This is a genomic window from Stenotrophomonas terrae (assembly GCF_001431465.1).
GTDB classification, from domain to species: domain Bacteria; phylum Pseudomonadota; class Gammaproteobacteria; order Xanthomonadales; family Xanthomonadaceae; genus Stenotrophomonas; species Stenotrophomonas terrae.
In genome coordinates this window covers 1-57,671 of the sequence record NZ_LDJJ01000013.1, presented here as the reverse complement: position 1 = coordinate 57,671, position 57,671 = coordinate 1, and the positions used below count along the sequence as shown (strand labels likewise).

Here is a 57,671-nt window from a genome sequence, read left to right as displayed (position 1 = left end):
GATTACCCCGCACGCCTGTCACGGCATGTGGCAGCTGTTGGGTCACGCGGAAACGCTGCTCGAAGACCAGCCGTTCCCGCAGGTGGACGCGGCGGCGCTGGTCAAGGACTCGCTGACCCTGGCCGTGCAGGTCAACGGCAAGCTGCGTGGCACCATCGACGTGGCTGCCGATACTTCGCGCGAGCAGATCGAAGTCCTTGCCAAGGAAGAGCCGAATACGGCCAAGTTCCTTGATGGCTTGACCATCCGCAAGGTCATCATCGTGCCGGGCAAGATCGTCAATATCGTTGCGGCGTAAGCCGCAGCGGGTATCTCAAGCGCTGTTCACGCGGCATCAGGCAGGCTTGCTGCCTGTTGCCGCCCCCGGCCGGCTCCTCCAGACTGTGTGCATGACTCGATACCTGACTGCCCTGATTCTCGCCGCCAGCCTCACCGGTTGCGGCTTCCATCTGCGTAACAAGCTCGCGCTGCCTGCCGATATGCCGGCGGTGCAGGTGGATTCAGCGGTGCGTTACAGCGAGTTGGTCAAATTCCTCAACCGTGGCCTGCGCGCCTCCGGCGCGACGGTGCTTGAAGATGGCGACACCCTGGCTGCCGCCGGCGAGCCGTCCGGTGCTGCGCGCCTGCAGATCCGTTCCGAGCGCTGGGGTGACCTGCCCATCGCCATCGACGCCCAGGGCCGTGCCCAGGAATACAGCCTGCGCTACGCAGTGGTGTTCATGTTCACCCGCCCCGATGGCAGCGTGATCGTGCCGGAACAGGCGGTGGAGCTGTCGCGTGACTACGTGTCGCCGCCGCAGGACGCCACCGGCACCACCACCGAGCGCGAAATCCTGGCTGATGAACTGCGCCGCGAAATGTCGGCATCGATCCTGCGCCGCATCGACAGCGTGGTCCGCGCCGATCTGGAGAAAGCCCTGCACGCCCCGGTGCCGGCGGAGGGTGCTGCCGCGCCCGAGCCCAAGCCCGATGCTGCAGGCGGAGTGCGCTGAGTTGGCGCCGCTGGGTGCTGCGCAGCCGCAGCAGGCCTGAACGATGGAACTGCGACCGGAACAGCTGGCCAGCCAGATAAGCGCCCAGCCCTTGGCGCCGGTGTACCTGATTGCCGGTCCCGAACTGTTGCGGGTGATTGAAGCCGCCGACGCGGTGCGTGCCAAGGCGCGTGCCGACGGGATTGGTGAGCGCGAAGTATTCGATGCCGATGGCCGCGATTTCGACTGGGGGCAGCTGTCCTCCAGCTTCAATGCGCCCAGCCTGTTCAGCGCCCGCCGTCTGGTCGAGGTGCGCCTGCCCAATGGCAAGCCGGGCAAGGAAGGTGCCGAGGTGATCAGCGACTTCTGTGCGCGGCCGGCGCCGGACGTGGTGCTGCTGATCACCGCCGGCGAATGGAGCAAGGCACACCAGGGCAAGTGGGCCGAAGCGGTCAACAAGGCCGGTGTGCTGTCGGTGGCCTGGGCAATCAAGCCGCACGAGCTGGCCGACTGGATCGAACGGCGCCTGCGCAGCAAGGGCTTGCGCGCCGATCCGGCTGCCGTGCAGCGGTTGAGTGAGCGGGTCGAAGGCAATCTGCTGGCCGCCGCACAGGAGATCGACAAGCTGGCGCTGCTGGCCGACGGCCAACCGCTGGATGTCGCCAAGATGGAATCGCTGGTGGCCGATGCCGCCCGTTACGATGTTTTCAGGCTCAGCGATGCCGCGTTCTCCGGGCAGGCGCAGGCCGTGCTGCGGATGTTGGCGGGCCTGCGCGCCGAAGGCGAGGCGGTGGCCGCCTTGATGCCGATCCTGATCCGCGAGCTGCTGATCACCGCCGGGCTGGCGCGGGTACAGGCCAGTGGCGGCAACCTGGGCGCGGAAATGAAATCCAAGGGCATCTGGGAATCACGCCAGGCGCCGTTCAAGCGGGCGCTGCAGCGACACCCCGATCCGCGCCGCTGGGAGCGCTTCGTCGCCGAGGCCTCGCAGGTGGACCGCATGGCCAAGGGGCGCGCCGAGGGTGATCCCTGGCTGGCCCTGGAGCGTTTGCTGGTCGCCTTGGCCGAAGCCCGCGCGGTGCGCCTGCTTGTCCGTGGCGTGCGCTGACGTGGCCGGGCCGCCGCTGGCGGCCGCTGCCGGGCAGCAGGGCCTGTGGCTGCTATACGGCGGCACCTTCGACCCCGTGCACAACGGCCACCTGGCCATCGCCCGCTGCGCGGCCGCCGAGCTGCAGGTGCCGGTACACCTGATGCCTGCTGCCGATCCGCCGCATCGTGCGCCGCCTGGTGCCAATGCCGCCCAACGCGCGCGCATGCTGGAGCTGGCGGTCGCTGGCGAGGCCATGCTGCAGGTGGATACCCGGGAGCTGCAGCGTGCCGTGCGGCAGCCGGGCGTACCGTCCTGGACGGTCGACACCCTGCGCGAGATCCGCGCCCAGATCGGCCCGCAGCGTCCGCTGGCAATGCTGATGGGGGCCGACAGCCTGCTCGGCCTGCCGAGCTGGCATGAATGGGAACACCTGCTCGATCTTGCGCATATCGTGGTGGCTGAACGCCCCGGCAGCGGCCTGGATGGCCCCCTGCCGGAAGCGCTGGCACTGCGCCTGCAGGGCGCCTGGGCGCAATCGGTGCACACCCTGGCCGATGCCCCGGCGGGGCGGGTCTGGCGGCTGCGGCAGCCGCTGCATGCCGAATCGGCCACCGCATTGCGCGCGCTGATCGCCAATGGCGGCCAATGGCGCGATTTGTTGCCTTCGGCGGTGGCGGAGTACATCCTTGCGCAAGGCCTTTATGGCAGCGCTGCGGCAGTGTGAATGCCGGCGGCGGCCAGGTTCTCTATAATCGTTCCCCTTAATTCATCGAGTTCTGCTGCTTTGACCACCGAAGCCCAAGTCATCAAGACCCAAATGCCCAACCCGGCACCCTCCGTACCGGCCCTGTTGGCGTCCGTCCACTCCGCCCTTGAAGAGATCAAGGCCCGGGATGCCGTCGAGCTCGATGTCCGTGGCAAGTCCAGCGTCGCTGATTACATGGTTGTGGTCTCCGGTACCTCCACCCGCCACGTCAAGTCGATCGGCGAGGAAGTCGTGCGCTTTGCCAAGAACCTGGGCGTGATGCCGCTGGGTGTGGAAGGCGAGCGCGAAGCCGAGTGGGTGCTGGTGGACCTGGGCGACGTCATCGTCCACGTCATGCTGCCGCGCGTGCGTGAGCTGTATGCACTGGAGCGTCTGTGGACCGTTGGCGACCAGCCGCGCTCTGCCTATGACGACGAAGACGAGCAGGATGCGGGCTGAGTCCCGGCGTTGCTGATTCTGTGACGGCGCCGCAGGGCGCCGTCTTCGTCTGTGCCGGCTGACAGGAGGCCACGCATGAAAGCCAGATTGATCGCCACCGGCGAACGCGCACCGGCCTGGGTGGCGCAGGGCTTTGCCGAATACCAGAAGCGCCTGTCGCACTGGCTGCCGCTGGAACTGGTGGAAATCGAGCCGGGCCTGCGTGGCAAGGGCCGCGATCCCAAGCGCGCGATCGAGGACGAAGGCAAGCGGGTGCTGGCCGCGCTGCCCAAGAATCCCTATGTGGTGGCGCTGGACGTGCCAGGCCGGCAACTCAGTTCCGAACAGTTGGCGCAACGGCTGGAACATTGGCGTACGCAGGGGCGCGACCTGGCGTTCCTGATTGGTGGTCCGGAAGGGCATGCCGCCGAAGTGTCAGCAGTGGCCGATGAGAAGTGGTCGATAGGCCCGCTGACCTTGCCGCATATGCTGGTTCGGCTGGTGGTTGCCGAGCAGTTGTATCGCGCAGCAGCGATGTTGGCCAATCACCCCTACCATCGCGCGTAATTAACGTATAGAATGCGCCTCCCCGCCCGAATAGCTCAGCCGGTTAGAGCACTTGACTGTTAATCAGGGGGTCGTTGGTTCGAGTCCAACTTCGGGCGCCAAGTTTTGATTGAAGACCCGCATCGCGAGATGCGGGTCTTTTTTTGTCCGCCGTTCAGCCTGGCGGTTACAAAGCCCTGGTTTGCTGCGACGCTGCGTTGTGCTCAGCCTCGGCCAATCTTGCCAATGCAAAACGGCCGCGCTCGGCAATAGCGGCCGATGGATCAGCTGCAAGTTTCGCGGCCAGTGCGCCTGCCGGCGCGTCAATACTTGAAATCTGTCTGATCAGAATTTCTGCCGCCACGCGGCGCACGGCGGGCGAGGGATCGCGCAGCGCCGATTCCAGCAATTCCTGCAGGGCGTAGTTCACCAGCAGCGGGCGTTCGCCGGTCACCGGCTCGAACTTGCCCTTGCACCACTTCAGGTCGGTCCATGTCCATGCGCGGCCTGCGAACCAGGTTGCGCGGCCTTCCAGCAGGAAGCGCAGCGCTCTTGCGCGCACGGCCGGTTGAATCGCGTCCTGGCTGATGGTCTGTAGCCAAGGGTCGAATATGGCCGTGCGCGTGATCTGTACGAGGATGGATGCAGCCGGCCCGGCGGTGGCTTCGCGGATGCGTTGGAGCAGGGCGAGGGCAACGGATTCCATGGCGATCAGTTCGTCGAGGGTTTGCCGTTCGCTGGCTTCGATCCTGCCCCAGGAGGCGAGGTTGGCCAGCACGGCCCACAGTGCCTGCGCGACATGCGACGGCGTTGAGGCACGTGCAATGCGCGGGAGGTGCTCGCGTGCCGCTGCGCGCACCTCGGGCACCCAGTCGTTGAGGCGACGAAGCGCAAAGGCCAGCGCCAGCGCGTTGGGCGCTGCCAACAGGCAGCGCAGCGTGCGTTCGCGGACATGGCCATCCGCATTGCATAGATCCAGCCAGGACAGGTGGCGGGCAGGACGGGTACGCGACCACAGCCTGTGCGTTGCAGGCATGGCGAGCCCGAGTTCGAACCGGATATGCCGTTCCAGCGTCTCCAGGCTGTCCAGTGGCACCGAAGCGGCAGCATCGTTTGCTGCTGCCAGCGCCTGCTCGACAGCAGCCGCGCTTGCGGTTTCAGCAAAGCGTCTGATCGCCAGCAGAAATATCTGCGTGGGCGGTGAGGTAGGCGGCACGCGCTGCTCCTGCGAGGGTGTCGATCCGGCAGTCTGTCATGGTCCGGGGACAGCGGGGCGGACACGGCTGACAGCCTTGCCTGCAGTTGGCTCAGGGCTGGTCGCCGACAGCCGCACGCCTGGGCCCGGCCTGGGTGGAGAACAGGAAGACCCGCGCTTGCGCGCGGGTCTTCCGTTTGCCGATCAAAGTGCCCCGGCGCTTGTCGCGGCGGGGCGGGGACATCAATTGAACGTGTACTTGGCACCGAGGGTGTAGTAACGGCCAACGGCACCGCTGTAGTGCAGCGGGTTGTAGTTGACTGCGCCGTAGGTCAGCGGATCCAACGGTGCGATGCGGTCGGTGACGTTCTGCACCGAACCGAAGATCTCGAACGCATCGGTTGCACGCCAGCGGCCGGACAGGTCGATGGTGTAGAACGAACGCAGCTCGCAACCACGTGGTGCATCGGAACCATCGGTGTAGTGATTGGCGCAGCTGTCACCTTCAAAGGCGACGTTGTCCATGCTGCCGATATAGTTGCCGATGGCGCTGATGCTGAAACGGTCCATGTCCCAGGTCAGGCCAAGATTGAGGCGATCCTTCGGCGTACCGATACAGTTGGTGACGTCGCAGTTGCCATGGGTGCCGGCGTACTGGTACACGGTGCCGGTGCCATCGTCGCGCTCGAACGAATTGATGCGGGTCCACTGCAGGTCCATCAGCAGTTTGCCGTAATTGCCCAGTTCCACCCGCTGGCGGATGTCGAAGTCAAATCCGCGGATGGTGGTGGAAGCGGAGTTGATGTAGTCAACACTGACCGCAAGCAGGCTGCCGCTGTTGGGAATGCCGGGCAGGTCATTGTCCGAACGGATGCCGCGTCCCGCAGCCAGGGCCAGATCGGTGTCGCCCTGGTTGATCTCGTTGGTGCGTTTGATCTGCCAGGCGTCGAAGGTCATCGTCGTGCTGGAGGTCGGGTCCAACACCAGGCCAACGGTATAGCTCTTGGATTTTTCCGGTTTCAGGTCGGGGTTGGCCGAGGTGATGATGGCCAGGTTGACCGCACAGTCCGCAGCGGTTGCGCCCGGGGCCGGGGTGCCGCCCGGGCAGCGGACTGGATCGCGGGCGGTACTGAAGGCGGCCAGCCCACCGTCACCGGCTTCTGCCGGGCCAGGTGCGCGGAAGCCTTCGGCGTAGGTCGCACGCAAGGCGATCCACTCGGCCGGGGTCCACTTCAGGCCGACTTTTGGCGTGGTTGCGGTGTCACCGTCCTTGTACTTGTCAACGCGCAGAGCGCCGGACAACTCCAGCGATTCCAGTACCGGTGCGACCATTTCCGTATAGAGCACGCCCACTTCCTGTGTGCCCTTGTAGGCCGAGTAGCCCAGGCCGATGATGTCGCCCAGGTCGGTATAGCTCTGCGGGTCGAGATTGGCTTTCTGGCGACGGTACTCGGCGCCGATTGCAAAGCCCAACGGGCCGCCAGCAAGATCGGCCAGGCTGCGCGAGGCTTTGAAGTCGATCATGTCCAGCGTGGTCGAGGCGTTGGCATGGATGGTCGGCGAGATGTAGTCGTACAACGCCTGCGAGTTCTGCCCGGCGTTGGCGCCAATACGCCACCAGCCCACCGGGCTGTTGGGATCGGTCAGCGCGGTGCGTACATGGCTGTAGCGCAGGAAGCCGGTGCGCTCGTTGACCAGTTGGGTCGCCGAATGCAAATAGGCGGTGTCGATATCCCAATCGCCAGCCGTGCCCTTCACGCCAACCAGGAAGCGGGTGAACTCGTTGGTGTTGGTGGTGACGCGCGGGCCGACGTCAAACGCGGCATAACGCAGGCGTGCATCCACGCCCAGCGGATTGTCCGGATGGGCGGCGCCCAGCACTGTAGCGCCTGGTCCGCTGCTGGCGTTGACCGGGCCACCCGGGTAACCCCATGAGCCAGAGACGCCGTTGGGGGTGTTGTAGAACACGTTCTTCTTCTTCGAGTAGCCGAATTCGCCGTACATCTCGAAGTTGTCCGACAGCACGAAGGTGCCGCGTGCGAACAGGTTGCCGAACTCTTCGCTGGGGCTCAGGCTGCGGAAATCCTGGGTCTGCCACAGGCAGCCGCCGCCGGCATCGACGGGGCTGATGTTGGAGAACTGCGAACAGCCAGGCAGCGATTGATACAGCCCGGTTGCCGGGTCGCGGATACTGCCGACCGGCGAGTTTCCGGCGACAGTGCCGTTGGCGGTGATAGCGCCATTGAGCGGGAAGAACTGGCCGCCCGAAACGCGATCAAAGCCATATCTGCCAAGGTCGCCATTGCCGATCCACTTGCGGTCGCGGCGGTCGGAGATGCGGATGTCGTCGGTTTTGCTGACGTCGATGCTGACGAAGGCATTGAAACCATCCTTGTCCAGGTCGCCCACACCTGCGGTCAACGAGGCCTTGCGGGCATTGCCGTCGCTGTCACCGGAGGTGCCATAGGAAGCCTTGAGCATGGCACCGGTGAAGTCCCGGCGCAGGATGATGTTGACCACGCCGGCGATGGCGTCGGAACCGTAGATGGCCGAAGCGCCATCCTTCAGCACCTCAACGCGTTCGACCGCATCCATCGGGATGACGCTCAGGTCGGTGAACACTTTCTGTCCGTCATCGGCCAGCCCGTACGGGGCCATGCGGCGGCCATTGAGCAGGACCAGGGTCGATGCCGCACCCAGGCCACGCAGGGAGATACCGGAGCCGCCGCCGGCAAAGCCGGTACCGAAGCTCTTGGGAATGGAGCCGGCGCCATCGCTGGTCAGGGTCTGCAGGTACTCGGCGATGGTGGCCTTGCCGGTACGATCAATTTCCTGCCGGGTGATGACCTGCACCGGCGACGCAGTTTCGGTGGTGGCGCGCGGGATGTTGGAGCCGGTGACGGTGATCCGGTCCAGGTTGGTGGCTTTCTCGTCCTGCGCCATCGCCAGCGGGGCCGCCGCTGCAAGGGTCAAGGGGACTAGGAGCAGTCGGGTGAGATTGCCTGTTATGGCGATGCTAAGACGGTTGCTGCGCGGGTAGGTCGGATGTTTCACGGTCTCTCTCCAGGGAACAGCGGCAAGAAGGCCGCAGGACGCGGCCAAAGAACATCGACGGCCGCGAATCTAGGTTTCCCATGGGTGACGACGCAGTGAAATAATCATTAATAGCCACAGACAGTTTGGCGGTTCTTATGGCAGCGTTTAGATAACGCTGCCATAAGGGGCGATTAGCCCTGTTCAGCCAAGTTTGAAGTCCACCGGGATCAGGCCGTAGGCCTGTACCGGGCGGCCGCCATCGGTAGCCGGTTGGAACTTCCAGCGACGCAGCACCTGATTGCGTGCGGCGGTGTCCAGACTGCGGTTGCCGCTGCTGTGTTCAACGCTGACTTCCAGCGGCGTGCCGTCCACATCGACCAATACCCGCAGGGTCACCGTGCCTTGCGCGCCGGCGAGCAGGGCGTCACGCGGATAACCCGGCGGTGGTGCTTTGAGGTAGCGCAGCTGCACGCCCTGCAGCGGCGTGGAGATCCCGGTCGAATCAATGGCCGGCAGGTTGTCGACGGCCGGGGACACGTCCACCGGTGCGGTGACTACCGCTTCGGTGGCGAAGACCGGCAGCACGGCAGTGTCGACCGGTGCGGCCAGTGCCGGTTGCCGTGGTGGCGACGGCGCGCGGGTCACCGGTGTTTCCTTGGGCGGCGTTGGCGGGTTGGGGACGATGGGTTTGACGTCGGGCACCTGCCAGCGTTCGCGCACCGCATCGCTGTGGATGGGCACCTGTGACAGCGGGATCAGCAGCAGCCCCAGGGCAAATGCGTGCAGGGCCAGGGCGGTGCTGTAGGCCAGGATGCGCGAGGGTTCTACGTGCAGGGACGGACTGCGGTGTTGTTGCGTGCGGACCATGTACCACCTCCATGCGTGGGCGTGTGACAGAGAACAACGCGCGATGACACGGGACGGGGTTGCCTACTGCGGTCCCGTAGCTGCAGTGCGCCTGCTATCTGCGCGCTCGACAAGCGGGGCGATCGTTTCCGGTCAGCTGGCGGACAGCTTGAGGGTGCCGGGGGAGGCAGGCAGGTAGGACCTTGTGGGAGCGGCGTCAGCCGCGAAGCAGGTGCGAGATCAGTTTGTGCGACTGCCATCGACTTCAGCGATATCAGTTTCGCGGCTGACGCCGCTTCCACAAATCTGCGGGGCGTTGTTGTTGTGCGCCAAAGGCCCCGGGTGCGCTGCGCTTACCCGGGCTACGGTCAGGTAGACAAGCGGGCAGGTAGGGCCGGTTGGGCCCTGTAGGAGCGGCGTCAGCCGCGAAGCAAGTACTGGATCAGTGGGCACTGCTGCCAGCGGCGTCAGCTTCGCGGCTGACGCCGCTCCTACAAACAAGCACAGGCGGCGTCGCCGGCAGCAAAAACGGCGCCCGAAGGCGCCGTTTTTGTTGCGGCTGCAGCTGGCTCAGCGGCCCAGTTCGAACACCACGTCCAGGCTGACCGACACGGTGGTTTCGCCCGGCGACACGGCGGTGTCCATTTCCGCCTTGGCGCTGCGGCCGGCGGACATGGCCATCATCGGCATCGGCCGGAAGCCGCCCTGGTTGCCCTCGGAAATGCTGACAATGCGGCGCACGCGCAGGCCCAGTGCCTTGGCATAGGTCTCGGCGCGGGCCTGGGACTTCTTCAGCGCGGCCAGGCGGGCTTCGTCATAGACCGGCTCGGGCTGGTCGATTTCAAAGCTCGGGCCATTGATCTGGTTGGCACCCTGGGCGGCCAGGCTGTCCAGCACCTTGCCCAGCTTGGTGATGTCGCGCACCTTCAGGCTGACGGTGTTGCTGGCCTGGTAGCCGGTGATCTTCGGCGGCTCGTTCTCGGCGTAGCGGTACTGCGGGCTGAGGTTGATGCCGCTGGTCTGGATATCGCGCTCGGCGATGCCGGCGGCCTTGATCGCGGCCATTACCTTGTCCATCTGCACGGCGTTGTCGCGCATGGCGGTATTGCCATCGACGGCCTGGGTGACCACCCCAGCCGACAGCGTGGCGATGTCTGGAACCCGGTGTGCCTCGGCCTGTGCCGAGACATTCAGCAAGGTGGCATCACTGGCAACGGCGGTGGGCACAGTTTGGGCGTGGGCGGTCATCGCGGCTCCCAGGGCAAGTGACAGGGACAACAACAGTGGAGCAAGGGCGGTACGGCGCATGAAGATCCTCCTTGGATGGATCGTGAAAGTGACTACAGGGCGATGAACGGGTGGTGAGCCGGCTCGGGGTTGCGATGACTTTGACGCCTTTGCCGATCATTCAGCCAGCCGCCGCAGGTTATGCTTCCGCGATGCTTTATCTTGCCTCCCGTTCCCCCCGCCGCAACGAACTCCTTTCCCGCCTCGACGTGCCATTCCGGACGTTGGATCTGGACGTGCCCGAAGTACGGGCGGAAGGTGAACCCGCTGAAGCCTACGTGCGGCGGGTGGCTTTGGACAAGGCGCAGGCCGGCCTGGCGCTGGTCGCCGACGACCCGCAGGCGGTGGTGCTGGGCTCGGACACCGAGGTGGTGCTGGGCGACCGGGTCTACGGCAAGCCGGCCGACGCCGCCGATGCGGCGGCGATGCTGGCCTCCCTGGCCGGGCGCACGCATAGGGTGATCACCGTGGTGGCCTTGGCCGCCGCCGGGCGCCACGCGCTGGAGACGGTGGTCTCGGAAGTGACGTTCGCGCCGATGAGCGCGGCGCAGATCCAGGCCTATGTCGCCACCGGTGAGCCGATGGGCAAGGCCGGCGGCTATGCCATCCAGGGCGGTGCGGAACGTTTCATCAGTCATTTGGCTGGCAGCTACTCAGGGGTGATGGGGCTGCCGCTGCAACAGACCGCTGCGCTGCTGGCGGCGTTTGCCGCCGGCGCCGCCGACGATTCCATGGACAAGGGGGAGTGAAGGACGTGTCCGAAGAAATTCTGGTCAATGTCACCCCGCGCGAAACCCGCGTGGCTGTGATTGAAAATGGCATGTTGCAGGAGCTGCACATCGAGCGCGGTTGGCGCCGGGGCGTGGTGGGCAACATCTACAAGGGCAAGGTGCAGCGGGTGATGCCCGGCATGCAGGCGGCCTTCGTCGAGGTGGGGTTGGACCGCGCTGCGTTCCTGCACGCCAACGACGTGGTGCGGCCGGCACCGGTCGCCGCCGATACCGATGAAACCGCGCCCAGCCTGCCGCTGCCGTCCTCGGTGCCGATCGTGGAGCTGCTGCGCGATGGTCAGGACGTGGTGGTGCAGGTGGTCAAGGACCCGATCAGCACCAAGGGCGCCCGCCTGACCACCCAGATCAGCATCCCGTCGCGCTACCTGGTGCTGCTGCCGCAGTCCAAGATGGTCGGCGTGTCGGCGCGGATCGAGGATGAGGGCGAGCGCGCCCGGCTGAAATCGCTGGTGACGGAGATTTCGGCCCAGCACGGCGGCTACGGCTACATCGTGCGCACCAATGCCGAGGGCCAGCCGGCCGAGGCCCTGGCCGAAGACATCTCCTATCTGTCGCGGGTCTGGGCAGTGGTGGAGCGGCGTGGTCGCGAAGCACCGCCTTGCAGCATCATCTATGAAGACCTGAGCCTGCCACTGCGTTCGGTGCGCGACCTTATCCGCAAGGACGTGGACAAGGTCAAGGTCGACTCCAAGGAAACCTTTGGCCAACTGCAGGCCTTCGTCGCCAAATACATGCCGGTGCTGGGCGAGAAGCTGGAGCTGTATACCGGCGACCGCCCGATCTTCGACATGTTCGGGGTCGAGGACGAGATCGTCCGCGCCTTGAACAAGCAGGTGCCGCTCAAGTCCGGCGGCTACCTGGTCATCGACCAGACCGAGGCGATGACCACCATCGACGTCAACACCGGTTCCTTCGTTGGCCAGCGCAACCTGGAAGAAACCGTGTTCCGCACCAATCTGGAGGCGGCGCAGACGGTGGCCCGGCAGCTGCGGCTGCGCAATCTGGGCGGCATCATCATCATCGACTTCATCGACATGGATGACGCCGAACACCGCCGCCAGGTACTGCGCACGCTGGAAAAAGCACTGGCCCGCGACCACGCCAAGACCACGGTGTACGACTTCTCGCCGCTGGGCCTGGTCGAAATGACCCGCAAGCGCACGGTCGAGAGCCTGGAACGGCAGCTGTCCGAAACCTGTCCGCAGTGCAGTGGCCGCGGCAGCATCAAGACCGCCGAAACCGTGACCTACGAGATCTTCCGCGAGATCACCCGCGCCGTGCGCCAGTTCGAGGCCGCGCGCCTGCTGGTGATCGCCTCCAGCAAAGTGGTCGCCCGCATCACCGATGAAGAGTCGGCGGCGGTCGCCGAGCTGGAAGAGTTCCTTGGCAAGAGCATCCGCTTCCAGGCCGATGATCAATACCTGCAGGAGCAGTTCGATGTCGTGCTGCTCTAAGCACGCTCACTTCGCGGCACGGAAGCACGAAGTGAGCTGATGACCACGCTGTTGCGCCACCGCCTACGCCGCTTCCGTCGCTACGCCTTGATGGCATTGGCGATCGCGTTGGTGTGCGTGGCACTGCTGGTCGGCACGGTCAGCCAGCTGCTGCCGGTGGTGGAGGCGCATCCGGACAAGGTGGCAGCCTGGCTCAGTGAGCGCGCCGGCCAGCCGGTGGCCTTCGACCGGCTGGATACGCGCTGGACCCGGCGTGGCCCGTTGCTGCAGCTCGATGGCCTGCGGGTTGGCCAGGGTGAAGGGGTACGCATCGGCCAGGCCGAAGTGCTGGTGGCGGTGTATTCGGGCCTGCTGCCCGGCGCTCCGCTGACCGAGCTGCGCCTGCGCGGGCTGGCATTGACCCTGCAACGTGACGATGACGGCCGCTGGTCGGTACGCGGCCTGCCCAGTTCCAGCGCCGGCGGCGATCCGCTGGAAACCCTGCGCAGGCTCGGCGAGCTGCAGGTGATTGGCGGCCAGCTGCAGGTGCAGGCACCGTCGATCGGGCTGCAGACCCGTATTCCGCGCATCGACCTGCGCCTGCGGGTGGACGGGCAACGGCTGCGAGTGGGGGCCAAGGGCTGGATCGATACCGGCGCCGCACCGGTCACTGTGGTATTGGATTTCCACCGCCAGCGCGGTGATGGGCAGGCCTGGTTTTCGGCCGATCCCGCCGAGCTCGGCGCGTGGGCGTCGCTGCTGAAGTTTGCCGGGCTGCAGATACGCCAGGGCAAGGGCGAGCTGCAGGGCTGGGTACAGCTGCGTGACAAACGCGTAGTGGCGGTGACCGCCGAAGGCGAGCTGCAAGCCGTGCAGTTGGCCGGTGCGCCGGTGCAGGCCGGTGATGCCGTACCGACCGTGGCATTCAACAACCTGCAATTGCGCGCGCGCTGGAAGGCCATCGACGGCGGCTGGCGGCTGGATGCGCCACGCCTGCGGATCGCCGCCAACGGTGCTACCCAGAGCCTGGACGGGCTGCTGCTGGCAGGTGGAAAACATTTTGCGGTGCAGGGCAAGCAACTCGATGCCGGCCCGCTGTTGCAGGTGGCAGCGCTCAGCGACCGGCTCGAACCCAGCCTGCGGCGTTGGCTGCAGCGCTCGCAGCCCTCGCTGCGCTTTGCCGACATCAATCTGCTGGGGACTGCCGATGGCGCGGTGCGTGGCAGTGGCGAGCTGCTCGATGCCAGTTTCGCGCCGGTCGGTGGCAGCCCGGGTATCAGTGGCCTGCGCGGCCATTTTGAGGGTGACGCGCAGGCGTTTTCACTGGCGCTGAAGCCCGATCACGTGGTGCGCTTTGATTGGCCCACCGGCTTCGGCGTGCTGCATGAATTGCAACTCTCCGGTGACCTGGTCGGTTGGCGCGAAGGTGCCGGCTGGCAGGTGGGGACGCCTGCGCTACGCATGCAGGGCCGCAACTATGCCGCCGACATACGCGGCGGCTTGTGGTTCCAGGGCGACGGCACCCGTCCGTGGATCAACCTGGCGGCCAAGATCGACGACGTGCCGATGACCGCCGCCAAGCAGTTCTGGGTGCGTTCGAACATGAGCGAGGCCGCCGTGAAGTGGCTGGATGCGGCGCTGGTGGATGGCACCCTGCGCGGCGGCACGGGCTTGGCGGTAGGCGATCTGGATGATTGGCCGTTCATCGGCAACAACGGCCGTTTCGAGGCCGGCGGCCACATCGATGACGGTGCCATCCGTTTCCAGGAGGACTGGCCGTTGATGCAGCACGTCAACGCCGATATCAGCTTCATCGGCGGCGGCTTCGATCTGAACGGTCGCGGCGATCTGGCCGGGGTCAAGGTCGATCAGCTGCGCGCGGGCATCGCCAGTTTCCGTGAATCCAAGCTGGTGGTGCAGGCCAGCACGGTGGATGAAAGCGCGCGCCTGCTGGCGATGTTGCGGCAGAGTCCGCTGCAGGCCAGCTATGGCGACACCCTGGACAATCTGACGGTGAGCGGGCCGGCGGCGGTCAATTTTGACCTGTTGCTGCCACTGCACCACGACAGCGCCGGCCACCTGAAGGGCGATATCGATCTGCGTGGCATGCGCATGGCCGACAAGCGCTGGGATCTGCAGTTCGAAGACGTACGCGGCAAGGCGCAGTACAGCAGCGAGGGCTTCGACGCACCTGCGCTGCAGGTGCGGCATCAGGAGCATGACGGTGTGCTGGCGCTGCGCGCGGGCAAGCCGGTGAAGGATCCGGCGCAGGCGTTCGAGGCCGAACTGAGCGCGGACCTGGATGCGGGCAAGCTGTTGGACCGCGCGCCGGAGTTGGCGTGGCTCAAGCCCTATGTGCATGGCACCTCGGCATGGACGGTCGGGGTCAGCCTGCCCAAGGTGGCGGCAGGCGCGCGCAGCGGTCCGCCGACCCTGCTGACCCTGCGCTCGGACCTGCAGGGCACCCGCCTGCAGTTGCCGGCGCCCTTGAACAAGCCCGCCGCCGATGCCCTGGCCACCACGGTGCAGGCTGCCTTGCCAATGGGCGCCGGTCGCATCGATGTCTCCTTCGGCAAATTGATGGCGCTGGCGGCACGTAGCCAGAACGGCAAGACCGGCGTGCAGGTCACCATGGGCAATGACCGCGTCGATCACGAGCCACCGGCCGATGGTCTGGTGGTCAATGGCCGCACGCCCTCGCTGGATGCGCTGGAATGGATCACCCTGGCGCGTGGCGGCGACAGCGATGGCAGCGACGGCGGCCTGGCGCTGAAACAGGTGGACGTGCTGGCCGACCAGCTGATGATGGTGGGCGGGCGTTTCGCGCAGACCCGGCTGCAGCTGCGCCCGGGTGCCGATGCGGTTGCGGTGCAGCTCGATGGCCCGGCACTTGCCGGCAACCTGCGCGTGCCAACTGCCGATGGCGGCACGGTCAGCGGGCAGCTGGCGCGGGTGCATTGGCAGCCTGCCGCGGCGGCAACGGCAGAGTCCAGCGATACCCCGGCAGCGCCCATCAACCCGGCCAACATCCCGCCGCTGGCGCTGGATATCGACGACCTGCAGTTTGCCGCGGTCAAGCTCGGCCAGACCCGTCTGCGCACGCGCCCGACCGGTGACGGCCTGCAGGTACAGGAATTGGCGATCCGCGCGCCCAAGCAGGTTATCGACGTGCACGGGCAGTGGCGTGGAATGGGCGCGCAGGCGCGCACCGAGGTAACGGCGGACGTACAGAGCGAAGACCTCGGCGATCTGTTGCAGCGGCTGGGCTACGCCGGCCAGCTGCGCGGCGGGCAGGGCAAGGCGCGCCTGCAGGCCGGCTGGCAGGGCGGACCGATGGCCTTCAACCTGGCCAGCCTGGAAGGCGGCTTGGATCTGGACCTGCGCAACGGCCAGCTGCTGGAAGTGGACCCGGGCGCCGGCCGCGTGCTCGGCCTGCTCAGCGTGGCGCAGCTGCCACGGCGCTTGCTGTTTGATTTCCGCGATCTGTTTTCCAAGGGCCTGGCGTTCAACCATGTGGAAGGCGCGATGCGCTTCGGCAATGGCCAGGCCAGCACCGACAAGATCGCCATCGAGGCGCCAGCGGCGGAAATCACCATCCGCGGCCAGGCAGATCTGGTCGCCCAGCAGTTCAACCAGACCATCGATGTGAACCCGCGCTCGGGCAACCTGCTGACTGTGGTGGGCGCGGTGGCAGGCGGCCCGGTGGGTGCTGCGGTGGGTGCCGCGGCCAATGCGGTGCTGGGCAAGCCGCTGGGCGAAATCGGCTCCAAGACCTATAAGGTGACCGGGCCCTGGAAAGATCCCAAGGTCGAAGTGCTGGACCGTGAGGCCGCGCGCATGCCGCCGCCGGCGGTCACCCCCGGGGCTGCGGGCAGCCCCTGAATCAGCGCAGGCTTGCATGAGGCGGGTCTGCCCCCATCTGGAATGACATGACCGAAAACGCTCTCACGCTCGCCGAAACCCGCCTGCTGCTGCCTTCAGGGCTGGATGCCAATCGCCTGGAACGCACCTTTGGCACCTTGCTGGGGCCGGGTATCGATTTTGGCGACCTGTACTTCCAGCATTCGCGCCGGGAGAGCTGGAGCGTGGAGGACGGCATCGTCAAGGACGGTGCCCATTCGATCGAACAAGGCGTGGGGGTACGCGCGATCGCCGGTGAAAAGACCGGTTTTGCGTATTCGGATGACATCCAGCCGGCGGCGCTGCTGGCGGCGGCGCAGTCGGCGCGGGCGATCTCCCGCGAGGGCGGCGAGCAGAACGTGCGCTCGCTGGTGCGCGGCAGCTCGCGCGCGCTGTACCCGGCGCTGGACCCGGTGGACAGCATCGGCAACGAGACCAAGGTGGAAGTGCTCAAGCGACTGGACCGTTACCTGCGCGCGGCGGACACGCGTGTGCAGCAGGTGATGGTGAGCCTGTCCGGCGGTGTCGACACGGTGCTGATCGCGCGCAGCGACGGCGTGCTGGCGGCGGACGTACGTCCGCTGGTTCGCCTCAATGTGCAGGTCATCGTCGAACAGAACGGTCGTCGCGAGTCCGGTTATGCCGGTGGCGGTGGCCGCTACAGCTATGAAGAACTGTTTGCCGGCGACCGCCCGGAAGCCTTTGCCCGCGAGGCACTGCGCCAGGCGCTGGTGAACCTGGAAGCCATTCCGGCGCCGGCCGGGGTGATGCCGGTGGTGCTCGGCCCAGGCTGGCCCGGCGTGCTGCTGCACGAAGCGGTCGGCCACGGTCTGGAAGGTGACTTCAACCGCAAGGGCACCAGTGTCTATGCCGGCCGGATCGGCGAGCGGGTGGCCTCACCGGGCGTGACCATCGTCGATGACGGCACCCTGGACGGGCGTCGCGGTTCCTTGAACATCGATGACGAAGGCACCCCGACCCAGTGCACCACCCTGATCGAGGACGGCATCCTGGTCGGCTACATGCAGGACACGCTCAACGCGCGTTTGATGGGCGTCGCGCCGACCGGCAATGGCCGCCGCGAATCCTTCGCGCACATGACCATGCCGCGCATGACCAATACCTATATGCGCGCCGGCAACCATGATCCGCAGGAGATGATCCGTTCGGTGAAGAAGGGACTGTACGCGGTCAATTTCGGTGGCGGCCAGGTCGACATCACCAGCGGCAAGTATGTGTTCTCGGCGACCGAGGCCTACCTGATCGAAGACGGCAAGATCACCGCGCCGGTGAAGGGCGCGACCCTGATCGGCAACGGTCCGGAGACCATGCAGAAGGTGCGCATGATCGGCAACGATCTGGCCTTGGATGAAGGCGTGGGCATCTGCGGCAAGGACGGGCAGAGCGTGCCGGTCGGTGTCGGCCAGCCGTCATTGCTGATTGATGGGCTGACGGTGGGTGGTACGCAGGCTTGAGGTCGCTTTAAGCGCTTCCCCTCATCCGCCCTCCGGGCACCTTCTCCCGCTCGCGGGAGAAGGGATTGCAAAGCTGCAGTCCGAGCTGACTCCGCAGCACCCTAAATGCCAGCATTCCCTTCTCCCGTTTACGGGAGAAGGTGCCCCGAAGGGGCGGATGAGGGCAGCTTTTCGCTACAGAACCAAACCGACGGTCCCCTCAACCCAGCTCAATCCTGCGCGTCGTCGCCATCCACATCATCAGCATCGTCATCACCGCCAACTTCCGCGGCTGCACTCAGTACCGGCACCAGCATCAGCTCGCGCAGTACCTGGTAGATCTCGCGGTAGGCGCGCGGCGGCTTGTTCTTGGCTTTCTCGGCCAGCGCATTGCGGACCAGCGTACGCAGCCCCTGGCGATCGGCTTCCGGGTGTTCGTCCAGCAGCTCGCCCAGGGCAACGTCGCCCTCGGCCAGCAAACGCTCACGCCAGCGCTCCATGCGGTTCATGATGGCCACTTCGCGGCGCGAGGTCTCGCTGTTGGCGTCCAAGGCGTTGCGGATCGCGTCCAGGGTTTCGTCTTCCTCGCGGCGCATCTGCTTGGCAAGGAATGCCAGCTGGCGCTTGCGGGCACCGTGCGAGGTGATGCGCTTGGTGTACTCGATGTGTTCCAGCATGCCTTCCGGAATAGGCAGGCGTGCCAGCTGGGCCGGGGTCAGCTCCACCAGGGTTTCGCCCAGCGCCAGCACTTCCAGCGCTTCGCGCCGGTTCTGGCTACGGCTTTCGCCCAAAAATTCACCGGTTTCTTGATCGCGTCCGCGCATCGCACTGCTACCTACTAAACTTCATGACAGGAAAGCCGGGCGCTCGCCGGGCTTCACGAGGGATCCCCGTCACACCGCCGCCAGTCAGGCAAGACCGGGCAGATGTGAAGGGATTCGGCCACCAAGGATAAAGCATTGAACGTCATTAGCACCCAAAACCCTGCCGTCGACGACAGCCAGCAGCGCCTGGAGCGCTTGACCGGCATCTCCCAGCGGCTGCTGGAGCGGGCCCGCGCGATGGGCGCCAGCCAGGCCGAGGTCAGCTGCAGCGAGGACCGCGGGCTGGATGTGAACGTGCGCCTGGGCGAGGTCGAGACGGTCGAGGCCACCCACGACCGCGGTATCGCGGTGACCGTGTATTTCGGCCAGCGCAAGGGCAGTGCCAGCACCGCCGACCTGCAGGAGTCCAGCCTGGAGGCCACCGTGGCGCAGGCCTGCGCGATCGCCCGGCATACCGAGGACGACCCGGCCGCTGGTCTTGCCGACCCGGCGCTGATGGCCACCGAGTTCCCGGACCTGGACAGTTGGCACCCTTGGGAGCTCAGTGCCGAGCAGGCGCTGGACCTGGCCCTGGCCTGTGAGTCGGCCGGCCGCCAGAGCGACAGCCGCATCAGCAATTCCGATGGCGCCTCGGCCTCCACCGCGCAGAGCGTATCGGTCTACGCCAACTCGCATGGCTTCATCGGCCGTGACCGCAGCAGCCACCATTCCATTGGCTGCGCGCTGATCGCAGGGCAGGGTGACGGCATGCAGCGTGATGGCTGGTATACCAGTGCCATCGCCCGCGAAGACCTGGATGACCCGGCAGCGGTGGGCTTGCGCGCGGCCGAACGCACCGTGGCACGGCTGCAGCCGCGCTCGCTGCCGACCGGCGAGGTGCAGGTGCTGTTCGCCGCGGAAATGGCGCGTTCGCTGATCGGCCACCTGCTCAGCGCCGTCTCCGGCGGTGCGCTGTACCGGCGTGCCAGCTTCCTGCTCAACAGCGTGGACACCCAGCTGTTTCCGCAGTGGTTTGGCATCGAGGAGCTGCCGCTGCTGCGTCGCGGCCTGCGTTCCAGTTCCTACGACGGCGAAGGCGTGGCTACCCGCAATTCGGCCTTGATCACCGACGGCGTATTGCAGCGCTACATCCTGGGCAGCTACTCGGCGCGCAAGCTGGGCCTGCAGACCACCGCCAATGCCGGCGGCGTACACAACCTGAAAGTGAAGGCCAATGCAGGCGATCGCGCGTCCATGCTGTCAGGTATGGGGACCGGTCTGCTGGTGACCGAACTGATGGGGCAGGGCGTGAATGGCATCACCGGCGACTACTCGCGCGGCGCCGGCGGCTTCTGGGTGGAGAACGGGCAGATCGTCTACCCGGTAGACGGCATCACCATCGCCGGCAACCTCAAGCAGATGTTTGCCGGTATTGAAGCGGTGGGCACCGACGTGGATAAGCGCTCGCATGTCGCGGTTGGCTCGATCCTGGTCGGCAAAATGACCGTGGCAGGTAATGATTGACGCAGTCTTGGTAAACAGCGGACTATTCTTATGTGGGAGCTAGAGCGCTCCCTATAGCTGTCAGCCAGTATTGATAAACCCTTTACAAGGATCTTGGGGAAACAATGAGCGATTACCAGAATACTCCGCCGCCGCCGCCGACCAGCGCCGGTGCTTCCGACGACAACAGCATCGCGATGCTGGTGCACCTGTCGGGCATCTTCTTCAGCTTCATCGTGCCGCTGATCGTGTGGCTGGTGAACAAGGACAAGCCGGAAAAGGCCTTCTTGAATGCCAACTCGAAGGAAGCGCTGAACTTCCAGCTGACCCTGCTGGGCGCCTACTTCATCAGCGGCATCCTGATGGTCGTGCTGATTGGCTTCCTGACCTATGCCGTGGCATGGATCGGTGGCTTGGTATTCGCGATTCTTGCGGGCCTGGCGGCCAACAAGGGCGAGACCTATCGCTATCCGATGACGATCCGCCTGATCAAGTAATCGGCGTGGTGGTTGTTTGACGAAAGCCCGGCGCAAGCCGGGCTTTTTGTTTGCGCGCAGTGCGGTGGTTTAGCCCCCTCCCTTTGCCGAAGGCAAGGGGAGGGCTGGGGAGGGGTTGGCCGTTCGCGGCCATGCAGGCATTGCCAGCTTTGTGGCTCACGCCGCTCCCACACACTGCAATCAATGCGAGCGGCGTACCGTCAGTTCGGCCAATGCCGCCAAGGCTGCCGCACGCTGGCCAAACGGAATCAACGCTGCCTGCATCGCGGTTGCCAGCTCGGACAAGGTGGCCTTGGCGCCGTCCATGCCCAGCAATGAGGGGAAGGTCGACTTGTCCTGGGCCTGGTCCTTGCCGGCGGTCTTGCCCAACTGCTCCGAGCTGGCCTCGACATCGAGGATGTCGTCGCGGACCTGGAAGGCCAGGCCCAAGGTATCGGCAAAACTGTCCAGCTGTGCAAGCTGGGCGTCGCTGGCTTCGCCGCACAACGCGCCCATGCGCACGGCCGCGCGGATCAGCGCACCGGTCTTCAGCGCATGCATGTGCTTGAGATCAGCCAGTGCCTGCTGCTGACCGGTGGCGTCGATATCCAGTGCCTGCCCGCCGCACATGCCGGCGGCGCCGGAAGCGCCTGCCAATGTCTTTATGCAGTTCAGCGCCAATGCCGGTGGCATCCAGGCGTCGGCGAGGATTTCAAAGGCGCGGGTCTGCAGGGCATCACCGGCGAGGATCGCGGTGGCCTCGTCAAAGGCGATATGGGTGGTCGGGCGGCCGCGGCGCAGGTCGTCATCGTCCATCGCCGGCAGGTCGTCGTGTACCAGCGAGTAGGCGTGGATCAGTTCGACCGCTACCGCAGCGGCGTCCAGACGCGCTTCTTCGGCTGCGAACAGGTAGCCGGCTGCATAGACCAGCATCGGCCGCATGCGCTTGCCGCCGCCCAGCGCCGCATAGCGCATGGCCTGGTGCAGGCGCTGCGGGGCAAGCTCGGGGTCGGGCAAGGCGTCCTGCAGCTGTTCTTCGGTGCGCTCCAGCCAGCGGGTGAGCAGGGCGTCAGTCTTCATTGCCGCTGCTTTCAAAGGGTTCGGATTTTTCCGGCTGGGCCGGGTCGGTGAGCAGGCGCACGCGCAGCTGGGCCTGTTCCAGCGCCTGCTGGCACTGGCGGTAGAGGCCAACGCCACGTTCATATGCGGTCAGCGACTGTTCCAGACTCAGGTCGCCGGCTTCCATCTTCTCGACCAGCTGCTCCAGTTCTTCGAGCGACTGCTCGAAGTGGGCCACCGGTGAGGTTTCATTGGGGGACTTTTTTGCCATGGCGCAAGTGTGAGCGGCCAGCAGGAAAGGGTCAATTCACCGGATCTGGCGGTTGCCATTCCAGCGCGGCGCCGTGGGCCTGCAGCCATGCCTGCAGTGGCGCGGAAATGACCCGGTCAGCCGCCGCCAGCACGGTGTCGCCATCGCATAGCAGCGGCAGTTGCGCGCGCAGCCACGGTGGCACATCCGACTGCTGCAGGCGGTGTTTGAGTTGATGGCTGTGGCTGCGCCCAGTCAGCTGGATGCGCTCGCCGCCCTGGCGTTGGCGCAGCTGCACCGGCTGATCGAACGCGCTGGCGCCGTGCAGCAGAAGTTTGCCGCCATCCGGCAGCTCGGCCGGCGCGCTGCCGTCCCACTGACGTGTCCAGCCTTTGGGCCAGGCCTTGGTCAAAGGCAGTGCATGCAGTTGCTCACGCCAGCGCACGATGCGGGCCTGCTGCCAGCGGAACTCGGCCTGTTGGTCGTGGCCGGAGGCCAACAACTGCTGCTGGATGGCCAGTACGCCGTTGGCCGGCAGTGCTGGCAGTCCGCGTTGGTTCACCCACAGCCGCAGCAGGCGGGATTGTTGCGCGGGTGCAAGCAGCCTCAGCGCGGCGACCTGCAGCGCTCCGCTCGGGTCCAGACCCTGCTGCAGCAGGGCTGCATCGTTTTCATGCAGCAACGCCGCTGCCTGCGCTGCCAGCCCGGCGCTGCGCGCCATCGCAGCGCTGGCATGTGGCCAGCGTTGGCGCAGCAGTGGCAGCACCTGCAGGCGCAAGAAGTTGCGGTCGAAATCCGCGCTGTCGTTGCTGGGGTCTTCGATCCAGTGCAGGCGGTGCTGGCTGGCGTAGGTCTCAAGTGCCGAACGCGGCACCTGCAGCAGGGGCTTCCACAGCGTGCTGCTGCCAAAGCTGCGCTGCGCCTGCATCGCGCCGAGGCCATCGACACCCGCACCGCGCAATGCGCGCAACAGGAAGGTTTCCGCCTGGTCATCCTGATGGTGGGCCAGTGCCAGCCATTCGCCTTGTTGCAGATGGGTCTTGAAGGCGGCATGGCGGGCATCGCGGGCGGCGGCTTCCAGGCCGTGGCCGCTGTCACGCGGAACCTCGACCTGGACCACCTGCAGCGGGATGTTCCATTGCGCGCACAGCGCGCTGCAGTGGTGTTGCCAGTGATCGGCAACAGCCTGCAGGCCATGGTGTACATGCACGGCGCGCAGGCTGCCGGGCCTGCGTCCGGGCGCGTTGGCAAGCAGATGCAGCAGTACGGTGGAATCCAGGCCGCCGCTGAAGCCGACCATCACCGGGATGTCGGTTGCGTCCTGCAGCAGAGTGGGAGAAAGCGCGGTCATGGCCGCGCCGAGTATCGGCGGCGGCGGCGATGGCTGCAATTGTTGATTTACCGGGATGGAGGTTGTGGGAGCGGCGTCAGCCGCGAAGCAGATGGTCTTTCAGGTTGCGGGGTGGTTGGCAGTTTCAACGGCGCCAGCTTCGCGGCTGACGCCGCTCCCACACAGGCCCAAACGCCTGCAAATCCAGCTCAGGGCAGGATTTTGCCCTGCCGATCGATGCGGTAATGCTTGCCGCCTTCGATCGCGGTGTGGCCGTCGGCATCGGGTTTGCCGGGGGCGCAGCCTTGGCAGACTTCGGCAATGCCGTCCTTGAAGGGCCAGCCCCAATCGAAGCGGGCAGCGAAAGCCGGCTGCAGTTGGCGGTCGTAGTAGCCGATCTGGCCATCGACCCAGGCCCGGGCCAGGCCTTCCTCGAAATAGTCCGGCCCGTTGTCGTAGGTGATCACCGCCAGATGGCGGCCATCGCGACGCAGGTAGTAGTGATGCTTGCCGGCAATGACAGCGGCCAGCCCATCAGCATCGTACTCAAGCTGCGCCAGCGCAGTTTCGGCGACGATCAGCGTGCCATCGCTGGCCCGCTTGCAGCCCTCCAGAATCTTGAACGTGTCGGTGTCCATCCGGTAGCAAGGGTGGTCGACCAACGCGAGCGCTGGCGCCGTGACCAGTGACAGCAATGCTGCCACTGGCCATACGGCAGCATGCCGGATCCGGCTCACTGCGCCGTGCGTTCGAAATTGGCCGGCTGCGGCAGTTCCACCGGCACGCCGTGGGTGTCGCAGGTGCCCAATGCGCACAGGCGCTCGCGCAGGCGCGGGGTGGACTGCACGATCAGGTGGTAGATGGTGTTCTGCTCCATCGTGCCGCGTACCGCCTTGCTGCCCGGACCACGCGCCCAGATGCCGACGTCTTCGCCGCCGTGCGATTCGCTCTTGGACGGCACCAATGCTTCCTGCATGTAGTCCGGGTGCTCGGTGTCGACGTGGGTCAGGTCGGGGCGACCATTGGCGGCCTCGAAGCTGCTGGGCGAATGCGGGAAGCGCTTCGGGCCAGCCGGCTGCTGGTTGCTGGCGCCGGTATAGCCCGGGCCGTTGGCGTAGCTGAGCGTGGTGTAAGGCATGCCCATGCCGTCGCGGGCCAGGTCCAACGCGCCCATGCCGTCTTCGCCGCCCTTGTCCTTGACCTTGCCGAGGATGGCATTGCCGCGCGCCGGGTAGCCGACAAAGTTCAAGGTGTGCGAGTGGTCGGCGGTGACGATGATCAGGGTGTCGTCGGCAGAAGTGGCCTCAACCGCTGCCTTGACCGCATCGGACATGGCGATGGTGTCGCCCAATGCACGGGCGGCGTTGCCGCTGTGGTTGGCGTGGTCTATGCGCGCGCCCTCGACCATCAGCACGAAGCCTTCCTGGTGCTTGGACAGGTTGGCGATGGCGGCGCGGGTCAGTTCGGCCAGCGACGGCTCACCGGCCGGGTCCTTGGCGCGGTCCTGCTCGTACTGCATGTGGTCCGGCTCGAACAGGCCCAGCAGCGCCGGTGCATTGGCGGCGGCCTTGAGCTGGTCAGCATTCCAGACGTACGCACCCTGCGGGTGCTTGGCCTGCCATTCGGCCACCAGGTTGCGGCCATCCAGGCGCAGGCCGACCTTGTCGGCGTATTCCGGGTCCTGCTCGTTGATGGTGGTGAACTGGCCACGGCCGCCGCCCAGGGCGACCAGCGGGCCCTGTCCGTAGCGGGCGGTGGAGATCAGCTGCTGGGCGATGTCCACGCAACCGGCGGCCTTGGCGGCTTCCGGCAGGTCGGTGTCGTTCTCCCAGTTGCGCTCCGGTGAGTGCGCGTAGGTGGCGGCCGGGGTGGCGTGGGTCAGGCGTGCGGTGGAGACGATGCCGGTGGCCATGCCGGCGCTGTCGGCCAACTGCAGCCAGGTCAGCAGGCCTTTGGGCATGCTGTCGGCGCAGTTGCTGCGGCTGCCGGCGCTGACGCCGATGGCGCCCATATGGCTCTTCACGCCGGTGGTGATGGCGGTCATGGTGCCGGCCGAATCGGGGGTCTGCGAGTCGGTGTTGTAGGTCTTGCTGAATGCGGTAGCCGGGAAGCGCTCCCAGGACAACAGGTTTTCTTCGCCCGGCTGGCCCTTGCGCTGGCCTTCCAGGATGCGTGCGGCCGCCACGGTGGTCAGGCTCATGCCGTCACCCAGGAACAGGATCACGTTCTTGGCCTTGCCGGCCATGGCGCCATTGCCGGCGGCGCGGGCGGCGCCATCGCGGTACCACCACTGCGGTGTTTCCCCGTCCGGGCGGGTGATCTGGGGGACGTCAACACTGACTGCGCTGGCCGCGCCGGACTGCGGGGCCGTGCTGGCGCATGCGCCAAGCAGCAGGGTGGACAGGGCGGCGGACAGGAAACTGGCTTTGTGCATCGGGGTTGTTACCGCTGGATGAAGGCAGACCGCCATTATGGTCAAGCCTGGAAGGCATGCATATGACACGCAGCTTTTCTTTGTGGGCATCGTGCTGGCTCAGGCCTTGCGCTATCGTGGCAACCTTCGATTTGTTCTGCGGATTGACGATATGAATGTGGTTTCTGCCTGGCTGCGGATCCCCTTCTGGCAGCGGGTGGTGGGCGGCTTTGTGCTGGGCGCGCTGGCGGGCTGGGCGCTGGGGCCGGCTGCCGAGACCTTTTTTGGTCCATTGGGCGAGCTCTACGTCACCCTGATCAAGATGATCGCGGTGCCGCTGGTGTTCTTTGCGGTGATCAATGCGATTGGCTCGCTGCATGGACAGAAGTCGGTGGCGGCGCTGAGTGGCCGCACCTTCCTGTGGTTTGTCATCACCGCCGCGTTTGCGGTGGGCATCGGCCTGCTGGTCGGCACGGTGATGCAGCCGGGTACCGGCGGGCTCAAGCTGGCGGTGGATTCCACGTACACCCCGCGTGACGTGCCGTCCATCGCCAAGGTGTTGATGGATGTGGTGCCGTCCAATGTGTTCTATGCGCTGGCCGGCATCGGCACCAAGGCCAATGCGGCCGGTGAGCAGGTGTTGGCCGCCGGGCGTGGCTCGATCCTGCCGGTGATCTTCTTCGCTGGCCTGCTGGGCTTTGCGATGGTCAAGCTGGGCGAGAAGGTCAACGAGGCGCGCAAGCTGGTCGGCCAGATGAGCGAGATCATGATCCAGGTGACCCGCTTCGTGCTGGAGATGACGCCGCTGGGTACCTTCGGCCTGATCGCCGGGCTGGTGGGCAGCTATGGTTTCGAGAAGCTGCTGCCGCTGGGCAATTTCGTACTGGCGCTGTATGTGGCCTGCGCGCTGCATATCGTGGTGGTCTACAGCGGCTTGTTGCTGGTGCACGGGCTCAACCCGTGGAAGTTCTTCCGCGGTGCGGCGCCGGGCATGCAGGTTGCCTTCGTGGCCTCGTCGAGCTTCGCCGCGATGCCGGTGGCGATGCGTTCGATCAGTGACAACCTGGGTGTGAACAAGGATTACGCCTCGTTCGCGGTGCCCCTGGGCGCCAGCATCAAGATGGACGGCTGCGGCGCGATATATCCAGCGCTGTGTGCGGTGTTCATTGCGCAATACACCGGTGTGCCGTTGACGCCCGAGCAATACGTGATCGTGCTGATCGCCTCGGTGCTGGGCAGTTTTGGTACCGCCGGCGTGCCAGGTACGGCGGTGGTGATGGCGACGGTGGTATTGAGCGCAGCCAACCTGCCGTTGGAGGCGATTGGTTACCTGTACGCGATCGACCGCATCCTCGACATGATGCGCACCATGACCAATGTCACCGGGCAGATGGTGGTGCCGGTGATCGTGGCCAAGGAAACCGGGTTGCTCGACCAGCAGGTCTACGATGCGGCAGGCACCCCGGCGATGGGCGGCGGTGCCAATGGCCGTCATCTGGAGTGAGCGGCAGTTCGCCGCGGCATCCGCGTGAACGGCCAGCAGCGCGTTGATGCTGGCCGGTTGAATATTCGAGCTGAGCGAAATCCGGTGCCAGGACTCTGGCATCGGATTTTTTTTTCCTATCCCTGCGGCAGGTGTCTTGGTGCTGCCAGCAGAGTTACAGCGGCAGTGTAGGAGCGGCGTTAGCCGCGAAGCCGGCAGCGCTGCAGTCCTTGCATGCATGACATCTGAAAGCTGCCCCAGCTTCGCGGCTAACGCCGCTCCTACAGGCGTTGCCTTGCGCCAATGCGTCGCTCCCACAGACCAATGCCTGTTTGGCTGTAGCAGCTGTAACAACTGTCTGTAACAGCGCTGATACACCTGCGTGAAAGCCGCGCCCGGCTTGGGTCCGCGGTGTTTCAGCAGGCGGGCATACGCCGCATTTGAAATCCGCAGGGCTGTGACAGGGATACACCTGTAACGCCGCTTGCGGAATGCAAGCATATGTTTTCAAAAGAGATTCAAGCTTGGCACGGTTACTGCTCCCTCACTCGCGTTGTTACGAGTGGACGACGCAATGGACAGCTGGACCCTACATCGTTATGCCGCCCTGATCGGACTATTGCTGATCGGCGCTGCCGCCAGTGAGAGCGCCTTGGCCTCCGGCGCACGCCAAGGTGTCAAGGCCCAGCCGGGGGAGATCGTGTTGCTGCGTGACGTATCCACCCGCCCGGCCTATCGGCCGGCACCGCCGGGCATGGCCCTGATCGCGGATCCATCGCCGCGCAAGGAAGTGGGCGCCGCGCTGGGTGTTGGTGGCATGAGCGAACTCAGTGATGACGACTACGCGTCGATGGGCTCAGGTATGTCCAGCAGCCTGGCAAGCGGGCATGGCCAGACCACGGTGGAGCGGGTAACCAACGGTATGGTCGGTGGCACGCTGGGACGGGTAACCGGCGGAGACGGAATGCTGTCCGGTGGGCAGATGTCGCGTGCCATCGGCGGCCCGATGGGTGCCGTAGGCGGTGCCACACGCGGTATCGGTGATCAGGTGCGTGGCGCATTGGCGCAGTTCCCGCTGGGCCAGCCAGCTGGGCCGGGTGGCAAGTGAACACCGCCTTCCTCCGTCTGTCGGGCGCAGTGCTGGCACTGCTGCTGGTCGGCGCGGCGCAGGCGCAATCGCGCACCGACAGCTACATCGGCATGTTGTCCTACCTGTCTGCGGACAGCCGCATCGACGGCAATGCGCTGGCTGGCGCGGATGGCTCGATCAAGGTCAACCAGGCCGCCGGTGAGCTCAACCTGCAGGCCAACCTGCACAGCATGGCCAATGGCAGCCAGGCAGCGTCAAGCGTACGCAGCCTGCAGCAGCGGCAAGCCAATCTCTACAACACACCGATGCAGGCTTCGGCCGTGATCGGTGGCAATGCGCTGGCCGGAGCCAGCGGCATCGCTTCAATCAATCAGGCCAGTGGCGGCGGCAATGCGGAGCTGAACTCCGTCAATGCGACGCTGGCTGCACAGGGCATACGCGAGGCAAGTGATGAAGCAATGACTTCATCCGAGGTGCTCGCGTCGGCGGGGGGGCAGTCCATCGTCACCGACCCGCGCGCTACCCGACGGGTAGGCGTGGAGGAATCCGCACTACGTGGATTTGACGGCGTATTGCAACTCAATCAGATCGCGGGATCAGGCAATGCAACGGAGAACAGATTCAGCATCTCCGTGCAGGCCACCCCGTGAGCACAGCTCCATCCACCCGATGCATCAGAAAACCTGAAGAGGGCACCATGAAAGCGATCAAATGGAATGTACTCGCCATGGCGGTTACCGCATTCACCATGAGTGCGGCGGCCAGTGCGGCGGACGATCAGAACGCGAGCGCGACCATCAATCACCTGCACAATGTGAGTGAGACGCGCACCAACACCAACACAAATACGAACACCAATACCAATACCAACGTAAATACCGATGTAAACACCGCGATCGATACCGACATCGATCTGAAGTTGGATGCCGCTGCCAGACTGCGCTACAACGATACGCGCAACAACACTGACACCCGCACCAATACCGAGACGACCAGCAACACGCAGACCAGCAACACCTGGTCCAACGATGTCACCGAGAACGTACAGAAGACCTCGAACATCTCCGCCGACGAACGCAAGGAAAAGAACAACCACGGCGTTGATGTGAACATCGAGAAGGACATCCGTCTGAGCTCGGACGTGAACTTCTCCGGTGACCCGACCATTACCGGCGACATCGATCTGGATTCGGCCGCGATTGCCATCATTGACAACCGCCAGGCGATCTCCGGTAACCACGCCCGCAATGGGTTGCTGGAAAACACCGCTTCGATCGGCGATGACGTTGGCTCCGATGCCTCGGGCAACCTTGGCTTCAACGTGGCTGCCGGTGACAACAACGCGCAGGACAATGCTGCTGCGCTGTCCGCTGCCGATGCGTCCTTCAGCTTTGGCATGGCTGACGCCGAAGTGTTCGTGAATCAGGCCGGCACCAACAACATGACCTGGAACCATGGCGTGACCAATGATGCTGGCATCAGCGGCAACGCGTTCTCCGGTGCGGCCGGCAACATCGGCGTCAACGTGACCTCGGGTAACAACAACGAGCAGAAGAACGCTCTGGCCGCTTCGGTTGCCACCAGCGCCTATGCCACCTCGACCATCAGCTCGAACCAGACCTCGAGCGGCAACCGCGTCGAGAACAACGGCTACTACGACCGCATGGTCAGCACCGTCAATGTAAACCTGAGCGGCAAGGTGACGGGCACCACCAAGGGCAGCGGCACCGGCGAGTACACCGGCACCGGCAATTCCTATCAGAAGTCCAACTTCTACGTGGATAACTGGTCGGGCGATACGCATCCGTCGGGCGACCAGACTGGTCACTCGGATTGGGACAACGAGACCCAGGGTGCCGTGGCCAACCCGAACAGGCCGGGCGTGGGTGGCATGGCATGGGATACCGATGAGAAGGGCACCAGCAAGTTCAGCGAGATGGGAACTGCTGATCTGACGGCCAGCCTCAGTGGGCAGGTGAGCACCGTCAACTGGGTGGCGGTCAATGCGACCAATACCGCTAGTCTGTCGGGCTCGGCGTTCTCCAACGCCTCCGGCAACATCGGTGTGAACGTGTCCTCCGGTACCGGCAACCTGCAGGCCAACAGCCTTGCGCTGGCAGTTGCACAGCCCTCGACCGGCGGTGGCACTCCGCCGGGCAACCCGGGTGGTGAGTAACCGGAAGCGCCATCCTTTTGGATGACGCACCGGCTTCGCGCAACAAGCCCGGCCATCCGCCAATGACCGGGTTCCGGGAGCCCCCATTCCTTTCCCCCGGGAGGGGGGGCTCCCACCTTCCTATTCGCTGGAGGCGCCGTGTTCATGTTCCGTTGCTTGCTGCTGACCTGTGCGTTGTCGCTGTCTCCTGGCCTGCTGCATGCGGGCGAGGTGGCATTCAACGGCGTGCTGCCCAATGGGGCCCTGTACAGCGGCAAGATCGAGAGCATGAAAGAACGGCGTTTCCGCAACCTGGTGCGGCAGCAGACCGATTACAGCTGCGGCGCCGCGGCCTTGGCCACGATCCTCAAGCATGCCTACCACTTGAATACCGATGAGGCGACGGTGATCGAGGGAATGATGGGGGTGGCCGATCCGGAGTTGGTGAAACAACGCGGATTCTCATTGCTGGACATCAAGCGTTACGTGGAATCGCTGGGCATGCGCGGGCGCGGTTACCGGATTGATGAAGACCGCTTGGCGAACCTGCGGGTCCCTGGCCTGGTGTTGATGGATGTGCGTGGCTTCCGCCACTTCGTCGTGCTCAAGCAGGTGCGTGATGGCGTGGCCGAGATTGCCGACCCCATCCTGGGCAATCGCGTGGTGCCGATGGCCGAGTTCCTGCAGTCCTGGCCCTCGCGGGCGGTGTTCGTGGTGATAGGCAGCGATTTCGACCGCAATACCGTGCTGCTGCAACCTGCTGAAAGACCGAGTGCGCGCGCGCTGTATGCACGTCAAGGGCGCGGCCCCATTACCGATGCGGAGCTGGTCGATTTTGGTTTTACCCATGCCGACCTGTTCTGAAGGAGTGTTGTGATGAACATGACCAAGTTCGCCCTGCTGGCTTTGGCGCTGAGTGCCGCGCTGCCAGTGTATGGCGCGGAAAACCCGGGCAAGCCTGGCAAGGGCCTGCATGAAATACCCGACCCGGAATTGAACCTGATGCGCGGCCGTTACACCGTAGGGGGTAACGCAGTGGCGTGGTTCGGGGTAACCATGGTGTCGACCTGGCAGACCGGCACCGGCCAGAACCTGCAGGGCACGATGACACTGGGCATGGATTTCACCAAGGGCAACACGCCCAAGGTCAGCTTCACCCCCAGCGTCAACATCACCGCCGCCAATGCGCCGCTGCCGGATGTGGCAGGGCGCAGCATTGATGGCAGCGGCTTGAACAATGTGAGCGGTGTCAGCCAGAGCGTGCAGGTCGCCGGTGACAGCAACCGCGCCAGCAACGTGATGCATTTGAACGTACGCAATGACGGTGTTGTGCCCACTGGCAGCGGCACGGTTGCAGGCGATGCCAGCGCGCAGTCCGGCAACGCCAGCGCGGTGGCCAGCTTCGACGGCAATGCCGCGCGGCTGCAGTTGAACATCGAAGGTCAGGGCGCGGTGCAGCAATGGCTGCGCAGCGGCAGCGTTGGCCAGAGCATCCAGCTGACCAGCGATGGGCAGGTGGTGAACAACCGGTTGCAGATTGATCTGGTGCGGCAGTCGCTGGGGGGCAATCTGCCGCTTGCACAGAACGTGGCACAGGCCATCACGCTCAATCGGGGGATTGGCGGGGTCGGTGGGCAGTGAGCCCCGTGCCTGGCACGGGATTTTGCAGGTACAACGTAGAGGACGGCAGCAATGAAACGACTGGCGATGGCGGCGCTGGTGAGTCTGACTGTGGCTTCACCCAAGGTGTTGGCACAGGAGGCGACAACCGGCAGTAGCGATGAGGCGGATGTACGGGCTTTGGTTTCGCAGCTGGAGGCGTTGAAGGCCAGCTATGCACAGGAGGTGCGGCGCCTGCGCGAGTTGGACATGCAGGTGCAGGCGATCCAGGCGCGGGTAAGCGGCAAGACTGCGCAGATGCCTGCCGGGCAGCCGCCCACGGCAACGGCTGCAGGGCCTCAAGCGCCCGCAGCACCGGCCGCAGCTACGGCTGCCGCCGCGACGCCGCCGGCCGAAGGTTATGCCAGCAGCGCGACCGAGGCGCAGCAGGCCAAGGAAGCGGCGCGACGTAGTGTGGATGACGTCAAACAACAGCAGTCGGCCTTGTTCAACCAACGCCTGACGCTGGAAAACAGCGTCACCTACGCACGCTACGACCGCAAACAACTCACCCTCAATGGTTTCCTGGCGCTGGATGCGATTTTTCTGGGCAACATTGCCATCGAGAACGTCGAGTCCGATTCACTTACCTACAACTTCGCCGCACGTTGGGGCCTCAATCCACGCCTGACCTTGAACCTGGATGTGCCTTACATCGCCCGCAAAACCATCTACCAGAAGGGCGGTGCAGGCGGCTCGGCGGCGGCAATCGCGCAGGAGGAAACCCACGGCACCGGCATCGGCGATGTAACCGTCAGTGCCAACTACAAGCTGTTCGGCGAGCGTGGCTGGCGTCCGGAAACGGTGTTGACCGGTGCGGTGACCGCGCCGACCGGGCGTGAACCCTATGGCCTGGACTGGAAGGTGATTGAACGCGATGACGATGACTTCATCCGTTTCGCGGTGCCGGCCAAGCAGCCCACCGGCAATGGTTTGTGGCAGGCCAATATCGGTCTGTCGGCGGTCAAGAGTGCAGACCCTGCGATCCTGTTCGGCAACATCGGCTACGTACGTTCGTTCAAGCGCAGCTTCGACGACATCGATGCCAACCCGGACACGGTGAACCCGGGTGAGGTGGTTCTGGGTGATTCGTATTACTTTGGCGCGGGCATTGCGTTTGCCTTCAACGAACGTACCAGCCTGAGTATTTCCTTCAGTGACCGCATGAGCGCACGTGCTTCCACCCGCTACAAGAACGGCAAGTGGATGAAGATCATCGGCAGTGATGGCAACGCCGGCACGCTCAATCTGGGCGTGACCTATGCGCTGACCTCCAAGGCGACCTTCGTCAGCATGCTCGGCATTGGCCTGACCCCGGACGCACCGGATTTCAGCCTGGCCTTCAAGGTGCCTTACATGCTGTGAGCGTGTCTGGCCGGGTTGCGGAAGGTTGCAGCGCTGCGTTGTGCAATCAACGCAGCGCTTCCAGTTCCAGCTGGTGTTTGCGGCACATGCGGTAGATGGTGACCCGCGACACCTTCATCAGGCGCGCGCAGGCGCTGATGTTGTACTGGCTTTGTTGCAGACAGGACAGCAGGGTTTCACGTTCGGCGTGACTGCGCGCCTTGCTCAGTTGGGCACCGTCGGCGGGTAGGTTGAGTTCCAGATCGGCACTGCTGATCAATTCGCCTTCGGCGGTGATGGCGGCACGCTGTACCCGGTTGAGCAGTTCGCGGACATTGCCCGGCCACGGAAAGCGCTCCATCGCCTGGCGGGCTTCATGTGTGTAACCGCGCGCGCGGGTGGGGTGGCGCGTGCGGAAGTTGCGCAGGAATTGCCGTGACAGCAGTTCGATGTCGCCATCGCGCTTGCGCAGCGGCGGCATCGCCAGGCGTAGTACGTTGAGCCGGTAGTAAAGATCGCGGCGGAAGCGACCTTCTTCCACTGCACGCTCCAAGTCCACGTGGGTGGCGGCGAGGATGCGTACGTCCACCGCAATCGGCTGGTTGCTGCCGACGCGCTCGATCGTGCCTTCCTGCAGCACCCGCAACAAACTGGTCTGCGCATCCAGCGGCAGGTCGCCGATTTCATCGAGGAATACGCTGCCGTTGTGCGCGGTTTCGAACAGGCCCAGGCGGCGGCTGCTGGCGCCGGTGAATGCACCACGCTCGTGGCCGAACAGCTCTGACTGGATCAAGGTGGAAGGAATGGCGCCGCAGTTGATTGCCTGGAAAGGTTTGCCGCCGCGTGCCGACAGCCGGTGCAGGGCATGCGCGGCAACTTCCTTGCCGGTGCCGGTTTCGCCGGTGATCAGCACCGGCAGATCCACCGGCGCGTACTTTCGCAGTGTCGCGCGCATCACCAGCATCACCTCGCTCTCGCCGAGCAAGGTGTCCAGTACATCGTCGCTGGCCGCGCGCGGCACTTCATTGCTCAGCCCCTGCAGGCCGCGCAGCAGTTCCTTCAGATCCGGTGGATGCGGAAATTGCTGGCGGCACGCCGCCAGCAGCGGATGCTGCGGTGTGGCGTGGCTGCCGTCGTTGGCCGGGGTAATGGCAAACAACGGCATGTGCTGATGCTCGGCGGTCAGCTTGCCGATGCGCTCCAGCTCGCTGTCCGAGCTGGTGCGGAAATCGATCAGGCCAACCACCGTGTCACCGCCGCGCATGCCAATGTCGGCGGGTTGTTGGGGGAGTACCGTCCGCACGTGCCAGCCATCGGCAGCCAGCATCACTTTCTCTCTCGCCCCAGGATTTCCAAACCAGATCACACAACGCGTACTTGACATTTGTGTCGCCGCCATGCCTGGTCATCTGTCCATTGGCGGCCACGATATACCCCTGATTCGCGCATGCGCAATCGTATTCGTCACTTAATTTGGGGCTGGCAACGGGGCGTTCGCATTAACCTTTGTGCAGGAAAAGTTATCGCCCGCGGCTGAGCTGCAGGCAATAAAAAAGCCGCGGCCCCAGGGCCGCGGCTCAGCAGGTAGTTGCCGGCAGGGCGCTTACAGCGCCACGCGACGTGCCTGCATGAACTTGTCACCCCAATAACCGGTCATCAAGGTGTCGGTGCGGACGTCCTTGCCGGTGCTCGGGGCATGCAGGAAGCGACCTTCGCCGAGATAGATGCCGACGTGGTCGACGCGGCCCTTGCGGCCGAAGAACACCAGATCGCCAGCGGCCAGCGCCGAGCGGTCGTTGATCAGTTCGGCATTGGCCTGGCTGGCCATTTCGCGCGATACGCGCGGCAGCTCGACACCCAGGGCGGTACGGAACACGTAGCCAACCAGGCCACTGCAGTCAAAACCGGCATCCGGCGAGGTGCCGCCCCAGCGGTACGGGGTACCCAGCAGGGTCATGGCGCGGCGCAGGATGGACTGCACCTTGCCGTCCGAATCATTGGCCAACGCGGCTTCGGTGGCGGCCGAGATGCCCTTGGAGGCGTCGTAGGCAGAAATCAGGCGGCTGAGATCGCCGGCAAACATCGCCGAGCGGTCCATCAGTGGAATGGTGTCGCTGGCGGCAAGATGCGGCAGCAGCGCGGCGAGTGTGGCGGTAGCAGCGCTGTCGGCCTTGCTGCGGGGGGCTTCGGTCTTGGCCGCGGCGGGCTTGGCAGCCGCGGCGGTTTCGGCGCTCTGAGCGAAGGCGGGCAGGCTGGCCAGAGCCAGTGCCGCAGCACAGATCAGGCGGCGGGCGGTGAGCGTAACAATCTTTGGCTGGCTCGGATGGGACGTGTTGTCAGTCGTCACGCGGCAGTCACTTGAAAAAGTCGATGGGCGATCATGCCCTGTGAAACGTGTGGATAGGTACAATTTTCGTTAATAAATCGTTATTTTTCGCGAGGAATGTCTCGTTTTACCGTAATACCCGCTTCGCACCGGTGTAATGATCGCGCCAGTAGGCCCCGTCAAGGTGGTCCAGGCGGACGGTGCCACCGGTGCTGGGGGCATGCACAAAACGGCCTTCGCCGACGTAGATGCCGACGTGCCAGACGTTGCCTTTATTGCCGAAAAACACCAGATCGCCTGCGGCCAGGCGGTCAGGGGCGATCTTCGGCCCCTGGATTGCGGCAAGCTCGCGGGACGTGCGCGGCAGGTTCAGGGCCAGCATGTCCCGGTAGACGTAGGTCACCAGCCCGCTGCAATCAAAACCCGACTCCGGCGTGTTGCCGCCATAGCGGTAGGGCGTGCCGACCAGGCCCAGCGCCCGCATCAGCACCGAGGCCGCCGCGGCGGGGTCGGCAGGGGCCACCGGCGAGTAATTGCGGGCCGGCGCAGGCGTGGCAGCCCGCTTGGGCGGGTTGTGGCCACAGGCGGCAAGCGTGGCGGCGGCCAGGAGCGTGAGCGGCAGGCGCCACGAGCGGAAGCGGAAAACTGGCGTGATGTGCATGGAGCCCGGATAATGCGCCACCTAAGAAGGCCGTCATCATGGCGGCGTCCCCGGCGGCCGACAAGCCGTCCCAACGTCTGCCAGCGGGCAGCCATTTATCAGAGTTGCGCATGAAGATCGAAAAAGACCGCGTCGTCCGTTTCCACTACACCGTCTCCGAAGCTGGCCAGGAGCCGATCGAAAGCTCCAAGGACCGTGATCCCTTGGCCATCCTGATCGGCCACGGCAACATCATTCCGGGCCTGGAAGCGGCGATGATGGACAAGGAAGCCGGCGAGAGCTTCGGCGTCGACGTGAAGTCGACCGACGCCTACGGCGAGCGCCGCGAGGGCATGACCCAGCGCGTGCCGAAGAAGCATTTCGGCAAGACCCCGCTGATCCCGGGCACCCAGGTGATCCTGCAGACCAACTTCGGCCCGCGTGCGGTCACCGTTGAGAAGGTCGGCATGACCGTGGTCGACGTCGACCTGAACCACCCGATGGCTGGCAAGGACCTGCATTTCGACGTGGAAATCATCGAAGTGCGTGAAGCCAGCGAAGAAGAAGTGCAGCACGGTCACGTGCACGGCGACGGCGGTCACCAGCACTAAGCGCTTGCCGCAAGGCATTGCCAAAGAACGGCCCGCCAACGCGGGCCGTTCTGCGTTGAAGGGCGCGCGCCGGCGCGGCTACCTGTAGTGCCGAGCCATGCTCGGCAGGGGCTCTACCGGTAACGCCTCTGCCGAGCATGGCTCGGCACTACAGGGGGGCCTTTTGCCGAGCATGGCTCGGCACTACAGCCTTGCTCCCTCCCTTTCGCGCAGCGAAGGGGAGGGCTGGGGAGGGGTAGGCACTTGGTAGCGTTGAAACAGTCATAGCCTCGCCTATTGGGCGGGAAACAGCTGTGCAGCGTTGTCGGCAGCGATGCGAGGAAAACCCCTGCCGAGCATGGCTCGGCACTACATCGGTTCGCATGCTCTAATCGCGCACCTGTCGTTGAAGGATGTCGCCGTTGTCCTCTTCCGCTTTCCAGCCTGTGGCCGCCAATGAGCGCATCGCCACCTTGGATGTGCTGCGCGGCTTCGCCTTGTTCGGCATCCTGCTGATGAACATGGAGGCCTTCAGTGGCCCCTTGGACATGTCCTTCACCGGCATCGATCCGCACTGGCAGGGCAGCGACTACTGGGCCGATGCCTTCGTCTACATCTTCGTGCAGGGCAAGTTCTTCACCCTGTTCTCGCTGTTGTTTGGCGCAGGCTTTGCGGTGATGGCCCAGCGGGCCAGCAGTGCCGGCCGCGACTTCACCCGCTTCTATCTGCGCCGCAGCCTGGGCTTGTTGATCATCGGTGTGCTGCACGCGGTGCTGCTGTGGTCCGGCGATATCTTGGTGGCGTATGCCTTGCTGTCGTTTGCGTTGCTGGCGTTCCGCGAGGCACCGCGCAGCTGGCTGCCGGTATTGGGTACAGCGGCCTATGTGGGAGCGGCGGTGTTGATGCTGCTGCTGGGGGCCTTGATGCAGTTCGCCCCGGCCGATGCCAGCAGCACGCAGCAGGCTGCCGCAGTTGCCGTGATCGAAGCGCAGCGGCAAGCCTATGGACATGGCACTTATGTACAGGCGATCGCGCAGCGTCTGCGCGATCTGAGCGCGTCGCTGGGAGCGCTACTGGTGGTTGGCCCGCAGATACTGGGCATGTTCCTGATCGGCGCCTGGTTCGCACGCAGCGGTGCAATCGCCGATCCCGCCCGCTATCAGCGACTGTGGGCAGTGCTGCGCTGGCTGCTGCTGTCGATTGGCCTGGCGGTGATGTGTTCAAGCGTCTATCTGCAGTCCTACAACCCGCCGGGTCGTTTCGATATGCGCGGTGCAACGGCGTATGCGCTGACAGCCATCGCCGGCCTGCTGATGTGCCTGGGCTATCTGGCCTGGGGGGTACGCTGGAGCCGCCACCTGCAGTGGTTGGCACCGGCCGGGCGCATGGCATTGAGCAATTACCTTGGACAGTCCCTGGTCTGCACCTTGGTGTTTTATGCCTATGGCTTGGGTTGGTTTGAACAGATGGGCCGTGCAGGGCAGCTGTTGTTTGCGTTGCTGCTGTTTGCCGGGCAGGTCGCCTTGAGCCACGTATGGCTGCGTCGGTTCCAGTTCGGGCCGGTGGAATGGGCTTGGCGCGCGCTTACTTACTTGCAATTGCCACCACTGCGGCGCTGATCCGCTTCCCTCCATAAAATGCGCGGGTGAAAATCCGCAACGACGATGTAGTGATCATTGGCGCCGGCGCCACCGGCCTGGCCACCGCGTTGGCGTTGTCCGAAGCCGGGCGGCAGGTACGGGTGATCGATGCCGGCCCGCTGGGCGGCGCCACCTCGCACGGTAACTGCGGCACCATCACGCCCAGTCATGCACCGCCGCTGGCCGCGCCCGGCGTGCCGCTGCGGGCACTGCGCTGGATGCTGTCACCGCAGGCGCCGTTGTACATCCCACCGCGGATGGATCCAGCACTTTGGCGGTGGTTGCTGCGTTTTGTCGCGCGTTGCAATCCGCAGGACTGGCAGCGCAGTGCGCAGGGCCGCGCGGCCTTGTTGAACGATTCGCGGCAGCGCCTGGCGCAATGGGTGCAGCGCTATCGGCTTGACTGCGAGTTTGCCGACAAGGGGCTGGATTATGTGTTCCGCGAGCAGGGGAATTTCCAGGCGCATATAGCCCAGTGCGATGCACTGCAGCGGCTGGGTATCGGCACTGAAGTGATCAACGGTACGGATTACCTGCGCAGCGAGCCCGCGTTCAACGAGGGCGTGGTCGGCGCGATCCGATTTCCGGGCGACGCCAGTCTGCGCCCGGATCGTTATACCACCGAGCTGGGGCGGGTGCTGCGTGCGCGCGGCGTACGGATCGATGAACACTGCACGCTGCAGTCCATCCAGCCGCAGGCCAAGGGCGTGCAGGTGCAGACCAGCCACGGTGCGGGGCAGGCCGGTGAACTGGTGCTGGCAACCGGCGCCTGGTCGCCGCAGCTGGCGGCCAAACTTGGCCTGCGCGTTCCGATCCAGCCCGGCAAAGGGTATTCCATCACCGGCAGCCGTCCGCCGCAGGTGCCGAGCCGACCGGTGGTGCTCAAGGACCGTTCGGTCTTTGTCATTGCCTGGAAGGATTGCATGCGGCTTGGCGGCACGATGGAGTTCTCCGGACCGGACACGCGCTTGAATGCAACCCGCCTGCGTGCTTTGCAGCAGGCCGCGCAGCTGTATCTGCGACAGCCGCTGGGCACCGGGATGCAGCAGCACTGGTATGGCTGGCGGCCGATGACCTGGGATGACATGCCGATCCTCGGGCGCTCGCCCCTGCATGCTCACGTATGGCTAGCGGCCGGTCATGGCATGCTCGGTATAAGCATGAGCAGTGGGAGCGGACAACTGATGGCAGATTTGATAACCGGGCAGGCACCTGCAATCGACCCTGCGCCGTATCGCGTGGAGCGTTTTCAATGAGCGCGCGCAATTACGATGTGGTGGTGCTGGGCGGCGGCTCCGGTGGCCTGGCGGCCGCGTTCCGCGCAGCGTCCTACGGCGCCAAGGTGGCGATGCTGGAGCCGGCCCCCTTGGGTGGTACCTGCGTCAACGTGGGGTGCGTGCCGAAGAAGGCGATGTGGTTGGCGGCGGACCTGGCCGAGCGCATCGGTCTGGCAAGGCAGATGGGCTTCGATGTACCGGCCGAACCGGCGCTGTCCTGGTCAACCCTGGTGGAGCGACGGCAGCACTACATCTCCAATATCCATGCAAGCTATCAGCAGCGCCTGGATGAAACCGGTGTGGTCCGCATCAGCAGCCGCGGCCACCTGATTGATGCGCATACCGTGCAGAGCGAGGACGGAACCCAATTCCGCGCCGAACATCTGGTCATCGCCACCGGTGCGCATCCGCTCAAACCGGAGCTGCCTGGCGCCGAGCTGGGCGGTGTCTCGAACGACTTTTTTGCTTTGCAGTCGCGGCCGGAGCGGGTTGCCCTGGTTGGTGGCGGCTATATCGCGGTGGAATTGTCTGGCGTGCTGCGGGCCTTGGGCAGCGAGGTTGCGTTGCTGGTGCGTGGGCAGCGGCTGCTGGATCACTTTGATGCGGAGCTGTCCGATCAGCTGGCCGAGAACCTGCGCCTGCAAGGTGTTGAATTGCACTTTGGCTGCAAGGTAGAAGCGCTGCGGCGGCAGGAAGGGCGGATCAGCGCGCAACTGCATAACGGCCCGGAGCAGGCGTTGTTCGACACCGTCCTGTTCGCCACCGGACGCGGCCCGAACACACGCGGTCTTGGCTTGGAGCAGGCCGGCGTGAAGCTGGGCGAAAAAGGCCAGATCGAGGTGGATGATTACCAGAACACCTCGGTGCCGGGCATCTATGCGGTTGGCGACGTGACCGGGCGGGTCACCCTGACCCCGGTAGCGATTGCCGCTGCGCGCAAGCTGATGGATCGGGTTCTCGGTGGGCGGGCGGAAGCGCGGCTTGATTACGACAATATCCCCAGTGTCGTGTTCGCGCACCCGCCGTTGGGCAGTGTCGGCTTGAGCGAAGAGGAAGCGTGCAAGCGCTTTCCTTCGGTAAGTACCTATTACAGCCGGTTCCGGCCGATGCTGCAGGCCTTGGGGCAGGGGGAGGTGCGCAGCCTGTTCAAGATGGTCTGCGCAGGCGAGGACGAAAAGGTGGTTGGGATCCACCTGCTGGGTGAAGGTGCGGACGAAATACTGCAAGGGTTTGCGGTGGCAGTGAAGGCCGGGGTGACGCGCAGGCAGCTGGAGGAAACGGTGGCGATCCATCCAACTTCGGCCGAGGAAGTTGTGCTGATGCGTTGAGGCTTGCTGGCAACTGCTACAACAGCAGAGGCGGAAGCGGAAGCGGAAGCACCCCTCCTCAATCCTCCCCTGCGCTGCGCGCAAGGGAGGAGGCTGATCGTGCGGTTGCGGACAATGCTTCGGCTGCCTCCCTTTTCTGAAAGCATGGGGGAGCGGATTTTTCTGCTTCTGCTTCTGCTTGGTCCTACCCGGCAGCCACGCCCAAATCCCACAACGCCCATAATGGAAGGCCATCTCCCCCGGATGCCGTAGCACCGTGACTGTTCCAACCCCGCGCGCCGCCGCCGTGGCCGCGCCCAGCCTGCCCACCAGTTCCCGGCGGCTATTGATAAGTGGCCTGTTGCTGGCCGCCACCGGCGCCATTGCCGCCTCCGGCAAGGCGGTGATCGTCAAACTGGCCTACCGGCATGGTGCCGATGCCACCGCGTTGCTGGCATTGCGGATGATGATCGCCTTTCCGTTCTTCATCGCCATGGGCATGTGGGCCGCACGCCGGGCTCAGCCCTTGTCGGCGGGCGACCGCTGGCGGGTGTTGTTGCTGGGTTTCAGTGGCTACTACCTGTCCAGCTATCTCGACTTCCTCGGCCTGCAATACATCAGCGCCACGCTGGAACGGTTGATCCTCTACCTCAGCCCGACGCTGGTGGTGCTGATTGCGCTGGTGGTGCTCAAGCAGCGGCCGACCCGCACCCAGGTTGCGGCCTTGCTGGTCAGTTACCTGGGCGTGTTGCTGGCTTTCGGCCATGACATCCAGCTCGAAGGCCGGCGGACGCTGATTGGTTCTGCGCTGGTGTTTGCCAGTGCGCTCAGCTATGCGGTGTATCTGTTCGGCAGTGGACAGGCGGTGGCACGCATCGGCGCGGTGCGCCTGACTGCCTATGCCAGCATGGTCGCCTGTGTGCTGTGCATCGGTCAGTACCTGCTGTTCCAGCCCTGGGACGCGCTGTGGGCGTATGCGCCATCGGTTTACTGGCTGTCGCTGCTCAATGGCACGGTGTGTACGGTGCTGCCGGTGCTGGCGATCATGATCGGGGTCAAGCGCATCGGCTCCTCGTTGGCGGCGCAGGTGAGTATGCTGGGGCCGGTTTCCACGATTGTGCTCAGCGTATGGTTGCTCGACGAACCCATGGGGATTTGGCAAAGCGCCGGGACGGTGCTGGTGCTGCTCGGCGTGCTGCTGGTGGGCCGCGGCGTGGCGAAGAAGTGTTGACGCCGGAGGCCACGGCCGCCGCTGGACATGCCCGCATTATCGAGGCCATCCGTGCCATCCCGCGCGGGCAGGTGCTCGGCTACGGCGAAGTGGCGGCCAAGGCCGGCCTGCCGGGGCGGGCGCGCCTGGTGGCACGCCTGCTGGGTGCCAATGACGATCCCGCTTTGCCCTGGCACCGGGTGCTGCGCTCGGATGGCCGTATCGCCATGCCGGAGGGCTCGCGCGGTTGGCGCGAACAAAGCCAGCGGCTGCGCGCCGAGGGTGTGCTGGTGGAGAACGGGCGGGTGAAGCGGCCCAAACCGCCGCGCAGCCTGGACGAGGCGATCTGGGGCCCGACCTAGCCGCTGCGGCTATCATGTAGCCAGTTCCCCCGGATGCCACCATGTTCCCGCGCCTTCCAAAAATCACCCAGACGCTGTTGATCGCCAACGTGGTGCTGTTCCTGCTGCAGCAGCTGCCGCAGACGGCGGGCATCTTCACCCAGTTGATGTTGTGGCCGCTGGGTTCGCAGCAGGTCTTCAGCGACTCACCCGGTTTCGAGCCGTGGCAGCTGTTGAGCTATGGCTTCCTGCATGGTGGCTTCGGCCATCTGTTCTTCAACATGCTGGCGCTCTTCATGTTTGGCGCGCCGCTGGAAATGACCTGGGGCGAAAAGCGCTTCCTGACCTATTACATGGTCTGCGTGGTCGGTGCCGGCCTGTGCCAGCTGCTGGTCGCGGCCTTGGCCGGTGAGTACAACCCGGTGCTGGGCGCCTCCGGCGGCGTGTTCGGCCTGCTGCTGGCCTATGGCATGTTGTTCCCGAACCAGCGGGTGATGCTGCTGTTCCCGCCGATTCCGATGAAGGCACGCACCTTCGTGATCGTGTTCGGTGCGATCGAACTGCTGCTCGGCTTCACCGGCTGGCAGCCGGGCGTTGCCCATTTCGCCCATCTGGGCGGCATGTTGTTCGGCTGGTTGCTGATCCGCTACTGGCGCGGCCAACCGCCGTTCAACAAGCGCGGCCCGCACCTGCGCCGGGTCAAATAGCAAGCAACTGTAGGGCCGAGCCATGCTCGGCAAAGCTTTGGCCCATGTAGTGCCGAGCCATGCTCGGCAGAGGCCTTCCCGGTATAGCTTCAGCCGAGCATGGCTCGGCACTACAACAAACAAAAAACAAAAAGGCGCGGAATCCGCGCCTTTTTGCTTCCTTCAATACCGCCGCATCAACGCCAGATCTTGATCTGCTCGGCGTCGGTACGCTGCATCGGCTGGCCCGGCTTGCAGCTGAAGCTGGCGCCAAACGCCGGCAGGTTGGACAGCGGTGCGTTGCTGCGCCAGCGGCCCGGTGCGCGCACATCGGTACGCAGGCGCTGTACTGCCTCGTTGGGCGACAGCTGCTGTGCCCACAGGCCAGCCCAACCCTTGAAGAAGTCCTGCTTGTCGGCCGGCTTGGCGTCAGCCTGGGCGGTGCTGAAGGCCTCGAAGGCGATCTCCATGCCCGAGATATCGGCCATGTTTTCATCGCGGGTCAATTCGCCGTTGACCTTGGCGTCCTTGACGCCCGGGAACGGGTAGGCGCTGTACTGCGTGGCCACGCGGTTGCCCAGCAGCGTCCAGGCGCTCTTGTCGGCCGGCGTCCACCAGCTGCGCAGCTCACCCTTGGCGTCGATCATGGCGCCCTTGACGTCGATGGCACGGCTCACTTCGTGCGCGACCAGGCCACCGAAGGCACCGAACTTCTCGGCATTGCTGGCGTTGCCGGCAAAAATCGGACCTTGCAGGGCGGCGGCGGTCACGATCAGGCGGTTCTGGGCGATGTCGTAGGCGATGGACGGCTGCTGCGGCAGCACGTCCCAACGACGGTCAGCATTGCCCTTGCCGATGCGCTTCATTTCCTGGGCATGGCGCCAGGTGGAGGCGATCAGCATGTTGCCACCGAAGCTGCCACGGCCCATCGGCTGCACGGTGTAGTCCAGGTCACGCAGCGGCGTGCCGATCTCGATCTTCATCGCTGCCAGCTTGGCTTCGGCCTCGGTCTTGGCCTCGGCGCTGAGCCAGGTGCTGCGCTTGACCGCGGCGATCTGCGCTTCGCGGATCTGGTCGACCATGATGCCGGCCTGGCGGCGGGTGTCGCGGTTGAGATAGGTGTTGGCGTACTCGTGGCCCAGCATCGGGCCGGCGGCCACATTGATGGCGTCAAGCACGGCTTCCGGACGCGACGGGGCGATGGTCTGGCCACGCAGCACGCGGCCGCGGAACTCAAACTCGGCGTCGCGGTAGGCCTTGGACAGGTACGGCGCCATCGAGTCGCCCACGCGCCAGCGCAGGTAGGCCTTCCACTGGTTGGCCGGCAGGCGGGTGACCATGCTGTTGAGCTGCTGGAACAGCGCCGGATCGGCCAGCGACACCAGGTCGTCGTTCACGCCCTGCGCCTTGAGGAAGGCGTCCAGCTGCAGGTTGCGGTAACGGCTGTTCAGGTCCTTGGTGGAGACCGGCGCGTAGTTGTTGAACGGGTTGTTGATGTCGGCAACCGAGTGCGCGCTGCGCGCCAGTTCGGTTTCCAGCTGGACGACCAGCGCCGATTCGGCGTCGAGCTGCGCGGCCGGGGTGCCGGTCAGGGCCAGGATCTGCTTCACGTAGGCGCGGTAGCGGCCCATCAGTGCAACGGTGTCGGCATCGGTGCGGGTGTAGAAGGCCGGATCGGTCAGGCCGGTGCCGCCCTGCATGAAGTAGCCGATGTGGCGGTCCAGCGCCTTCAGGTCCACGTCCGGGGCGAAGTTGAACGCCACCGGGATACCGACCTGGTGCAGCGCGGCGATCGAGGCCGGGATGTCCTTGGCCTTCTTGATCGCGTTGATGCGGGTCAGCAGCGGTGCGATCGGCTTGGAGCCGTCGGCTTCAACCGCGGCTTCGTCCAGGCCGCTGGCCCAGAAATCGCCAAGCAGTTTCTGCACATTGCCCTGCGGCGCGGTCATCGCGCGATCAAGCAGCTGGCGCTGCTGGGTGCGGGCATTGTCGGCCAGGGTGCCCAAAGCGCTGACGGCGCCGGTCTGCGGCACCGGGTTGGCCTTGAGCCAGTTGCCGTTGGTGGTTTCGTAGAAGTCCGTACAGGCCGCGCTCACTGCCGGTGCCCGGGCCGCAGGTTTTTTGCGGGCGGCCTGCGCATCGTTGGTGGACAGTACCGTCACCAGAGAGAAGGCCAGGGCCAGGGTAAGTGGGCGAACGTTTGGCATGTGGTGCATATCCGCAGAAGGACAAAGTGGGCGGAGTTTAACAAGCTGGCGCGGGATTGGTGCCGAGGCAGGCCACCGATTTGGGTACTGCATCAAATCCGGAGCGTGTAGGAGCGGCGTCAGCCGCGAAGCCACTGCAGATGAAGCGGTCGGCACCGTTGGGATTGCGTTGATTTCCGGCGCTTTGGGGCTGGTCAGCTTCGCGGCTGACGCCGCTCCTACAAAAACGCGGGCAAAAACAAGGCCCGGCAGTGCCGGGCCTTGTTCGGGTCTCACTGCGGGGCAGCGATTACCAGATCACCACCTGCTTGTCGCCGGTGCGGACCATCGGCGCGCCGGCCTTGCACTGGAACGCAGCGGCGAAGGTCGGCAGGTTCGACGGCGCACCGATGGCGCGGAACTGCGCCGGGGCGTGCGGGTCGGTCGCCAGGCGGACCTTGGCGTTCTCGGCGGTGTACTTGGTGCGCCACACGGTGGCCCAGTTGAAGAAGAAGCGCTGGTCGCGGGTGAAACCGTCAACCTTGGCGTCTTCCTTGCCGGCCGACGCCTTCTGCAGCGCGTCGTAGGCGGTGGCCAGGCCACCCAGGTCGGCGATGTTCTCGCCCAGGGTCAGCGAGCCGTTGACCTTCTGGTCGCCCACCTTGTACTCGTTGAACTGGTTGACCAGCTTGCCGGTCAGGGCAGCAAAGCCCTTGGAATCGGCAGGCGTCCACCAGTTTTCGAAGTTGCCGGTCGGGCCGAAGCGGCTGCCCTGGTCGTCGTAACCGTGGGTCATTTCGTGGCCGATGACGGCACCGATGCCGCCATAGTTCAGCGCGTCGTCGGCGTTCGGATCGAAGAACGGCGGCTGCAGGATGGCGGCCGGGAACACGATCTCGTTCTGCAGCGGGTTGTAATAGGCGTTGACCGTCTGCGGGGTCATGCCCCACTCGGTCTTGTCCACCGGCTGGCCGATCTTGGCCAGCGCCCACTTGTAGTTGAAGGCATTGGCGGCGCGCACATTGCCCAGGTAGTCGTCGTGGGTGGTGCTCAGGCCCGACCAGTCACGCCACTTGTCCGGGTAGCCGATCTTCGGGGTGAAGGTTTCCCACTTGGCGATGGCCTTGGCCTTGGTTTCATCGCTCATCCAGGCCAGGTTCTGGATGCGGTCCTTGAGGGCGGCAGCCAGGTTCTTGACCAGCTCTTCCATCTTGGCCTTGGACTCAGGCGAGAAGGCGACCTTGACGTACATCTGGCCGAAGGCATCGCCGGCATCGCTTTCAATCGTGCCCAGCACCTGCTTCCAGCGCGGCTTGATTTCCTTCTGGCCGTTCAGTTCCTTGCCGTAGAACGCGTAGTTCTCCTGCACGAACTCATTGCTCAGGTACGGTGCGGCGCCGTCCACGGTGTGGAAGCGCAGGTAGGCGCGCCATGCAGCCGGGTCGGTATCGGCCAGCATCTTGCTCACTTCCTGGTGGAATGCGGGCATGGCCAGCGAGAACTTCTCCGGCGCGGCAACGCCCTGCGCCTGGAAGAACGCCGCCCAGCTGAAGTTCGGGGTCAGCTTGTCGGCATCGGCCACGGTGACCGGGTTGTAGTAGAGCGAGACGTCACGCGACAGCTCGACGCTGGACTTGGAAGCCTTGGCCAGACGGGTCTCGAACTTGATCACGTCCTCGGCCTGCTTGGCCGCATCGGCTGCGGGCACGCCGCTCAGTTCCAGCACCTTGGCCACGTGGGCCTTGTAGGCGTTGAGCTTGTCGGCCTTGCTGGCATCGGTGTAATAGGTGGTGTCCGGCAGGCCCAGGCCGCCCTGGCTGGCGTAGGCCATGTTCATGGCCGAGTTTTTGAAGTCCGCTTCCGGGCCGAAACCGAACAGGAAGTTCTCGCCCTTCGCGGCGCTGCTGCGCAGGTAATCGGCCAGCGCGGCGGTGTTCTGCAGGCCGTCGATGGCGGCCAGGTCGGCCTTCAGCGGGGTGATGCCCAGCGAATTGATCTTGGCCTCGTCCATACCGGCGGCCCAGAAGTCACCGACGATCTTCTCGATGCCGGTGGCGTTCTTCATCGCTGCAGCCTGCTCGGCCAGCTGGTGCTGCACGGCAACCGAGCGCTCGTCGAGGATGGTGAAGGCGCCCCAGCTGGTGCGGTCGGCCGGAATTTCATTGGCGTTGAGCCACTTTTCATTCACATAGCCGTTGAAATCGGTACACGCGTCCTTGCTGGCATCCAGGTCGGCGACGGTGAAGGCGTTGTAGGCCGGCAGCTTGGACTCGTCCAGCTTCAGCTCATTGGCGGCGGCAGCCGGGGCAGCGGCAGTAGCGGCTGGCGGGGACTGCTCTTCCTGCTTGGGGCAGCCGGTCAGCGCGGCGGCGACGGCCAGCGACAGCAGGAGAATCTGGGGTTTGCGAACGATCACGGGAAAGGCCTCCGGGCCGGTTTCGAAGCATGAGTGAGGCCTCGGAAACCGGGGCCGAAGCAGGAAGATACGCCTGAAACCGATGCGGAAGGGGTGTAGAAGGTAATGGGTGGCAGCCGGCTTATTCCTATGGGCGATGGTGGCGGGCCGATGCTATACAGCTGCAATGACCAAGACATCGACCAAGCAGTGGGACGCGATCCTGATCGGCGGCGGCCATAACGGGCTGGTGTGTGCGGCCTATCTGGCCAAGGCCGGCAAGCGGGTACTGGTGCTGGAGCGCCGTGCGGTGGTGGGCGGCGCGGCGGTGACCGAGGAATTCCATCCCGGGTTCCGCAATTCGGTGGCCTCTTATACGGTGTCGCTGCTGCAGCCCAAGGTGATAGCCGAGCTTGAGCTGGAGCGGCATGGCCTGCGGGTGGTATCGCGCAAACTCAACAACTTCCTGCCCCTGGGCAATGGCGAGTACCTGTTGGCCGGTGGCGGCCGCACCGCCGCCGAGGTCGCGCGTTTCTCGGCGCGTGATGCAGCGCGCCTGCCGGAGTATGAGCAGCGGCTGGAGATATTTGCCGACGTATTGCGCGCGCAGGCGCTGCAGGCGCCGCCCAATATCAGCGGCGCGAGTTGGTTGCGCGCATTGCCTGAGCTGTGGAAGGCGGGGCAGTTGGGCCGGCAGCTGCAACGCCTGGATGCGGCGCTTCAGCAGGAGTTGATTGACCTGTTCACCATCTCCGCAGCCGAGTACCTGGACCGCTGGTTTGAAAGCGCGCCGATCAAGGCTTTGTTCGGCTTCGATGGCATCGTCGGCAACTACGCGAGCCCCTATGCGCCTGGCACCGCCTATGTGTTGTTGCATCACGTGTTTGGTGAGAGCAATGGCGTCAAAGGTGCCTGGGGGCACGCCATCGGCGGCATGGGGGCGATTACCCAGGCGATGGCACGTGCGGCGGTTGAAGCAGGTGTTGAAATTCGCACTGATGCAGCAGTAAGCAAGGTGTTGGTCGAACAGGGCCGGGCCGTAGGCGTCGCACTGGCGGATGGCGAGGTGCTGCGAGGCGCCGCCATCGTCGCCAACGTCAATCCGAAACTGCTTTACGAGCGGCTGTTCGACCCCAGCGATGTGCCGGCAGCCACGCTGGAGCGCATGGCCAATTGGCGTTGCGGTTCCGGCACGTTCCGCATGAATGTGGCGTTGTCGCGGCTGCCGGATTTTACGGTGCTGCCAGGGCAGGGCGACCATCTGACCGCTGGCATCATCATCGCGCCCAGCTTGGACTACATGGATCGCGCGTATCTGGATGCACGCCAACATGGTTGGTCACGCGAACCGGTGGTAGAGATGCTGATACCCAGCACGTTGGACGATTCCTTGGCACCGCCGGGACAACACGTCGCCAGTCTGTTCTGCCAGCACGTCGCCCCGCAGCTGCCGGACGGACGCAACTGGGACGATCATCGCGAAGAAGTGGCGGACCTGATGATCGCCACTGTCGACAAGCATGCGCCGGGGTTTGCAGCGTCGGTACTGGGCCGGCAGATCATGAGTCCGTTGGATCTTGAGCGTACCTTCGGCCTGATCGGCGGCGATATCTTCCACGGCGCGTTGAGCTTGAATCAGCTGTTCAGCGCTCGGCCGATGCTGGGACAGGCCGGCTACAAGGGGGCGCTGCCCGGACTCTATCTATGCGGCTCGGGCACGCATCCGGGCGGTGGGGTGACCGGGGCGCCGGGGCACAATGCGGCGAAGGTGTTGTTGGCATTTGAGTGAACAGACACCTCGTTCGCCACCGTATCAAATGTGATAATCGGCATATCTTGGTGCCGGATCAACTGATGAATCAGCAGGTAGCACTTTATGAAAGAGCCATCGATGCTCTGAATCGTAGGCAGTGGCAGTCAGCCTGGGCAATGTCACAAAAGTTGTTGGAGTCAGCGCCGAATCATGGGGGTGTGAACTTTGTTGCGGGCATCTCCGCTTTGGAAATCGGCCATATGCAGGCTGCTCTTGTGCATTTGCGACGCTCTACTCAGTTGAGCCCGCACCGCGCTGACTACATGGCCCAGCTGGCCAGGTTGTTGGTGTCACTGCGGGCATTCGTTGAGGCCCATAAATATGCGGATATCGCCACAGAGAAAGGGGTGGAGGATGCGGTCACCGCAGATACCTTGGGCGTGGTGTATTCAAGGTTGAACGAGCATTCCAAAGCTCTTGCGGCTTTCGAGATGGCAACAGCGAAACAGCCGGGAAACGCGGTGTTTCAATATAATTTGGGAACTTCTTTGCTCTTCTTCGGCCGATTGGATGAGGCGGAGGAAAAGTATCAGCGATGCTTGGAGTTGGCGCCTGATTATTGGCGGGCCTACACATCTTTGGCGCAGCTCAGGACGTGGAGTGTTGAGAACAATAATATTGATTTTCTTACATCTCGGTTGGAGCACGCAGAGAAAAGTCTGGATGGATTGCTTCATGTGAACCTGGCGCTTGCAAAGGAGCAGGAAGACGTCGGAGATCATGTTGCTGCATTCAAAAGCTATGTGCGCGCAAAGTCTCCTCAGAAACAGGCGCGCGGTTACAGCTCGGCTAAGGATGAGGAGATTTTTAATGCGCTGCGGCAAGGGTTTGATGCGGTAGAGGACTTTTCGGGCGGCTCGGATCATGAGGAGCCAATTTTTGTGGTTGGCATGCCGCGTAGTGGAACGACATTGGTGGACCGGATCATATCCAGTCATTCTTCTGTACATTCGGCAGGAGAATTGGAGAACTTCCCGATTGCGGTCAAGCGCCTCTCTGGTAGTAGTACCAATTCAGTGGCTGATGCAGGGACATTATCGGCCTTGGTCGATATGGATTGGGCGGCGCTAGGGCGCAGTTATGTGGAATCAACCCGTCCTGGAACTTCCGGATTTCCTCGTTTCGTGGACAAACTTCCACATAACTTCCTCTACGTTGGGCATATAGCCAAGGCCTTGCCGAAGGCGAAGATCATCTATCTTCGACGGGACCCGATGGATACCTGTTTGAGCAATTTCAGGCAGCTTTTTGCATTGAGCTCAGCAATGTATGACTACTCTTTCGATCTGCTGGATACAGGTCGTTACTACCTGATGTTCGATGAGTTGATGGCATATTGGGGTGGCCGATTGGGTGATCGCTTGTTGGAGGTTCGCTATGAGGACTTGGTTGAAAATCAGGAGCGTGAGTCCAGAAGAATCATCGAATTCTGTGGTCTTGCGTGGGAAGAGGCTTGTCTGAATTTCGAGCAGAACTCGGCCCCGGTAGCTACCGCTAGCGCGGTGCAGGTGCGTTCCAAGCTTAGCCGCGATTACCTTGGTCGTTGGCGGCGGTACGGGCTGGACGTTGAGCCACTCAGGGCATTGCTGGGCGCAAAGGCAAGCTATCCGTGAATATTGCGCAAGAGGCTTGATCTGGCAGTCGCATTGCGGCGGATGATGGACGGGTCTGAAGAAAATTCGAGCGCGATCTTTCAGTTGCAGTAAAAGAAAAGCCCCGTCGGAGACGGGGCTTTTTTGTTTCAGGTTGCGTTACTTGTTACTTGCCGAACGCGTAACGCATCTCGACGTAATAGGCGCGGCCATAGACGTCAAAGTTGGATGAGTTGTACGGATCGGTTTCGGTGCCCGGGTAGGAGAAGTCGTACGGTGGCATCTTGTTGAACACGTTGTTCACCATCAGCGACACGTCCAGACCATCCAGGATGCGATAAGAAATGCTTGCGTTGTGACGGCTGTACGAACCGAACTTCGCTGCACGATTTCCTGCATAACCCTTGTCTGTGAAGGTTGCCGCGTAGTTCGGGGTTGAGCCGAACCAGTTGGTGTACCAGGTGGCCGAGAAGTTGCCCTTCAGCCAGGTCAGCGACGCATCAGCCTTGCGCTTCGGATCCGAGCTCCAATATGGATCGTTCAGCAGATCGACATAGCCATCTTCAGCATACTGCTGGTACTTATGACGCAGTTTTTCGGTGTAGCTGGCGCGGACGCTCAAGTCACCCCAGTTGCCAAAATCATAACCGTAGTTGAAAGAGGCGTTGAGGGCCTCCAACTGCTGGTTGGACACGTTGATCTTTGGCGTATAGATCTCAGTGATCATGCCCACCGCGTTGCGGGTGACCTGTTCCATCGTCGCCACGCACAACGGCGAATTTATATCATCAACCCCTGTACGGCAGCGGTAGTCCTGGAGCGAAAGGCCCCGGGCGCTCTGCTGGGTGACTTCGTCACTGATATCCCAGTTGAAGTAGTCAACAGTCAACGCCATGCGATCAATCGGTGACCAGACAACACCTGCACTCCAGACGTCGGCGTTGATCGGCTTCAGGTCAATGCTGCCAGCCTGCGTACCGAAGTACTGGCGGCTGGAGTACAGGGCCGGGCAGCCTTGCGTATCGTCCGGGCTGAAACCAAGCTTCGAGCAATTGTAGTAGTCGACTACCGTGCTGTAGAAGCCGCTTTCGCCCTGATACAAGTCAGAAAGCGTTGGTGCGCGGAAGGCGGTGCCGTATTTGCCGCGGATCAGCAACGAATCGATGGGGCGATATTCCAGCGCTACGGCATAGGTCGGCTTGTCGATGTTGCGGCCGCTGGCCTTGAATGCGTCATAGCGGCCAGACAGTGACAGCGTCAGCGGTTCCAGTACGGGAAGACGCAGTTCCGAGGTGACAGCGTAGCGATCGCGCTTGCCGCCACCTGCGACGGAGGTCTGACCCCAGATGGAACCATCGAGATAGCCGGCGTCTGGCGCATAGTCCCACTTCTGCTTGCCGAACTCTGCGACCACGGCCAAGCCGGCATCACCGCCAGGCAGCGTAAACAACGTGCCGTTGGTGACCTGTGCCCGGATCATGCTGTCAGAAGTCTTGCTGTGGGTAACTGCTCGGCCGGTGAAGCTTGCGAATTCTTCAGGGGTGATCGGGGTGTAGAAGGCCGCGTAGTCCGGCGTAAAGACACCATAGTTTCCATAATAGGGATCAAGTCCCTGCTGCGGACCGAGCACGCGATCAACAAAGAACTTTTCAGCTGCATCTGCGAACCGGACATAGCTGTTTTCGCTCAGCTTGTACTCGGTGTACGTGCCGCCGATGTCGTAATCCCAGTTGGATGCCCCAAAGATACCCTTGGCACCGAATGTCACACGCAAGGATTTACTGGTATCGCGTGACATGGTGTTGTTGAAGCCGTTCTTGCCGCCCATTTCTTCAGGGGCGAAGGCGCGCTGCAGGTTGAGCAGGTCATCCAGGTTCGGGTCATAGAAATAGCCGCCGAAGCTCCGGTTGGTGCCCCACCACATATAGCCGGACCCTGCGTGGTACTTGACCTGCTCATGGCTGTACAGCGCGTCACCATAAAGCTGTACGTTGTCGTTGACGTCGAAGGTGCCATGCACATAGACCTGCGTGGACTTCTTCTCGTTCATGATGGTCCGGTAGCCGGCCGTGTCGAACGAGCCGCAGTACTTTCCGTCACCAAAGCCTGGGCGGTTCTGGAGGTCCATCGTCCCGCCAAACAATCCCTTGACGTTATCGCAGTTCGCTGGATCCAGGAACTTGTAGCTGGTAAACGGGCTAAAGATCAGGAAATCGCGGCTAGCGAGTGCCGGCGAATAGCCGTTCGGATTGAACTGTTTGGTCAGGTCGCGCTGGTAGCCCCAGATAGGGTCGCGCTCTTCATACTGGATGCCGCCGAGCACGTTGACGCGGCCATCAGCAGAGGTCCAGCCATCGGCGAAGCTAGCGCGGACAGAGCCACCGCCGCCTTCGGAGTAGCCGCCACCCCGGAAGCTGAATGCCGCACCATCCATGCTTTTTTTGAGGATGACGTTGATCACGCCGGCGATTGCATCAGAGCCGTATAGCGAGGACTGGCCACCCGGGAGAATTTCAATGCGTTCAACGAGATCAACCGGGATCCCGCTGATGTTGTTGAAGGTATCGCTACCGTTGTAAAGAGCCGGGTAGCTGGACATCGGCCGGCCGTCAATCAGATATTTGACGTAACCCGGGGGCAGGCCAAACAAGCTGATCGTTTCTGCGCCCTGGGTGAAGGATGCTGAAGTCTGCGCACCCTGTACGGCGCCGGTCGCCATTGAGCTTTTCTGCAGCACCTCGGTGACCGAGCTGAAGCCACGGGCCCGGATGTCGTCAGCGCTGATGACCGTAACGGGGGTTGCGGTCTCAATCTGGGTCTGCGGGATGAGCGAGCCGGTGACCGTGACCTTGTCCAAGGTCTTGGCACTACCTGCATCATCCTGGGCCATTGCGGCGGCCGGAATCAAAATTGCGGTCAGGACCGCACTGGTCAAGGTGCTGCGCTTGAAAACAGTAGATTTACGGGTTTGCACTGGTATTCCCCTGCGTGGCAAGAATTGGTTGCTCAGCGTCAGTTCAGTCCGTTTGCTGCGTCGCGGCGCGTGTCAATCGGCATCATCTCAATCTGAACGTAACCCGACTTTAACGAGTAAATTACAAAAAAGCACCAAAAACTGACAAATAACAGCAGCGAAGTTCTGCTAAGGCTGCCGTATAGGGCTTGGTGTATTGCTGGGGTGAGCAGCTGTTACTTTTCGCCGGATCTGTTTTTGAGCCGCAGAAGGGGTGCTGGCGGGGAAAGGGTGGTGGTAGCGTTCAGCTTTTATGTGATCTTGGCGAGTGCAAGAGATGTTGATCACATGTCACTTGGACGCTCTTTCATGGGTCTCGCCTGCGTTGGGGAAACTCAGGAATGGGCGGACTTCTTGCTTGACGCTATAGTTCAACACTAGTCTGAGAGTGCGGAGTCATGGTGGGCGGTTCGATCACATTGGGCGGTGCCCACAAAGTGCAGAAGGGGCTATCCCCCCATTCACGTATCCGCAACGTCATTGCGGTGGGCTCGGGCAAGGGCGGGGTGGGCAAGTCCACCACGGCTGTGAATCTGGCCCTGGCGCTGAAGGCCTTGGGCGCCCGGGTAGGTGTGTTGGATGCCGATATCTACGGCCCCAGCGTGCCAGCCATGCTTGGCTTGAGTGGGCGGCCTGAGAGCCCGGACAACAAGTCCATCGAGCCGCTGCGGGCGTTCGGGGTCGAGGCGATGTCGATCGGTTTCCTGATCGAGCCGGACTCACCGATGATCTGGCGTGGGCCGATGGCGACCTCGGCGTTGACCCAGCTGTTCAACGACACGCTGTGGGATGACCTGGATTTCCTGCTGATCGATCTGCCGCCGGGTACCGGCGACATCCAGCTGACGCTGTCGCAGAAGATCCCGGTCGCCGGTGCGGTGATCGTCACCACGCCGCAGGACATTGCCACGCTGGATGCACGCAAGGCCTTGAATATGTTCGAGAAGGTTGAGGTACCGGTGTTGGGTATCATCGAGAACATGGCGGTGCATACCTGCAGCAACTGCGGCCATGTCGAGCATCTGTTCGGCGAAGGCGGCGGTCAGCGGATGGCCGAGCAGTACGGGGTGCCTTTACTGGGTTCGCTGCCCTTGGATATCGCCATCCGTGAGCAGGGCGATGTTGGCGCACCCATCGTCGTTGCCCAGCCGGAGTCGGCAGCGGCCAAAGCCTATCTGGCAGCGGCGCAACGGATGACCGAGGAATTGGCCAAGCGCCCACGTGCCAGCATTCCGATCCTGTCCTCGCTGACCTGAGTCTGCCCCGGAAGGCGCCGGGATGGGGCCCGCGGCTGCGGGCCCTTCTTACATAAAGGTGTGGGTGGCGATGATTGGCTACGGCCCGGCACTGGCTCTAGGCTAGAATCGACCACCCCCGGCCGCAGGCATGCTGCGGCACAACGTGAACAGGACCATTGAATGAGCATCAAGAGCGACCGTTGGATCCGCCAAATGTCCGAACAGCAGGGCATGATCTCGCCCTACGAAGCCGGCCAGGTCAAGCAGGTGGACGGCCAGCGTATCGTCAGTTACGGCACTTCCAGCTATGGCTACGACGTGCGTTGCTCGCGTGAATTCAAGGTGTTCACCAACATCAACTCGACCATTGTCGACCCCAAGCACTTCGACCCGAAGAGCTTTGTCGATATCGAGGCCGATGAGTGCATCATCCCGCCCAACTCGTTTGCGCTGGCGCGCACGGTGGAGTTCTTCCGCATCCCGCGTGACACCCTGGTGGTGTGCCTGGGCAAGAGCACCTACGCGCGCTGCGGCATCATCGTCAATGTCACCCCGCTGGAGCCGGAGTGGGAAGGCCATGTGACGCTGGAATTCTCCAACACCACGCCGCTGCCGGCCCGCATCTACGCCAACGAAGGCGTGGCACAGATGCTGTTCTTCCAGGCCGACAAGGACGATGTCTGCGAAACCTCCTACAAGGATCGCGGTGGCAAGTACCAGGGCCAGACCGGCGTTACCTTGCCGCGCACCTGAGTGCGGCCCGGGTTGAAATGAAAAAGGCGCCGTCAGGCGCCTTTTTCATTGACCAGGATCCGTCGGGCCGGTTTATTTGCCGCGCCCGAACAACATGCCGATACCGACGGCGACCAGGATGGCCGGCCACCAGGTGGCGAGCATGGTGCCGATGTTGCCGTTGATCCAGCCAAGGTTCTTGGCCAGGAAGAACAGGCCAACGATGATCAGGATCAGGGCGGCGATCAGATTGGAGCGCATCGGCTTGCGGAGTCCGTAAGGGGGAAGGTGCTTATCGTAGCCGCTGGCGCCAGATTTCGACACGTTCGGCCAGCACCTCCGGGTCGAAGCGCTGTGCCTTGCCGCTGCCCCAGACCGGGCCGGGCCAGGCGGCATCGTTTTCGTTGCGGCCAATCAGATGCACATGCAGCTGGCGCACGATGTTGCCCAGGGCGCCGATATTGATCTTGCTGACATTGGGCTTGTGCTTCAGGTGCTGCGAGATCTGGTTGATCTCGGCCAGCAGCAGCCGTTGCTGGGCACCGTCCAGGTCGATCCATTCGCTGGCGTCAGGCACGCGCGGCACCAGTACGACCCAGGGAAAGCGGTCGTCATTCATCAGGCGGATCTGCGACAGGGGGCCGTCGGCGATCAATACACTGTCGGCGGCAAGGCGGGTATCAAGTACGAAATCGGACGTCACAGCTTCGGTCATCGCAGGTTCTCGCTGAAGAAGGCCAAGGTGCGTTCGCGCGCCAGGTCGGCGCTGGGTGCGTGGTAGTGCATGCCGACCTCGCGGTTGAAGGCGTGATCGGCTGGATACACATATACAGGCAAGTCGGGTTGCTTTTCACGGTGCGCTGCAACGGCGGTGGCCGGGATCGAGGCGTCCTGGTCACCGAAATGGAAGATTGCCGGTGCCTTGAACGGCGTATCCAGGAACTGCACATTGCGTGCGCCGTAGTAGCTGGCCGAGGGCAGGCCCAGGCGCTGCGCGGCCAGCATGGCAATGGTGCCGCCCCAGCAGTAGCCGACCGTACCGACCTTGCCGTATTGCGCCAGGACGCCGGCGGCGGCTTCGACGACGGTCACCGCGCGGTCCACGCCCAGTTCGTTCACCAGCGCTTTGCCGCGGGCAGCACCTGCGGTGTCGTAGTCCAGCCGCAGGTCCGGCTCGATCAGGTCGAAGAATGAAGGCGCCAGCACCGCATAGCCCTCGGCGGCGTACTGTTCGGCGACCTGGCGGATATGCGCATTGGCGCCGAAGATTTCCTGTATCACAACCAGGCCGGCGCGAGGGATGCCAGCCGGCAGGGCCTGCCAGGCGCGGACGGGGCCGAGTGGGGTGGTGAGGGTGATCCAGGTGGGCATGGCGGGGGGCTCCGGAT

Annotated in this window: 49 protein-coding genes and 1 tRNA gene (1 of these 50 running past the window's edge); 31 read left to right on the top strand and 19 right to left on the bottom strand. The window is 64.0% G+C overall.

Features of this window, described 5'->3' with window-relative positions:
- From leuS to ABB27_RS04835, 7 genes are all read left to right on the top strand, one after another.
- Positions 1 to 298: the end of a leucine--tRNA ligase gene (gene leuS, locus ABB27_RS04865; RefSeq protein ID WP_057627143.1), read on the top strand. Its footprint begins 2,345 nt before the window's first position; only the last 298 of its 2,643 coding nucleotides appear in the window; the start codon falls outside the window, past its left edge; it ends in the stop codon at positions 296 to 298.
- A 91-nt stretch (positions 299 to 389) separates the two neighbouring features.
- Positions 390 to 992, top strand: coding sequence for an LPS-assembly lipoprotein LptE (locus ABB27_RS04860; protein WP_057627100.1), 603 nt, complete (start codon positions 390 to 392; stop codon positions 990 to 992).
- A gap of 43 nt (positions 993 to 1,035) precedes the next feature.
- Positions 1,036 to 2,079, top strand: a complete 1,044-nt coding sequence (gene holA / locus ABB27_RS04855) for a DNA polymerase III subunit delta (protein ID WP_057627099.1) — start codon at positions 1,036 to 1,038, stop codon at positions 2,077 to 2,079.
- Entirely contained in the window at positions 2,066 to 2,785 is a 720-nt protein-coding gene (gene nadD / locus ABB27_RS04850; protein WP_244479140.1) for a nicotinate-nucleotide adenylyltransferase, read from the top strand. Before holA ends, nadD begins: the two co-directional genes overlap by 14 nt.
- 60 nt (positions 2,786 to 2,845) lie before the next feature.
- Entirely contained in the window at positions 2,846 to 3,265 is a 420-nt protein-coding gene (gene rsfS, locus ABB27_RS04845; RefSeq protein ID WP_057627098.1) for a ribosome silencing factor, read from the top strand.
- Positions 3,266 to 3,340: 75 nt separating this feature from the next.
- The gene (gene rlmH, locus ABB27_RS04840) at positions 3,341 to 3,811 is read left to right on the top strand and encodes a 23S rRNA (pseudouridine(1915)-N(3))-methyltransferase RlmH (RefSeq protein WP_057627097.1); all 471 of its coding nucleotides are present in this window, start codon (positions 3,341 to 3,343) and stop codon (positions 3,809 to 3,811) included.
- 24 nt (positions 3,812 to 3,835) lie between these two features.
- A tRNA-Asn gene (locus ABB27_RS04835) sits at positions 3,836 to 3,912 on the top strand.
- A 65-nt stretch (positions 3,913 to 3,977) separates the two neighbouring features.
- Here the strand turns inward: ABB27_RS04835 and ABB27_RS04830 are convergent.
- The 4 genes from ABB27_RS04830 to ABB27_RS04815 all read right to left on the bottom strand — a co-directional run bounded on the left by ABB27_RS04830 (position 3,978) and on the right by ABB27_RS04815 (position 10,175).
- Positions 3,978 to 5,006: a hypothetical protein gene (locus ABB27_RS04830; protein ID WP_057627096.1), complete on the bottom strand. Its 1,029-nt coding sequence runs from the start codon at positions 5,004 to 5,006 to the stop codon at positions 3,978 to 3,980.
- A gap of 222 nt (positions 5,007 to 5,228) precedes the next feature.
- On the bottom strand, positions 5,229 to 8,039 hold the full coding sequence (locus tag ABB27_RS04825) for a TonB-dependent receptor (protein ID WP_057627095.1): 2,811 nt from the start codon (positions 8,037 to 8,039) through the stop codon (positions 5,229 to 5,231).
- Positions 8,040 to 8,222: 183 nt separating this feature from the next.
- Positions 8,223 to 8,888 carry an energy transducer TonB gene (locus ABB27_RS04820; protein ID WP_057627094.1) on the bottom strand — a complete coding sequence of 222 codons (666 nt, stop codon included), beginning with the start codon at positions 8,886 to 8,888 and terminating at the stop codon, positions 8,223 to 8,225.
- A gap of 549 nt (positions 8,889 to 9,437) precedes the next feature.
- Positions 9,438 to 10,175: an SIMPL domain-containing protein gene (locus tag ABB27_RS04815; RefSeq protein WP_057627093.1), complete on the bottom strand. Its 738-nt coding sequence runs from the start codon at positions 10,173 to 10,175 to the stop codon at positions 9,438 to 9,440.
- 131 nt (positions 10,176 to 10,306) lie between these two features.
- On the opposite strand from ABB27_RS04815, the gene ABB27_RS04810 reads away from it, so the two are divergent.
- From ABB27_RS04810 to tldD, 4 genes are read left to right on the top strand one after another with little or no spacing between them, the layout of a single operon-like run.
- The gene (locus ABB27_RS04810; RefSeq protein ID WP_057627092.1) at positions 10,307 to 10,903 is read left to right on the top strand and encodes a Maf family nucleotide pyrophosphatase; all 597 of its coding nucleotides are present in this window, start codon (positions 10,307 to 10,309) and stop codon (positions 10,901 to 10,903) included.
- 5 nt (positions 10,904 to 10,908) lie between these two features.
- On the top strand, positions 10,909 to 12,399 hold the full coding sequence (gene rng, locus ABB27_RS04805) for a ribonuclease G (protein ID WP_057627141.1): 1,491 nt from the start codon (positions 10,909 to 10,911) through the stop codon (positions 12,397 to 12,399).
- A gap of 39 nt (positions 12,400 to 12,438) precedes the next feature.
- Positions 12,439 to 16,260 carry a YhdP family protein gene (locus ABB27_RS04800; protein WP_057627091.1) on the top strand — a complete coding sequence of 1,274 codons (3,822 nt, stop codon included), beginning with the start codon at positions 12,439 to 12,441 and terminating at the stop codon, positions 16,258 to 16,260.
- Positions 16,261 to 16,307: 47 nt separating this feature from the next.
- Positions 16,308 to 17,753 (top strand): metalloprotease TldD, encoded by a 1,446-nt coding sequence (gene tldD / locus ABB27_RS04795; RefSeq protein ID WP_057627090.1) that lies wholly within the window; start codon positions 16,308 to 16,310, stop codon positions 17,751 to 17,753.
- A 209-nt stretch (positions 17,754 to 17,962) separates the two neighbouring features.
- On the opposite strand, the gene yjgA is transcribed toward tldD, so the two are convergent.
- The gene (yjgA, locus tag ABB27_RS04790; protein WP_057627089.1) at positions 17,963 to 18,556 is read right to left on the bottom strand and encodes a ribosome biogenesis factor YjgA; all 594 of its coding nucleotides are present in this window, start codon (positions 18,554 to 18,556) and stop codon (positions 17,963 to 17,965) included.
- Between the two features lie 135 nt (positions 18,557 to 18,691).
- Here yjgA and pmbA point away from each other — a divergent pair, with 135 nt between their 5' ends.
- On the top strand, positions 18,692 to 20,059 hold the full coding sequence (gene pmbA, locus ABB27_RS04785) for a metalloprotease PmbA (protein WP_057627088.1): 1,368 nt from the start codon (positions 18,692 to 18,694) through the stop codon (positions 20,057 to 20,059).
- Positions 20,060 to 20,163: 104 nt separating this feature from the next.
- Positions 20,164 to 20,535: a DUF4870 domain-containing protein gene (locus ABB27_RS04780; protein ID WP_057627087.1), complete on the top strand. Its 372-nt coding sequence runs from the start codon at positions 20,164 to 20,166 to the stop codon at positions 20,533 to 20,535.
- A gap of 180 nt (positions 20,536 to 20,715) precedes the next feature.
- Here the strand turns inward: ABB27_RS04780 and ABB27_RS04775 are convergent, their stop codons facing one another.
- The 5 genes from ABB27_RS04775 to ABB27_RS04755 form a co-directional block, all read right to left on the bottom strand.
- A complete protein-coding gene (locus ABB27_RS04775; protein WP_057627086.1) occupies positions 20,716 to 21,594 on the bottom strand; it encodes a polyprenyl synthetase family protein in 879 nt (292 codons plus the stop codon).
- Positions 21,584 to 21,844 (bottom strand): exodeoxyribonuclease VII small subunit, encoded by a 261-nt coding sequence (locus ABB27_RS04770; protein ID WP_057627085.1) that lies wholly within the window; start codon positions 21,842 to 21,844, stop codon positions 21,584 to 21,586. The genes ABB27_RS04775 and ABB27_RS04770 overlap by 11 nt, the downstream gene beginning before the upstream one ends.
- 31 nt (positions 21,845 to 21,875) lie before the next feature.
- Entirely contained in the window at positions 21,876 to 23,174 is a 1,299-nt protein-coding gene (gene tilS, locus ABB27_RS04765) for a tRNA lysidine(34) synthetase TilS (RefSeq protein ID WP_057627084.1), read from the bottom strand.
- 188 nt (positions 23,175 to 23,362) lie between these two features.
- Entirely contained in the window at positions 23,363 to 23,791 is a 429-nt protein-coding gene (locus ABB27_RS04760; protein WP_057627083.1) for a WG repeat-containing protein, read from the bottom strand.
- Between the two features lie 95 nt (positions 23,792 to 23,886).
- On the bottom strand, positions 23,887 to 25,587 hold the full coding sequence (locus ABB27_RS04755) for an alkaline phosphatase (RefSeq protein ID WP_057627082.1): 1,701 nt from the start codon (positions 25,585 to 25,587) through the stop codon (positions 23,887 to 23,889).
- A 151-nt stretch (positions 25,588 to 25,738) separates the two neighbouring features.
- Here ABB27_RS04755 and ABB27_RS04750 point away from each other — a divergent pair, with 151 nt between their 5' ends.
- The 7 genes from ABB27_RS04750 to ABB27_RS04720 all read left to right on the top strand — a co-directional run bounded on the left by ABB27_RS04750 (position 25,739) and on the right by ABB27_RS04720 (position 33,318).
- On the top strand, positions 25,739 to 27,070 hold the full coding sequence (locus ABB27_RS04750; RefSeq protein ID WP_057627140.1) for a dicarboxylate/amino acid:cation symporter: 1,332 nt from the start codon (positions 25,739 to 25,741) through the stop codon (positions 27,068 to 27,070).
- A gap of 553 nt (positions 27,071 to 27,623) precedes the next feature.
- Positions 27,624 to 28,157, top strand: a complete 534-nt coding sequence (locus ABB27_RS04745; RefSeq protein ID WP_057627139.1) for a hypothetical protein — start codon at positions 27,624 to 27,626, stop codon at positions 28,155 to 28,157.
- Positions 28,154 to 28,789, top strand: coding sequence for a hypothetical protein (locus tag ABB27_RS04740; RefSeq protein ID WP_244479139.1), 636 nt, complete (start codon positions 28,154 to 28,156; stop codon positions 28,787 to 28,789). Before ABB27_RS04745 ends, ABB27_RS04740 begins: the two co-directional genes overlap by 4 nt.
- 47 nt (positions 28,790 to 28,836) lie before the next feature.
- Complete coding sequence (locus tag ABB27_RS04735) at positions 28,837 to 30,315, top strand: hypothetical protein (RefSeq protein WP_057627081.1); 1,479 nt, start codon at positions 28,837 to 28,839, stop codon at positions 30,313 to 30,315.
- A 144-nt stretch (positions 30,316 to 30,459) separates the two neighbouring features.
- Positions 30,460 to 31,158: a C39 family peptidase gene (locus tag ABB27_RS04730; RefSeq protein ID WP_057627080.1), complete on the top strand. Its 699-nt coding sequence runs from the start codon at positions 30,460 to 30,462 to the stop codon at positions 31,156 to 31,158.
- 12 nt (positions 31,159 to 31,170) lie between these two features.
- On the top strand, positions 31,171 to 31,935 hold the full coding sequence (locus tag ABB27_RS04725; RefSeq protein WP_425477487.1) for a hypothetical protein: 765 nt from the start codon (positions 31,171 to 31,173) through the stop codon (positions 31,933 to 31,935).
- Positions 31,936 to 31,986: 51 nt separating this feature from the next.
- The gene (locus ABB27_RS04720; protein WP_057627079.1) at positions 31,987 to 33,318 is read left to right on the top strand and encodes a transporter family protein; all 1,332 of its coding nucleotides are present in this window, start codon (positions 31,987 to 31,989) and stop codon (positions 33,316 to 33,318) included.
- 46 nt (positions 33,319 to 33,364) lie between these two features.
- On the opposite strand, the gene ABB27_RS04715 is transcribed toward ABB27_RS04720, so the two are convergent.
- The 3 genes from ABB27_RS04715 to ABB27_RS04705 form a co-directional block, all read right to left on the bottom strand.
- On the bottom strand, positions 33,365 to 34,696 hold the full coding sequence (locus ABB27_RS04715; protein WP_057627078.1) for a sigma-54 interaction domain-containing protein: 1,332 nt from the start codon (positions 34,694 to 34,696) through the stop codon (positions 33,365 to 33,367).
- A gap of 204 nt (positions 34,697 to 34,900) precedes the next feature.
- Positions 34,901 to 35,644 (bottom strand): C40 family peptidase, encoded by a 744-nt coding sequence (locus ABB27_RS04710; RefSeq protein WP_057627077.1) that lies wholly within the window; start codon positions 35,642 to 35,644, stop codon positions 34,901 to 34,903.
- A gap of 106 nt (positions 35,645 to 35,750) precedes the next feature.
- Positions 35,751 to 36,284: a C40 family peptidase gene (locus ABB27_RS04705; RefSeq protein ID WP_057627076.1), complete on the bottom strand. Its 534-nt coding sequence runs from the start codon at positions 36,282 to 36,284 to the stop codon at positions 35,751 to 35,753.
- 110 nt (positions 36,285 to 36,394) lie between these two features.
- Here ABB27_RS04705 and ABB27_RS04700 point away from each other — a divergent pair, with 110 nt between their 5' ends.
- The 7 genes from ABB27_RS04700 to ABB27_RS04670 all read left to right on the top strand — a co-directional run bounded on the left by ABB27_RS04700 (position 36,395) and on the right by ABB27_RS04670 (position 43,335).
- Positions 36,395 to 36,874, top strand: a complete 480-nt coding sequence (locus ABB27_RS04700; RefSeq protein ID WP_057627075.1) for an FKBP-type peptidyl-prolyl cis-trans isomerase — start codon at positions 36,395 to 36,397, stop codon at positions 36,872 to 36,874.
- A gap of 401 nt (positions 36,875 to 37,275) precedes the next feature.
- Positions 37,276 to 38,472, top strand: coding sequence for a DUF418 domain-containing protein (locus ABB27_RS04695; RefSeq protein ID WP_244479138.1), 1,197 nt, complete (start codon positions 37,276 to 37,278; stop codon positions 38,470 to 38,472).
- A 26-nt stretch (positions 38,473 to 38,498) separates the two neighbouring features.
- The gene (locus tag ABB27_RS04690) at positions 38,499 to 39,749 is read left to right on the top strand and encodes an NAD(P)/FAD-dependent oxidoreductase (protein WP_057627073.1); all 1,251 of its coding nucleotides are present in this window, start codon (positions 38,499 to 38,501) and stop codon (positions 39,747 to 39,749) included.
- A complete protein-coding gene (gorA, locus tag ABB27_RS04685) occupies positions 39,746 to 41,098 on the top strand; it encodes a glutathione-disulfide reductase (RefSeq protein ID WP_057627072.1) in 1,353 nt (450 codons plus the stop codon). Before ABB27_RS04690 ends, gorA begins: the two co-directional genes overlap by 4 nt.
- 256 nt (positions 41,099 to 41,354) lie before the next feature.
- Positions 41,355 to 42,308 carry a DMT family transporter gene (locus ABB27_RS04680; protein WP_057627071.1) on the top strand — a complete coding sequence of 318 codons (954 nt, stop codon included), beginning with the start codon at positions 41,355 to 41,357 and terminating at the stop codon, positions 42,306 to 42,308.
- Complete coding sequence (locus tag ABB27_RS04675) at positions 42,302 to 42,649, top strand: MGMT family protein (protein ID WP_057627070.1); 348 nt, start codon at positions 42,302 to 42,304, stop codon at positions 42,647 to 42,649. Before ABB27_RS04680 ends, ABB27_RS04675 begins: the two co-directional genes overlap by 7 nt.
- Positions 42,650 to 42,690: 41 nt before the next feature.
- A complete protein-coding gene (locus ABB27_RS04670) occupies positions 42,691 to 43,335 on the top strand; it encodes a rhomboid family intramembrane serine protease (RefSeq protein WP_057627069.1) in 645 nt (214 codons plus the stop codon).
- Positions 43,336 to 43,511: 176 nt separating this feature from the next.
- Here the strand turns inward: ABB27_RS04670 and ABB27_RS04665 are convergent, their stop codons facing one another.
- Both ABB27_RS04665 and ABB27_RS04660 read right to left on the bottom strand, forming a co-directional pair.
- Positions 43,512 to 45,521, bottom strand: coding sequence for a M13 family metallopeptidase (locus tag ABB27_RS04665; protein WP_057627068.1), 2,010 nt, complete (start codon positions 45,519 to 45,521; stop codon positions 43,512 to 43,514).
- A gap of 289 nt (positions 45,522 to 45,810) precedes the next feature.
- Entirely contained in the window at positions 45,811 to 47,913 is a 2,103-nt protein-coding gene (locus ABB27_RS04660; protein WP_211263669.1) for a M13 family metallopeptidase, read from the bottom strand.
- Positions 47,914 to 48,082: 169 nt separating this feature from the next.
- Here ABB27_RS04660 and ABB27_RS04655 point away from each other — a divergent pair, with 169 nt between their 5' ends.
- Positions 48,083 to 49,684 (top strand): phytoene desaturase family protein, encoded by a 1,602-nt coding sequence (locus ABB27_RS04655; protein ID WP_057627066.1) that lies wholly within the window; start codon positions 48,083 to 48,085, stop codon positions 49,682 to 49,684.
- Positions 49,685 to 49,749: 65 nt separating this feature from the next.
- Entirely contained in the window at positions 49,750 to 51,321 is a 1,572-nt protein-coding gene (locus tag ABB27_RS04650) for a tetratricopeptide repeat-containing sulfotransferase family protein (protein WP_057627136.1), read from the top strand.
- A gap of 145 nt (positions 51,322 to 51,466) precedes the next feature.
- Here the strand turns inward: ABB27_RS04650 and ABB27_RS04645 are convergent, their stop codons facing one another.
- Positions 51,467 to 54,190, bottom strand: a complete 2,724-nt coding sequence (locus tag ABB27_RS04645; RefSeq protein ID WP_211263668.1) for a TonB-dependent receptor domain-containing protein — start codon at positions 54,188 to 54,190, stop codon at positions 51,467 to 51,469.
- Between the two features lie 536 nt (positions 54,191 to 54,726).
- On the opposite strand from ABB27_RS04645, the gene apbC reads away from it, so the two are divergent.
- A complete protein-coding gene (gene apbC, locus ABB27_RS04640) occupies positions 54,727 to 55,569 on the top strand; it encodes an iron-sulfur cluster carrier protein ApbC (protein ID WP_244479143.1) in 843 nt (280 codons plus the stop codon).
- Positions 55,570 to 55,731: 162 nt separating this feature from the next.
- Positions 55,732 to 56,304 carry a dCTP deaminase gene (gene dcd, locus ABB27_RS04635; RefSeq protein WP_057627064.1) on the top strand — a complete coding sequence of 191 codons (573 nt, stop codon included), beginning with the start codon at positions 55,732 to 55,734 and terminating at the stop codon, positions 56,302 to 56,304.
- 72 nt (positions 56,305 to 56,376) lie between these two features.
- On the opposite strand, the gene ABB27_RS20095 is transcribed toward dcd, so the two are convergent.
- Genes ABB27_RS20095 through ABB27_RS04625 form a run of 3 tightly spaced genes read right to left on the bottom strand, consistent with a single transcriptional unit; the run spans position 56,377 to position 57,654 of the window.
- Positions 56,377 to 56,544: a LiaI-LiaF-like domain-containing protein gene (locus ABB27_RS20095; protein ID WP_170183049.1), complete on the bottom strand. Its 168-nt coding sequence runs from the start codon at positions 56,542 to 56,544 to the stop codon at positions 56,377 to 56,379.
- 31 nt (positions 56,545 to 56,575) lie between these two features.
- Positions 56,576 to 56,998 (bottom strand): HIT family protein, encoded by a 423-nt coding sequence (locus ABB27_RS04630; RefSeq protein ID WP_057627063.1) that lies wholly within the window; start codon positions 56,996 to 56,998, stop codon positions 56,576 to 56,578.
- On the bottom strand, positions 56,995 to 57,654 hold the full coding sequence (locus ABB27_RS04625; RefSeq protein ID WP_057627062.1) for a dienelactone hydrolase family protein: 660 nt from the start codon (positions 57,652 to 57,654) through the stop codon (positions 56,995 to 56,997). Before ABB27_RS04625 ends, ABB27_RS04630 begins: the two co-directional genes overlap by 4 nt.
- Between the last annotated feature and the right edge of the window lie 17 nt (positions 57,655 to 57,671).

Bases quoted from the DNA above. Each gene is read 5' to 3' on its own strand.
- ABB27_RS04860 (WP_057627100.1), top strand. From the start codon at position 390: ATGACTCGATACCTGACTGCCCTGATTCTCGCCGCCAGCCTCACCGGT.
- holA (WP_057627099.1), top strand. From the start codon at position 1,036: ATGGAACTGCGACCGGAACAGCTGGCCAGCCAGATAAGCGCCCAGCCC.
- rlmH (WP_057627097.1), top strand. From the start codon at position 3,341: ATGAAAGCCAGATTGATCGCCACCGGCGAACGCGCACCGGCCTGGGTG.
- ABB27_RS04820 (WP_057627094.1), bottom strand. From the start codon at position 8,888: ATGGTCCGCACGCAACAACACCGCAGTCCGTCCCTGCACGTAGAACCC.
- ABB27_RS04815 (WP_057627093.1), bottom strand. From the start codon at position 10,175: ATGCGCCGTACCGCCCTTGCTCCACTGTTGTTGTCCCTGTCACTTGCC.
- ABB27_RS04810 (WP_057627092.1), top strand. From the start codon at position 10,307: ATGCTTTATCTTGCCTCCCGTTCCCCCCGCCGCAACGAACTCCTTTCC.
- ABB27_RS04800 (WP_057627091.1), top strand. From the start codon at position 12,439: ATGACCACGCTGTTGCGCCACCGCCTACGCCGCTTCCGTCGCTACGCC.
- tldD (WP_057627090.1), top strand. From the start codon at position 16,308: ATGACCGAAAACGCTCTCACGCTCGCCGAAACCCGCCTGCTGCTGCCT.
- yjgA (WP_057627089.1), bottom strand. From the start codon at position 18,556: ATGCGCGGACGCGATCAAGAAACCGGTGAATTTTTGGGCGAAAGCCGT.
- ABB27_RS04780 (WP_057627087.1), top strand. From the start codon at position 20,164: ATGAGCGATTACCAGAATACTCCGCCGCCGCCGCCGACCAGCGCCGGT.
- ABB27_RS04775 (WP_057627086.1), bottom strand. From the start codon at position 21,594: ATGAAGACTGACGCCCTGCTCACCCGCTGGCTGGAGCGCACCGAAGAA.
- ABB27_RS04770 (WP_057627085.1), bottom strand. From the start codon at position 21,844: ATGGCAAAAAAGTCCCCCAATGAAACCTCACCGGTGGCCCACTTCGAG.
- tilS (WP_057627084.1), bottom strand. From the start codon at position 23,174: ATGACCGCGCTTTCTCCCACTCTGCTGCAGGACGCAACCGACATCCCG.
- ABB27_RS04760 (WP_057627083.1), bottom strand. From the start codon at position 23,791: ATGGACACCGACACGTTCAAGATTCTGGAGGGCTGCAAGCGGGCCAGC.
- ABB27_RS04755 (WP_057627082.1), bottom strand. From the start codon at position 25,587: ATGCACAAAGCCAGTTTCCTGTCCGCCGCCCTGTCCACCCTGCTGCTT.
- ABB27_RS04750 (WP_057627140.1), top strand. From the start codon at position 25,739: ATGAATGTGGTTTCTGCCTGGCTGCGGATCCCCTTCTGGCAGCGGGTG.
- ABB27_RS04745 (WP_057627139.1), top strand. From the start codon at position 27,624: ATGGACAGCTGGACCCTACATCGTTATGCCGCCCTGATCGGACTATTG.
- ABB27_RS04735 (WP_057627081.1), top strand. From the start codon at position 28,837: ATGAAAGCGATCAAATGGAATGTACTCGCCATGGCGGTTACCGCATTC.
- ABB27_RS04730 (WP_057627080.1), top strand. From the start codon at position 30,460: ATGTTCCGTTGCTTGCTGCTGACCTGTGCGTTGTCGCTGTCTCCTGGC.
- ABB27_RS04725 (WP_425477487.1), top strand. From the start codon at position 31,171: ATGAACATGACCAAGTTCGCCCTGCTGGCTTTGGCGCTGAGTGCCGCG.
- ABB27_RS04720 (WP_057627079.1), top strand. From the start codon at position 31,987: ATGAAACGACTGGCGATGGCGGCGCTGGTGAGTCTGACTGTGGCTTCA.
- ABB27_RS04715 (WP_057627078.1), bottom strand. From the start codon at position 34,696: ATGGCGGCGACACAAATGTCAAGTACGCGTTGTGTGATCTGGTTTGGA.
- ABB27_RS04705 (WP_057627076.1), bottom strand. From the start codon at position 36,284: ATGCACATCACGCCAGTTTTCCGCTTCCGCTCGTGGCGCCTGCCGCTC.
- ABB27_RS04700 (WP_057627075.1), top strand. From the start codon at position 36,395: ATGAAGATCGAAAAAGACCGCGTCGTCCGTTTCCACTACACCGTCTCC.
- gorA (WP_057627072.1), top strand. From the start codon at position 39,746: ATGAGCGCGCGCAATTACGATGTGGTGGTGCTGGGCGGCGGCTCCGGT.
- ABB27_RS04670 (WP_057627069.1), top strand. From the start codon at position 42,691: ATGTTCCCGCGCCTTCCAAAAATCACCCAGACGCTGTTGATCGCCAAC.
- ABB27_RS04665 (WP_057627068.1), bottom strand. From the start codon at position 45,521: ATGCCAAACGTTCGCCCACTTACCCTGGCCCTGGCCTTCTCTCTGGTG.
- ABB27_RS04655 (WP_057627066.1), top strand. From the start codon at position 48,083: ATGACCAAGACATCGACCAAGCAGTGGGACGCGATCCTGATCGGCGGC.
- ABB27_RS04650 (WP_057627136.1), top strand. From the start codon at position 49,750: ATGAATCAGCAGGTAGCACTTTATGAAAGAGCCATCGATGCTCTGAAT.
- ABB27_RS04645 (WP_211263668.1), bottom strand. From the start codon at position 54,190: ATGGCCCAGGATGATGCAGGTAGTGCCAAGACCTTGGACAAGGTCACG.
- dcd (WP_057627064.1), top strand. From the start codon at position 55,732: ATGAGCATCAAGAGCGACCGTTGGATCCGCCAAATGTCCGAACAGCAG.
- ABB27_RS20095 (WP_170183049.1), bottom strand. From the start codon at position 56,544: ATGCGCTCCAATCTGATCGCCGCCCTGATCCTGATCATCGTTGGCCTG.
- ABB27_RS04630 (WP_057627063.1), bottom strand. From the start codon at position 56,998: ATGACCGAAGCTGTGACGTCCGATTTCGTACTTGATACCCGCCTTGCC.
- ABB27_RS04625 (WP_057627062.1), bottom strand. From the start codon at position 57,654: ATGCCCACCTGGATCACCCTCACCACCCCACTCGGCCCCGTCCGCGCC.